This window comes from Vibrio sp. YYF0003 (assembly GCF_036350715.1).
Classification (GTDB): Bacteria; Pseudomonadota; Gammaproteobacteria; order Enterobacterales; family Vibrionaceae; genus Vibrio; species Vibrio natriegens.
Window position 1 is genome coordinate 1 of record NZ_JAZDWA010000013.1, and the last position, 50,579, is coordinate 50,579.

51 protein-coding genes and 1 riboswitch are annotated in these 50,579 nt (G+C 45.8%); of the genes, 17 read left to right on the forward strand and 34 right to left on the reverse strand.

The window, feature by feature from the left end; genetic code table 11:
* The first annotated feature begins 521 nt into the window (after positions 1–521).
* The gene (locus V1U08_RS21780) at positions 522–977 is read left to right on the forward strand and encodes an RNA recognition motif domain-containing protein (RefSeq protein ID WP_024372606.1); all 456 of its coding nucleotides are present in this window, start codon (positions 522–524) and stop codon (positions 975–977) included.
* Here V1U08_RS21780 and murI read toward each other — a convergent pair.
* From murI to btuB, 3 genes are all read right to left on the reverse strand, one after another.
* Positions 931–1,746, reverse strand: a complete 816-nt coding sequence (gene murI, locus V1U08_RS21785) for a glutamate racemase (RefSeq protein ID WP_014233294.1) — start codon at positions 1,744–1,746, stop codon at positions 931–933. The genes V1U08_RS21780 and murI overlap by 47 nt on opposite strands.
* A gap of 40 nt (positions 1,747–1,786) precedes the next feature.
* A complete protein-coding gene (locus V1U08_RS21790) occupies positions 1,787–2,470 on the reverse strand; it encodes an ATPase (RefSeq protein WP_330471406.1) in 684 nt (227 codons plus the stop codon).
* A 65-nt stretch (positions 2,471–2,535) separates the two neighbouring features.
* Entirely contained in the window at positions 2,536–4,371 is a 1,836-nt protein-coding gene (btuB, locus tag V1U08_RS21795) for a TonB-dependent vitamin B12 receptor (protein ID WP_330471407.1), read from the reverse strand.
* Between the two features lie 58 nt (positions 4,372–4,429).
* A riboswitch (cobalamin riboswitch) is annotated at positions 4,430–4,631 on the reverse strand.
* 186 nt (positions 4,632–4,817) lie between these two features.
* On the opposite strand from btuB, the gene trmA reads away from it, so the two are divergent.
* A complete protein-coding gene (gene trmA, locus V1U08_RS21800; protein WP_020334032.1) occupies positions 4,818–5,924 on the forward strand; it encodes a tRNA (uridine(54)-C5)-methyltransferase TrmA in 1,107 nt (368 codons plus the stop codon).
* 62 nt (positions 5,925–5,986) lie between these two features.
* Here the strand turns inward: trmA and V1U08_RS21805 are convergent, their stop codons facing one another.
* Both V1U08_RS21805 and fabR read right to left on the reverse strand, forming a co-directional pair.
* The gene (locus V1U08_RS21805; protein WP_014233298.1) at positions 5,987–6,358 is read right to left on the reverse strand and encodes a YijD family membrane protein; all 372 of its coding nucleotides are present in this window, start codon (positions 6,356–6,358) and stop codon (positions 5,987–5,989) included.
* Positions 6,358–6,999 carry an HTH-type transcriptional repressor FabR gene (gene fabR / locus V1U08_RS21810; RefSeq protein WP_014233299.1) on the reverse strand — a complete coding sequence of 214 codons (642 nt, stop codon included), beginning with the start codon at positions 6,997–6,999 and terminating at the stop codon, positions 6,358–6,360. Before fabR ends, V1U08_RS21805 begins: the two co-directional genes overlap by 1 nt.
* A gap of 294 nt (positions 7,000–7,293) precedes the next feature.
* On the opposite strand from fabR, the gene sthA reads away from it, so the two are divergent.
* Positions 7,294–8,694, forward strand: coding sequence for a Si-specific NAD(P)(+) transhydrogenase (gene sthA / locus V1U08_RS21815; RefSeq protein WP_014233300.1), 1,401 nt, complete (start codon positions 7,294–7,296; stop codon positions 8,692–8,694).
* A gap of 66 nt (positions 8,695–8,760) precedes the next feature.
* Here the strand turns inward: sthA and dinF are convergent, their stop codons facing one another.
* The 3 genes from dinF to lexA form a co-directional block, all read right to left on the reverse strand.
* Complete coding sequence (gene dinF / locus V1U08_RS21820) at positions 8,761–10,104, reverse strand: MATE family efflux transporter DinF (protein ID WP_330471408.1); 1,344 nt, start codon at positions 10,102–10,104, stop codon at positions 8,761–8,763.
* 55 nt (positions 10,105–10,159) lie between these two features.
* Positions 10,160–10,954 carry a class I SAM-dependent methyltransferase gene (locus V1U08_RS21825; protein ID WP_065297518.1) on the reverse strand — a complete coding sequence of 265 codons (795 nt, stop codon included), beginning with the start codon at positions 10,952–10,954 and terminating at the stop codon, positions 10,160–10,162.
* A 178-nt stretch (positions 10,955–11,132) separates the two neighbouring features.
* Positions 11,133–11,753, reverse strand: coding sequence for a transcriptional repressor LexA (gene lexA / locus V1U08_RS21830; RefSeq protein WP_014233303.1), 621 nt, complete (start codon positions 11,751–11,753; stop codon positions 11,133–11,135).
* A gap of 363 nt (positions 11,754–12,116) precedes the next feature.
* Between lexA and plsB the strand changes: the two genes are divergently transcribed.
* On the forward strand, positions 12,117–14,543 hold the full coding sequence (plsB, locus tag V1U08_RS21835) for a glycerol-3-phosphate 1-O-acyltransferase PlsB (protein WP_330471409.1): 2,427 nt from the start codon (positions 12,117–12,119) through the stop codon (positions 14,541–14,543).
* Between the two features lie 56 nt (positions 14,544–14,599).
* Here plsB and ubiA read toward each other — a convergent pair whose 3' ends face one another.
* Together ubiA and V1U08_RS21845 are read right to left on the reverse strand one after the other, a co-directional pair.
* Positions 14,600–15,454 (reverse strand): 4-hydroxybenzoate octaprenyltransferase, encoded by an 855-nt coding sequence (ubiA, locus tag V1U08_RS21840; RefSeq protein ID WP_065300351.1) that lies wholly within the window; start codon positions 15,452–15,454, stop codon positions 14,600–14,602.
* A complete protein-coding gene (locus V1U08_RS21845) occupies positions 15,455–15,994 on the reverse strand; it encodes a chorismate lyase (RefSeq protein ID WP_020334038.1) in 540 nt (179 codons plus the stop codon).
* A 152-nt stretch (positions 15,995–16,146) separates the two neighbouring features.
* Between V1U08_RS21845 and V1U08_RS21850 the strand changes: the two genes are divergently transcribed.
* Positions 16,147–16,557 carry a flagellar basal body-associated protein FliL gene (locus V1U08_RS21850; RefSeq protein ID WP_014233307.1) on the forward strand — a complete coding sequence of 137 codons (411 nt, stop codon included), beginning with the start codon at positions 16,147–16,149 and terminating at the stop codon, positions 16,555–16,557.
* Positions 16,558–16,620: 63 nt separating this feature from the next.
* On the opposite strand, the gene glpG is transcribed toward V1U08_RS21850, so the two are convergent.
* From glpG to ftsY, 6 genes are all read right to left on the reverse strand, one after another.
* Positions 16,621–17,463, reverse strand: a complete 843-nt coding sequence (gene glpG / locus V1U08_RS21855) for a rhomboid family intramembrane serine protease GlpG (RefSeq protein WP_065303000.1) — start codon at positions 17,461–17,463, stop codon at positions 16,621–16,623.
* The gene (gene glpE / locus V1U08_RS21860) at positions 17,463–17,783 is read right to left on the reverse strand and encodes a thiosulfate sulfurtransferase GlpE (protein WP_014233309.1); all 321 of its coding nucleotides are present in this window, start codon (positions 17,781–17,783) and stop codon (positions 17,463–17,465) included. Before glpE ends, glpG begins: the two co-directional genes overlap by 1 nt.
* Positions 17,784–18,274: 491 nt before the next feature.
* Entirely contained in the window at positions 18,275–19,132 is an 858-nt protein-coding gene (gene rpoH, locus V1U08_RS21865) for an RNA polymerase sigma factor RpoH (RefSeq protein WP_014233310.1), read from the reverse strand.
* Between the two features lie 175 nt (positions 19,133–19,307).
* A complete protein-coding gene (gene ftsX / locus V1U08_RS21870) occupies positions 19,308–20,276 on the reverse strand; it encodes a permease-like cell division protein FtsX (protein ID WP_014233311.1) in 969 nt (322 codons plus the stop codon).
* Positions 20,266–20,940, reverse strand: a complete 675-nt coding sequence (ftsE, locus tag V1U08_RS21875) for a cell division ATP-binding protein FtsE (protein ID WP_014233312.1) — start codon at positions 20,938–20,940, stop codon at positions 20,266–20,268. Before ftsE ends, ftsX begins: the two co-directional genes overlap by 11 nt.
* A gap of 22 nt (positions 20,941–20,962) precedes the next feature.
* Positions 20,963–22,192: a signal recognition particle-docking protein FtsY gene (gene ftsY / locus V1U08_RS21880; RefSeq protein ID WP_330471410.1), complete on the reverse strand. Its 1,230-nt coding sequence runs from the start codon at positions 22,190–22,192 to the stop codon at positions 20,963–20,965.
* Between the two features lie 223 nt (positions 22,193–22,415).
* Here ftsY and rsmD point away from each other — a divergent pair, with 223 nt between their 5' ends.
* Complete coding sequence (gene rsmD / locus V1U08_RS21885) at positions 22,416–23,015, forward strand: 16S rRNA (guanine(966)-N(2))-methyltransferase RsmD (RefSeq protein WP_020334044.1); 600 nt, start codon at positions 22,416–22,418, stop codon at positions 23,013–23,015.
* Positions 23,016–23,040: 25 nt separating this feature from the next.
* Positions 23,041–23,307 (forward strand): DUF1145 domain-containing protein, encoded by a 267-nt coding sequence (locus V1U08_RS21890; RefSeq protein ID WP_020334045.1) that lies wholly within the window; start codon positions 23,041–23,043, stop codon positions 23,305–23,307.
* An 81-nt stretch (positions 23,308–23,388) separates the two neighbouring features.
* Here the strand turns inward: V1U08_RS21890 and V1U08_RS21895 are convergent, their stop codons facing one another.
* The 3 genes from V1U08_RS21895 to V1U08_RS21905 form a co-directional block, all read right to left on the reverse strand.
* On the reverse strand, positions 23,389–23,610 hold the full coding sequence (locus V1U08_RS21895) for a YecH family metal-binding protein (protein ID WP_330471411.1): 222 nt from the start codon (positions 23,608–23,610) through the stop codon (positions 23,389–23,391).
* 82 nt (positions 23,611–23,692) lie between these two features.
* A complete protein-coding gene (locus V1U08_RS21900; RefSeq protein WP_014233317.1) occupies positions 23,693–24,313 on the reverse strand; it encodes a lysoplasmalogenase in 621 nt (206 codons plus the stop codon).
* A 961-nt stretch (positions 24,314–25,274) separates the two neighbouring features.
* Positions 25,275–25,643, reverse strand: coding sequence for a hypothetical protein (locus tag V1U08_RS21905; RefSeq protein WP_020334046.1), 369 nt, complete (start codon positions 25,641–25,643; stop codon positions 25,275–25,277).
* 241 nt (positions 25,644–25,884) lie between these two features.
* On the opposite strand from V1U08_RS21905, the gene V1U08_RS21910 reads away from it, so the two are divergent.
* Positions 25,885–26,214, forward strand: a complete 330-nt coding sequence (locus tag V1U08_RS21910; protein ID WP_014233319.1) for a DUF2500 domain-containing protein — start codon at positions 25,885–25,887, stop codon at positions 26,212–26,214.
* Positions 26,215–26,232: 18 nt separating this feature from the next.
* On the opposite strand, the gene V1U08_RS21915 is transcribed toward V1U08_RS21910, so the two are convergent.
* From V1U08_RS21915 to rhtB, 7 genes are all read right to left on the reverse strand, one after another.
* The gene (locus V1U08_RS21915) at positions 26,233–27,246 is read right to left on the reverse strand and encodes an acyltransferase (RefSeq protein WP_330471412.1); all 1,014 of its coding nucleotides are present in this window, start codon (positions 27,244–27,246) and stop codon (positions 26,233–26,235) included.
* Positions 27,247–27,479: 233 nt separating this feature from the next.
* Entirely contained in the window at positions 27,480–28,697 is a 1,218-nt protein-coding gene (gene arsJ / locus V1U08_RS21920) for an organoarsenical effux MFS transporter ArsJ (RefSeq protein ID WP_020334049.1), read from the reverse strand.
* Positions 28,698–28,952: 255 nt separating this feature from the next.
* Positions 28,953–29,447, reverse strand: a complete 495-nt coding sequence (locus tag V1U08_RS21925; RefSeq protein WP_065300357.1) for a cyclin-dependent kinase inhibitor 3 family protein — start codon at positions 29,445–29,447, stop codon at positions 28,953–28,955.
* Between the two features lie 12 nt (positions 29,448–29,459).
* Positions 29,460–30,461, reverse strand: a complete 1,002-nt coding sequence (locus tag V1U08_RS21930; RefSeq protein WP_065300358.1) for an ArsJ-associated glyceraldehyde-3-phosphate dehydrogenase — start codon at positions 30,459–30,461, stop codon at positions 29,460–29,462.
* 50 nt (positions 30,462–30,511) lie between these two features.
* The gene (locus V1U08_RS21935) at positions 30,512–30,847 is read right to left on the reverse strand and encodes a metalloregulator ArsR/SmtB family transcription factor (protein WP_014233324.1); all 336 of its coding nucleotides are present in this window, start codon (positions 30,845–30,847) and stop codon (positions 30,512–30,514) included.
* Between the two features lie 102 nt (positions 30,848–30,949).
* The gene (locus tag V1U08_RS21940; protein WP_330471413.1) at positions 30,950–32,173 is read right to left on the reverse strand and encodes an EAL and HDOD domain-containing protein; all 1,224 of its coding nucleotides are present in this window, start codon (positions 32,171–32,173) and stop codon (positions 30,950–30,952) included.
* Between the two features lie 27 nt (positions 32,174–32,200).
* The gene (gene rhtB, locus V1U08_RS21945; protein WP_014233326.1) at positions 32,201–32,818 is read right to left on the reverse strand and encodes a homoserine/homoserine lactone efflux protein; all 618 of its coding nucleotides are present in this window, start codon (positions 32,816–32,818) and stop codon (positions 32,201–32,203) included.
* Between the two features lie 65 nt (positions 32,819–32,883).
* On the opposite strand from rhtB, the gene V1U08_RS21950 reads away from it, so the two are divergent.
* The gene (locus tag V1U08_RS21950) at positions 32,884–33,885 is read left to right on the forward strand and encodes an alpha/beta fold hydrolase (protein WP_330471414.1); all 1,002 of its coding nucleotides are present in this window, start codon (positions 32,884–32,886) and stop codon (positions 33,883–33,885) included.
* 280 nt (positions 33,886–34,165) lie between these two features.
* The gene (locus V1U08_RS21955) at positions 34,166–35,002 is read left to right on the forward strand and encodes a Cof-type HAD-IIB family hydrolase (protein ID WP_330471415.1); all 837 of its coding nucleotides are present in this window, start codon (positions 34,166–34,168) and stop codon (positions 35,000–35,002) included.
* Positions 35,003–35,050: 48 nt separating this feature from the next.
* On the opposite strand, the gene V1U08_RS21960 is transcribed toward V1U08_RS21955, so the two are convergent.
* Entirely contained in the window at positions 35,051–35,521 is a 471-nt protein-coding gene (locus V1U08_RS21960; protein ID WP_330471416.1) for an EVE domain-containing protein, read from the reverse strand.
* A gap of 47 nt (positions 35,522–35,568) precedes the next feature.
* Here V1U08_RS21960 and V1U08_RS21965 point away from each other — a divergent pair, with 47 nt between their 5' ends.
* Positions 35,569–37,119 carry a COG3650 family protein gene (locus V1U08_RS21965; RefSeq protein ID WP_330471417.1) on the forward strand — a complete coding sequence of 517 codons (1,551 nt, stop codon included), beginning with the start codon at positions 35,569–35,571 and terminating at the stop codon, positions 37,117–37,119.
* Positions 37,119–37,715: a tRNA-uridine aminocarboxypropyltransferase gene (locus V1U08_RS21970; protein ID WP_330471418.1), complete on the forward strand. Its 597-nt coding sequence runs from the start codon at positions 37,119–37,121 to the stop codon at positions 37,713–37,715. The genes V1U08_RS21965 and V1U08_RS21970 overlap by 1 nt, the downstream gene beginning before the upstream one ends.
* Positions 37,716–37,807: 92 nt before the next feature.
* Here the strand turns inward: V1U08_RS21970 and yigB are convergent, their stop codons facing one another.
* From yigB to lptM, 6 genes are all read right to left on the reverse strand, one after another.
* The gene (gene yigB, locus V1U08_RS21975) at positions 37,808–38,524 is read right to left on the reverse strand and encodes a 5-amino-6-(5-phospho-D-ribitylamino)uracil phosphatase YigB (protein ID WP_330471419.1); all 717 of its coding nucleotides are present in this window, start codon (positions 38,522–38,524) and stop codon (positions 37,808–37,810) included.
* Positions 38,525–38,532: 8 nt separating this feature from the next.
* Complete coding sequence (gene xerC, locus V1U08_RS21980; RefSeq protein WP_330471420.1) at positions 38,533–39,465, reverse strand: tyrosine recombinase XerC; 933 nt, start codon at positions 39,463–39,465, stop codon at positions 38,533–38,535.
* Complete coding sequence (locus V1U08_RS21985; RefSeq protein ID WP_330471421.1) at positions 39,431–40,162, reverse strand: DUF484 family protein; 732 nt, start codon at positions 40,160–40,162, stop codon at positions 39,431–39,433. The genes xerC and V1U08_RS21985 overlap by 35 nt, the downstream gene beginning before the upstream one ends.
* Entirely contained in the window at positions 40,156–40,986 is an 831-nt protein-coding gene (gene dapF / locus V1U08_RS21990) for a diaminopimelate epimerase (RefSeq protein ID WP_020334060.1), read from the reverse strand. The genes V1U08_RS21985 and dapF overlap by 7 nt, the downstream gene beginning before the upstream one ends.
* 10 nt (positions 40,987–40,996) lie before the next feature.
* A complete protein-coding gene (gene lysA / locus V1U08_RS21995) occupies positions 40,997–42,250 on the reverse strand; it encodes a diaminopimelate decarboxylase (protein WP_014233336.1) in 1,254 nt (417 codons plus the stop codon).
* 61 nt (positions 42,251–42,311) lie between these two features.
* Positions 42,312–42,428 carry an LPS translocon maturation chaperone LptM gene (gene lptM / locus V1U08_RS22920; protein WP_014233337.1) on the reverse strand — a complete coding sequence of 39 codons (117 nt, stop codon included), beginning with the start codon at positions 42,426–42,428 and terminating at the stop codon, positions 42,312–42,314.
* 74 nt (positions 42,429–42,502) lie between these two features.
* On the opposite strand from lptM, the gene cyaY reads away from it, so the two are divergent.
* Positions 42,503–42,817: an iron donor protein CyaY gene (gene cyaY, locus V1U08_RS22005; protein WP_014233338.1), complete on the forward strand. Its 315-nt coding sequence runs from the start codon at positions 42,503–42,505 to the stop codon at positions 42,815–42,817.
* A 70-nt stretch (positions 42,818–42,887) separates the two neighbouring features.
* Here the strand turns inward: cyaY and V1U08_RS22010 are convergent, their stop codons facing one another.
* Positions 42,888–45,413, reverse strand: coding sequence for a class I adenylate cyclase (locus V1U08_RS22010; protein ID WP_330471422.1), 2,526 nt, complete (start codon positions 45,411–45,413; stop codon positions 42,888–42,890).
* Positions 45,414–45,760: 347 nt separating this feature from the next.
* Here V1U08_RS22010 and hemC point away from each other — a divergent pair, with 347 nt between their 5' ends.
* Genes hemC through V1U08_RS22030 form a run of 4 tightly spaced genes read left to right on the forward strand, consistent with a single transcriptional unit; the run spans position 45,761 to position 49,840 of the window.
* Positions 45,761–46,699: a hydroxymethylbilane synthase gene (gene hemC, locus V1U08_RS22015; protein ID WP_020334065.1), complete on the forward strand. Its 939-nt coding sequence runs from the start codon at positions 45,761–45,763 to the stop codon at positions 46,697–46,699.
* A gap of 2 nt (positions 46,700–46,701) precedes the next feature.
* Complete coding sequence (locus V1U08_RS22020; RefSeq protein ID WP_014233341.1) at positions 46,702–47,430, forward strand: uroporphyrinogen-III synthase; 729 nt, start codon at positions 46,702–46,704, stop codon at positions 47,428–47,430.
* Between the two features lie 17 nt (positions 47,431–47,447).
* Entirely contained in the window at positions 47,448–48,659 is a 1,212-nt protein-coding gene (locus V1U08_RS22025) for a uroporphyrinogen-III C-methyltransferase (RefSeq protein ID WP_014233342.1), read from the forward strand.
* Positions 48,659–49,840: a heme biosynthesis protein HemY gene (locus tag V1U08_RS22030; RefSeq protein WP_065300370.1), complete on the forward strand. Its 1,182-nt coding sequence runs from the start codon at positions 48,659–48,661 to the stop codon at positions 49,838–49,840. The genes V1U08_RS22025 and V1U08_RS22030 overlap by 1 nt, the downstream gene beginning before the upstream one ends.
* Positions 49,841–50,579 lie beyond the last annotated feature (739 nt).

Consider the following 50,579-nt stretch of genomic DNA (forward strand, 5'->3'; position numbering starts at 1 on the left):
CATAAAGTAATGTTTGAATTGACTGTGCTGAATCCGAAGATTCAATGGTCACTTCGTATCATTGAAACCTAATTTGATACCGAGGTATCTAATTGGATTATCATCAACGAGTGCCCACACAGATTGATAGGTCTATATTGTTAAAGAGCTTTTCTGACTTAACTTGCCGCTTTCGCGTCTCGTTGTCAGGGGTGCTTATCTTACGCTGCCCGGTTTGAGAGTCAAGAAATTTTTCAAATTTCTTTTTCTTCTCTTTCCAACTCGCTGTGTGACTCTCGTCTCACTCCGTGTCGGTGAGGCGGCATTATAGGGAGATGTTTGAAGAGCGCAACTCTTTTTTTAAAAAAAAGATTTAAGCGGTCAGTTATTAATCAAAATGGCGAAATTCGCATATTTCTTCGTCACATTTGAGACATATCACAGCAATTGGTTGGAAAAACACCAACCATATACGTAAGATTCATGTGTCTATTATGTTAATAGGCAAACAATCTCTTTATCACCTATGTGTAGTAATCAAAATGACGTCTAAAAAAAATCTGATTTTATGTGCCGGGTTGGCCGTCATTGGGGGAGTCATCTTCTCTCAATTCGCCGTTTCACCCGTACTGAGCTTTCTTATCGGTGTTGTCGCTACTGCTTTTCTGTTTTCATTTTCTAGCCAGACACCAATTGATCAATCAACCGACTCTGACCCATCAACCAAAACCTTGTATGTCGGAAATCTGCCTTATAAGGCAAATGAAAGTCATGTTCGCGATTTATTTGCGGAATATGGACAAGTCTATGCCGTGCGATTAATGAAAGATAAACGTACTGGTAAAAGAAGAGGATTTGGATTTGTTGTGATGGCCGCTGCAGATGCTGAACCAGCCATCGCCAAGTTAAATGAAAAGCTATATATGGATCGTACACTTAAAGTGCGTATCGCTAACGATCCGAAACACCCGGAAGGCGATAAATTTGAACAGGAGTAAAACCTAGCTTCGCCAGACACACATTCAGTGCATCTTCTTGCCAAGGAGGTGCACTGGCAAAAATTCGTTTAGTCCCCTCTTCTGTGGTTTCCTTACACTGCTCACTATCTAATAACGTCTTTACTCGACGTGCTATCGCTTTTCCTGAGTCAACTAATGTGACCTCACCATCCAGTGCCTGGTGAATTTCTTCTTTAAGAAGTGGAAAGTGAGTGCAACCTAATACAGCGACATCCACTTTATTGCGGATAGGTTCCAAGATGTCTTTTAGTTCTTCAATGCAAGCCTCTTTCCCTCGCAGCTTTTCTTCCGCTATATCGACCAGGCGGGTAGAGCCCAATAACTCTACTGGTTTTCCCTGAGCATAATCACGAATCAATTTGTGGGTATATTGTCGAGTAACTGTGGCTGGCGTCGCGATCAATCCCACGCCTTTAGAAGCAAGTAATGACGCCGGCTTAATAGCAGGGACAACTCCAACAACAGGAATCGCTAGCTTTGCACGTAGTGACGGGAGCACTATCGTACTTGCGGTGTTACACGCGATGACAACAATATCGACCTGATACTCTTCCACTAGCGCGGATACCAGTTGGTTCACACGAGAAATGAGAACGCTTTGTTCAAGCTCTCCGTATGGGTATGCCTGATTGTCGAATAGATATAGGTAGTCCATTTGCGGCAATAGACGATGGATTTCTTTAAATACAGAAAGCCCTCCGACACCGGAGTCAAACACCAGAACCTTTTTCTTATTCGCTACTCGCACGAGTCTTACCTAAGCAATATAAACGCTGCGATCATACTGGCTAGATTTGTTTTGGCAATGCTTTGGCACTGTATCTTTGATGACTAAACCTCTCCTCAGTCTCGACCTCTCGCTTAACCAGTTCTATATAGCCTTGAAATGAAGGGGCAGATGTAACCAAGGTATGAAACTCGCCATTTTCTCCACAAGGGTCAATATGACTTGGTAGCGAATCAACCAGCGGTTTGTCATACCAACGCCCGCACCAATCTGATGACAAGACTTCTCCATCAGTGGTGATAAGCATCGTTTGAATACCGCGATCAATGATTTCCATCGCCAGCGCTTTGCTGCTCTCCCCTAATAGAGGGAATACACATTCCCAGCCAGCAGGTTCTATATAGCTACGTCGATAATCAGCGATACCATTGCAGAACATGTCACCAAAAGCGACAGCTTGTATATTTAACTCACTCTCAGCCAATGCTGTGACAATCGTAGATTGGTAGATGTCATTACTTGGGAAGACGGCAGGCAACTCAATGGTGATCAATGGAAGGCCAAGTAAGTCAGCCTGCATCTGCACAACTTCAAGAGGTGTCGCCTGAAAGGGAACTTCGTCGTCAACATAAGTTGTGTAGAGTCCAACCACTTCGTAATTTGGGTCTTCTTGCAATCTTTCTAACGTCAAAGTGGAATCTTTACCACTCGACCAACTGATCACAACTCGTTTCGGCTTGCTCATGATGCCTCCATACGATTCTTGAAAAGAAAAAACCGCCCGAAGGCGGCTTTCATTCATAACTAAGGTTAGAATTGGTAACCGATGTTTACGTAGTAAGCACGCTCTGCCGCAGGATAACCCAACGCCATTTCATACTCTTCATCAAACAAGTTATCGATACGAGCACTAACCGTGGTTGACTCATTAGGGTAGTAAGTAACTGCTGTATCTACCAGTGAGTAAGAAGGCATGTATACGTCTTGAGATGGCCAAGTGCTGTAATCAACATCTGGGCGCTTACCTACGTATAGATAGCTAATTGACCAATCAACCTTGTCAAAGTTTACAATCGCGTCCCACTTGTACATTTCTTTGGCACGGCGTTGCAGCTGATCGCCATTGTCATCTTCGGCATCTTTGTAATCAGCGCTCACTTGATGCTGTACAATACCAGTTTCAAACTCGGCAACTAATTCAACACCTTGAATGTGTGTTTCACCGTCAACATTCAGGTACTTGTATGTCGTCGGATGGTAGTCGATAAGATTGGTGATCTTGTAGTCGTAACCTGTCAGTGACCAGAAAACGCCCTGAATATCACCACTAAAGCTGATTTCCCATGCATCCGACTCTTCTGGCTTAAGATCTTTTTCACCGTAAGTTGGGTCGTATTGCTGATAAAGGTTCGGAGCTTTAAATGCAGTACCAAAAGAGGCTTTAGCGCCAAACTCTGGGACGAACTGGTAACCCGCAGCCAGACTGTAAGTAAACTCACTGCCGTACTCTTCGTTATCATCGATACGGGCACTGCCTTCGAGCATAGCGTTATCAATCGTTGCGGTCGCGATACCAAATAACGCGCCATTGGTGCGATCGAACGTTTTGTTTGCGTTCTTATCAACGTAAGACTCGTCACGCCAATCAATACCACCAGCAAACGTTGTATTGTTGTTTAGAAGGTAGCTGTTGGTCCACTGCACATTTTGCTGTTCTAGCTCGTCTTCTGTACCTGAGTGCTTACCTGCCGACTGTTGGTAATTCCATGACTTTTGCTTCTGTGCCGTCACTTGTAACTCAGACATCAGATTGTCAGATTGGTATTTGCCGCCAATCGTTGCCGAGAAATCATCTTTCTCTGCTTCGTAGTAGGCGCGACTGCCATAGCTGCTGTCGTACTGGTAAACGTTCTCGTATGCACGGAAGTTACCAAATGCTGACCACTGCTTATCAAAATTATGCACGTAGCCAATCAGACCATTCTTGGTTTCAAAGCCATGACGGTCACCATCGTTGATGCCTGTAACCGGGCGAACGTTGTAGCCGTCATCACTTTCAGTTCCCAGTGCAAGATTCAACTGACCATTGTCACCGACTTTGATACCCGATGCGATACTCAGCTCCTGATAATCAAGGCTACCCAGACCTGCGCTCAACTTGGTGCTTTCATCTTCCGCGCGAGCCACGGTAATGATATTGATAACACCACCAATCGCTTCAGAACCGTACAGAGACGCACGAGCGCCGCGAACATACTCAATGCGCTGAACATAAGTCAGTGGGATCTGGTTGAAATCAACCGCACCTTTTGCTGCACGAGCAAAACGTACACCATCGACCAGCACCAAAACTTGGTCTGAACTTGTGCCACGCACAAATAGCGAAGCTAACTGACCACGGCCACCATTTTGCGTAACCTGAATACCAGTAAGTCGACGCAATACATCCGGTAGAGTCTTAGCTTGAATACGGTCGATATCTTCTCGAGTCACAACTTCCACATCAGCAAGCGTATTGCTTTCAGCTTGTTCAAATCGGTTAGCGGTAACAACGAGCGTTTCGTCAGCGGAGGTTTCTTGGGCCTGTAGATAAGAGACAGGTGAAAGCAGCGATGCCAGAGTGATCGCCAATGCGGATTTTTTCATTATATTGTCCTAAATCGCGTAATTCCTTCCGAGCCCTGCCATTTAATGGCAGACCAGTGCTGTGGCTCAGTTGCTGGCAGGTATTCGGACTTAAGAGCCTGGCTTTTACCCCACCTACTCGCTCGACTTCCCACATCAACCAATGCAGTGTCTTAATAAGCTTTCGTTCTCTTTTACCGCTGCGCGTCAGTTCTGGAGTTCCACCAGATTCCCATTTCAGCCATCTAGATTGCTAGATAGCACCAGCTTGAGGCTGATATTATTCAGCTATGGATTATTTGTCCAGCCAATATTACCCCTATAAATTGTAACGTTTTGATTAATTGCGCTTTCTACTTAACCTGTACACACTATCTTTAGATCAATTCAAGTACAAAACTGGACATACTGTTGAGATTGAATAAAATCTGCGCTCTTAAATTGAATGCACCATAAAAGGTAAGATCATGGCTACTCTTGATGTAAACCCACAACACTACCAAGAACAACTGGCGGAAAAAGTTGAACGTCTCACTGATATGTTCTCGCCATACAACGTGCCAGAGCTGGAAGTGTTTGAATCACCAGAGCAGCACTACCGTATGCGTGCTGAGTTCCGTGTTTGGCATGAAGGTGAAGACCTTTACTACATCATGTTCAATCAGGAAACTCGTGAGAAATACCGCGTTGACCAGTTCCCTGCAGCAAGCCGTCTTATCAATGATTTGATGCCGCTACTGATTGAAGCGATGAAAGACAACGACTCTCTGCGTCGTAAATTATTCCAAGTGGACTTTCTGTCTACACTGAGCGGTGAGATTCTGGTTTCTCTGCTTTACCATCGCCAGTTGGATGATGAGTGGATTGAAAACGCGAAAGCAATGAAGCAGCGTCTGAATGATGAAGGTTTCAACCTCAACATCATCGGCCGCGCACGCAAGATGAAAATCGTCCTCGACCAAGATTATGTCATCGAGAAACTAGATGTGAATGGTCAGTCGTACATTTACCAACAAGTAGAAAACAGCTTTACACAACCAAACGGTAAAGTAGCAGAGAAGATGCTGGAATGGGCAGTAGACTGTACTCAAGACAGCACTGGTGACCTGTTAGAGCTTTACTGTGGTAACGGTAATTTCTCGCTGGCATTGGCACAAAACTTTGACCGCGTTTTGGCAACCGAACTGGCGAAGCCTTCTGTGGTATCTGCTCAATACAATATCGCAGCGAATGAGATTGATAACGTACAAATCCTGCGTCTTTCAGCAGAAGAGTTTACTCAGGCGATCGAAGGTAAACGTGAGTTCCGCCGCTTGCAAGATGCTGGCGTGGATTTGAAGAGCTACAACTGCAACACAATTTTTGTGGATCCACCACGTTCAGGTATGGATGTGGACACCTGTAAGATGGTGCAAGGTTACGAGCGTATCATGTACATCTCTTGTAATCCTGACACCCTGAAAGAGAACTTGGACATTTTGAGCGAAACACACAAAGTCACACGTTTTGCTCTGTTCGATCAGTTCCCATACACCCACCACATGGAAGCGGGTGTATTCCTGGAACGCAAGTAAGCGTAAAGCAGGTATAAAAAAAGCGAGCTCAATAGCTCGCTTTTTTATTTAACCTTGCGGCGTTATTCCGCTGAAGTTTTGCTTTTGCTTTCCATAAAGCCAAGCTTCTTACCGATCCACACTAGAAGGATCATAGAAACCATAATAGCGAAGAAGTTTGAACCTGCTTCTGGGTATTGCGCTTTGATAAACGCAGAGTGACCAAACGCCCCGACGAAGAAACATGCCAGACCAACCAATGGGATATCTTCCGATACCGGGTTGCTCAAGTATTCTTGGTACAGCGCCTGTACTGCTAGTACAAGAGCGATCAACGGGAAAATTGAGAAAGAGACTTCGCTCATCGTCAACCATGACAACAAAGCATCACCACACACACCTGCAACCAACGCTAAAATCAGCGTTTTCTTTTCAGATTTATTTCCATTCGACATTATTCTATCCTGCCTTTTAATCGGTTACGTTCACGTTCTTTGCGATACCAATAAGCCCCTTTGGCTATCATTCGCAATTGCATAATCAATCGTTCCGCGAGTTCATCGCGCTCACGGCGATCTAAATCTAAAGCTTCAGCACCCGAGCTGAAGACCAAAGTAACCGACGCCTCTGCTTGAGTATACGCCTCTTCTCTGGTCACGCCGGTGCTCATCAAGTACTCGGTTAATTCTGCCGCAAAATGCTGAATTTCTCGAGCAACAGCGGTACGGAATTCAGAAGAAGTTCCTGAACGTTCACGCAGTAACAAACGAAATACGTTAGGGCTACTTTCAATGAATTCCATAAATGTTTCAACCGAAGTTCGAATCACACTTCCTTCTTTTACGATACGTTGACGCGCCTGACGCATCAACTGACGTAACAGTAACCCCCCTTCATCGACCATGGTTAAGCCTAGTTCATCCATGTCTTTAAAGTGGCGATAGAAAGAAGTAGGTGCAATTCCTGCCTCTCGGGCAACTTCTCGCAAGCTGAGACTGGAAAAGCTGCGATCCGCACTTAATTGACTAAATGCCGCGTCGATCAATGATCGACGTGTCTTCTCTTTTTGTTGCGCGCGGATGCCCATCGATTTCATTCTTAACTTGCTCTTTTTATGTAGGGTACAAGAGCTTCAATATAACGCAATTACCCCCTACGGAGAAAGATATGTTGCCTTTGCCAGCGTTAACCGCGCAAACGTTACTATTGGCAACCGTCTGAATGCAATATTCTCAATGCAATTTATAGACATCCAACATACCAATTCGTGCTTTTGGTCGTTTCTGCGTGATCACTTCCACTCTCTCGCAGCCATTACGTGTACGTATAGAGCAAATGAGTTAAAATTGCGCTAAGGCAATGTTAAGCAAATATAACAAGGAAATACATCATGGCGCATGTAAATCACTTTGACGTGATCGTAATTGGTAGTGGCCCTGGCGGAGAAGGGGCTGCAATGGGATTAACCAAAGCGGGACTGAATGTAGCCATCATTGAGAAAGAGAGCAGCGTTGGTGGCGGCTGTACGCACTGGGGAACCATACCATCAAAAGCACTGCGTCATGCGGTTAGCCGAATCATCGAATTTAATAGCAACCCGCTATTCTGCCGCAATAGCACCAGTTTACATGCAACATTTTCTGACATTTTAGGCCATGCGAAGTCGGTCATCGACAAACAAACGCGCCTGCGTCAGGGGTTCTACGACCGTAACCAATGTACCCTGCTCTTCGGAACCGCACGTTTCATCGATGATTACTCTGTCGCGGTTATGCAAAGTGATGGCACTGAAGAAGTCTACTCAGCAGATAAATTTGTCATTGCGACAGGCTCTCGCCCATACCAGCCAGATGATGTCGACTTCCTACACGAACGCATTTACGACAGTGACTCCATCCTAAGCCTGAAGCATGACCCTCGTCATATCATTATCTATGGTGCAGGTGTCATTGGCTGTGAGTATGCGTCTATCTTTCGCGGGCTTGGGGTGAAAACTGACTTGATTAACACCCGTGACCGTTTGTTATCTTTCTTGGACAACGAAGTCTCTGATGCGCTGTCATACCACTTCTGGAACAGTGGTGTGGTGATTCGTAATGATGAAACTTACGAAAAAATTGAAGGTACAGAAGACGGTGTGATTATCCATTTAGAGTCCGGCAAAAAGATGTTTGCGGATTGCCTGCTGTACGCCAACGGCCGAACAGGTAACACGGATAAACTCAACCTTGGTGCGGTTGGTCTGGAAGCGGACTCGCGCGGACAATTGAAAGTGAATCGTAACTATCAAACCGTAGTGGAGCACATTTACGCAGTCGGTGATGTGATTGGTTACCCTAGCCTGGCAAGTGCCGCCTACGATCAAGGGCGCTTTGTGGCGCAAGCCATCACCAAAGGACAAGCGGATAACTATCTGATTGAAGATATCCCAACCGGCATCTACACCATTCCGGAAATCAGTTCTGTTGGTAGAACAGAGCAAGAACTGACGGCAGCGAAAGTGCCTTATGAGGTGGGTCGATCTTCCTTCAAACATCTGGCGCGCGCACAGATCGCAGGAAAAGACATTGGCAGTTTGAAGATTTTGTTCCACCGCGAAACCAAAGAGATTCTGGGCATCCACTGTTTTGGTCAACGTGCTGCGGAAATCATCCACATCGGACAAGCCATCATGGAACAAAAAGGGGAAGCGAATACCATCGAGTACTTCGTTAACACAACGTTCAACTACCCAACCATGGCCGAAGCGTACCGCGTGGCAGCATTGAATGGTTTGAACCGACTGTTCTAATGAGGGCAGCCCCCTAAAACGTAAAACAGCAGGCACTCCGCCTGCTGTTTTTGTTTGTGGTAGCCGTCAAGCGAGAAAGGTTCCCTTGCGCCATTGATAAAGTAAAATCACGCCAAGCCCGATGCCGCGCATCAGCATAAAACTGGTCATCGCCAGCCAAAGCGCGTGATTTTCCCATCCCGAAAATAAGTAAAAGACAACAAAGAAGCTGCTGGTCGCAACAAACATACTGTTACGCATGTCTTTACCTTTAGTAGCTCCGACAAAAATTCCATCCAAGAGAAAGCACCACATCGAAGCCAGTGGCATCACCACCAGCCATGGCAGATAAGTCGCCGCCTGCTGCTGTACCTCTTCTATTGAGGTGATCATGGCGATCAGGGTCGATCCTGCTAAAGAGAAGACTGCCGTTAAGCCCAAACAGATAACCAGGCTCCAAAAGAATGTCCCAATAAGCGATACGCTCAGTTGCTGCCTGTCTTTCGCCCCAATGGCTTTACCCACCATGGCTTCCATGGCATAAGCAAAACCGTCCATGCCGTAAGAAATGATCATCAAAAAACTCATCAGCACAGCATTCGCAGCCACCACATCATCACCAAAGCTCGCCCCCTGAAAGGTCATAAAGCTAAATGCCGCCTGTAAACACAAAGAGCGTAAAAAGATATCTCGATTAAGTTTTATAAACCGACCTATCCCATTCTGCGTGTCCGCAAGGAGGCGCTTAGGTGAAGGTAACTGTCGCTCTTGCCATGTTTTCCAAACACAAACTAAGCCAAATGCCATGCCTGAGTAGTCTGCGATCACTGAGGCTAAAGCCGCCCCTTCGACTTTCCAGCCTAACCCAATCACAAACAAGACATCCAATGCGATATTAGTAAGGTTAGTAATGATCACCATCCACATCGGTGCCTTGGAATTTTGTGTGCCAAGTAACCAAGCCAACAACACGAAATTCATTAACGCCGCAGGCGCACTCCAGACACGGACAGAGAAATACTGCATACCATAGTGTTTCACTTCCTCACTGGCATCACTCCAGCTAAAGATAAGGTCAGCAATAGAACTGTGTGCAACTAAAAACAGCACTGCGAACAGCAACGCCATCAAAGCGCCTTGCAGGAAAACTAAAGCAAGTTGTTTGTGATCATCACTTCCGTAAGATTGCGCGGCTAACCCTGTTGTCGACATACGCAAAAAACCGATCAGCCAAAAAGTCACACTGATCATCGTGCTGCCTAAGGCGACACCGCCCAGATACCAAGCATGTTCAAGATGGCCAATCACCGCGGCATCAACCAGACCAAGCAAAGGAACGGTAATGTTCGACAGCACCATTGGAATCGCAAGTGCCAAGACCTGACGGTGCACCTGAGGATTAGATAAAGGAGAGAAAATAGAGTTTGTCACAAGCACCTCTTTAACTGGATTAACGAGTGTACCTGAGCAATGTGAAGCTAGCCAATCACCACTTAATATGAACGAGGACAGGTGTCAGACGGTATTTAAGTACAGGGATCTTATTGAGCCAGCGTTGCCAAGCCTTCCAGCGAGAGCAAAAACGATCAAATGGTGAAAAGACTTTGACCCATTCAGCCCAAGGCAGCCATTGCAGAAATTGTTCTGATGGTGCTTCAAAGCCATGCGCATAACAATCAGAGCCCAGCTTCTGTCCCCATTTACTTTCAGTGAGATCCCCAGCCAGAACCATACACACTTCAGCAGACACAAAGTGTCGCCCCAACGTTTGAATAAAACCGGCAACCTGTGATTCTGAGCAATCCAAAAGTGCCATTTCACAAACAACCAGAACTGGTGATTTGTCTGGAATATTCAGAGAGTCCAGCCATGACATTTCTTCTACGCTGCCGATATGATTTTTATAACGTTCGTTTTTATGGAAAAGTCGCTGTCGCCAAACCAGATTCTCCGTAACATCCAGCTCGACCCAATGACAACGTCCGTTATCCAGACGGTAAAAACGCGTATCGAGACCTGCGCCGACATTAATCACCCACGCATCAGGATATTGCTGCAGGAATTGATTGACCTGTTGGTCACACAGTTGAGTTAATGTTACATGCAATAACTGCTTTTGCGCCACATCTCCGCCAAGACAATCAGGCGCCATTTGGCAGTTTAAACAGGCTTTGGCTGCAATAGGGTCATACACTAAGCCATTGTCGACCATACTTTCACGACTGCGTAACAACAAAGGTTTTAATAAATGGTTAGGAACTTGATGTTTAGACTGAGACATGGCATTTCCTGCGCCAATGAAAGTAATGGATACAGAAATAAATGATAATGAATATCAATTACATTATCAAGCATGGATGCATATCAAAAGATAGGAAGTGTGAAATGAGGGTGGGGAAATTAAAAAGCGTAATAAACAACAGCCCAGTAAAGCTGGACTGTTGTTTCAAAGCTTGAGCTTACATCCAGTCAGTATTGCGAATAATACCGACGGCTAGACCTTCAATCGTCAGGTGCTGAGAAGTCAGATCCACCTGGATAGGTGCAAACTCTTCATTCTCTGCATGCAGCAATACGGTAGAACCTTTACGCTCCAGACGCTTCACTGTCACATCGTCGTCCACACGAGCAACGACAACTTGACCGTCACGTACGTCTTGCGTTTTATGCACAGCAAGTAAGTCACCATCCATAATACCGATGTCTTTCATACTTTCGCCGTTTACGCGAAGTAAGAAATCCGCTTGCGGTTTAAACATCGCAGGATCAACTTGGTAGTGGGCTTCCACATGCTCTTGAGCCAGAATCGGCTCACCCGCTGCCACCTGACCAATCAGAGGCAAGCCCTGATCATCATTTGCAGCATCTTCAAGCAGGATACGAATCCCTCGAGATGCACCCGGAATAATTTCAATCGCTTGCTTACGAGCAAGTGCTTTTAGGTGTTCCTCTGCAGCATTTGCAGAGCGGAAGCCAAGCTCACGCGCAATCTCTGCACGGGTTGGTGGCATTCCGGTGTCATCGATTTTACTTTTAATCAAATCGAAGACTTGTTGTTGGCGTGGCGTTAACGGCTTCATGTCTCACCTGTCTTTTTATACAGTTAACTGTGAGTATATCCAGTAAATGGTTAAATGGAAACCCAATTGGTTGTTTTTTAATTTATTTGCTTGGCTTACTTAAGTTGCGCAGCATCCTTTTCGTCATAAACGTTTAAAACAGCTCGCTTAAAGTGAATCAAGTGGAAGAAACAGCTCGGGTGTTTGACTAATTCATGCTCAATAAAATTAAAAGGTTCGACCAGTTTCTGTTATCCTTGCTGCGCTTAAATTTTATCGCCTAGGCTTATTTCTATTGCCGTACTCATTTTCTCTCAAGATGGGCCATGCGGACACAGAAATAAGCTAGGGCCTGTTTGAATACCTATCGAGGCTGTGAACTTTATGTCTTCTGGACAATCATTTTCACGTTCAATACTAAAACTACCTTTATCGGTACTGGTAAAGGGCACCACAATCCCATCGAACCCTATTGACGATCTTGATATCGATCTGGCTAAACCGATTGTGTATGCCTTACCGTTCCGTTCGAACGTGGATTTGCTGACACTGCAAAAACAAGCCATGAGCCTTGGTCTGCCAGACCCGCTCAGTCCATTGGAAATTAATGGCAAAACTCTCAACCGTTACGTATTTATTGCTGCTCGTCCAACCGTGATGGGAAATGACAATGACGTACCAACAGAATCTGACTCTCTCTTTCGTGAGTTATTAGAGCTACACAAACTGGACAGCGAACTAGATGTACAAATGATCCCAGCGACCGTGCTGTGGGGACGCAAACCAGGTAAAGAAGAGAATAGTAAACCGTACCTTCAGCCAATGAATGGTCCACAAAAAGCCAAAGCGGTGATGGCATCTGGCCGTGACTGTTTAGTGCGTTTTAGCCCAGTGGTATCGCTGCGCTACATGGCAGATTCTCATGGCACTGACAGTGCGATTGCTCACAAGCTCGCGCGAGTGGCTCGTATCCACTTCTCTCGCCAAAAGCTGGCAGCATCGGGTCCTAACCTACCCCAACGTCAGGTATTGTTTGCGCGTTTAATGAAATCACCTGCGATTGAGCAAGCCATCGCTGATGAAGCTAAGAGCAAAAATATCTCGATTGAAAAAGCGCGCAAAGAAGCCCACGACATCATGGATGAAATTGCCGCGAACTTTTCTTATGGCTTGGTGAAAAGAGGTGACCGCATTCTCGGCTGGCTTTGGAATAAGCTGTATCAGGGTCTGCATATCAATAATGCCTCTACAGTACGCCGTTTAGCACAAGATGGTCACGAGATCGTATACGTTCCATGTCACCGTAGCCACATGGACTACCTACTGCTTTCGTACGTGCTGTACAACGAAGGCATGGTTCCACCACATATTGCTGCCGGTATTAACCTGAATTTCTTTCCGGCTGGTCCTATTTTCCGCCGTGGTGGTGCATTCTTTATCCGCCGCAGCTTTAAAGGCAATAAACTGTACTCGACGATTTTCCGCGAGTATCTGGCCGAGCTTTTCGCGAAAGGCTACTCAGTTGAATACTTTAGCGAAGGCGGTCGCTCGCGTACTGGGCGATTACTGCAAGCCAAAACAGGTATGCTGGCGATGACGATTCAGGCCATGCTACGTGGTCTAAACCGTCCAGTTACTTTGGTGCCGGTTTACATTGGCTACGAGCATGTAATGGAAGTAAGTACTTACGCCAAAGAACTTCGCGGTAAGCGTAAAGAGAAAGAAAATGCCGGTTTGGTACTGCGCACTCTGCGTAAGCTGCGCAACTTTGGTTTGGGCTACGTCAACTTTGGTGAGCCAATTCAGCTTAACCAATACCTTAACGAGCATGCTCCGGAGTGGACTAAAGATATAGACCCGATGGGTAGCAGCAAACCACAATGGATGAATCCGGTGGTGAACGGGCTGGCCAACAAGATGATGACGCACATTAACGATGCAGCTGCGGCTAATGCACTGACACTCTGCGCGACTGCCTTGCTTGCTTCTCGTCAGCGCGCGTTATCTCGTGACTCTCTAATCAGTCAGATTGAATGTTACCTGAAGCTACTCAAGAACAACCCGTACTCAAGCACCTCTACCATTCCAAGCGAAAGCGCAGAAGAGTTGGTTGATCACGCAATCTCACTTGATAAGTTTGTGATTGAAACAGACAGCATGGGCGATATCATTTCACTGGATCGCAACCAGTCGATTCTGATGACTTACTACCGCAATAACATCATTCACTTGTTTGCGCTTCCGTCACTTATCGCTCAGATGATTATTCGTCAGCGCAACGTCACGGTGGAAAGCGTTCAGCAGAACGTTGCGCTAATCTACCCATTCCTGAAAAAAGAGCTGTTCTTAAGCTATCAAGAAGAGGATTTGAATGATCTGGTCGAGAAAATTCTTAACGAATTTGTCGAGCAAAAGATGATCTGTCTTGATGGCAATAAGCTGGAAATCAATCAGTCCAACAACCAGTCACTGGTTCTACTGGGTCGCACAATTACTGAGACATTGCAGCGCTACTCCATCGCAACGAACTTGTTGGTGGCGTACCCAGAGTTAGGGAAATCAGACTTAGAGCAGAAAAGTCAGGACATCGCTCAGCGTCTGGGTCGACTGCATGGCATTAACGCGCCGGAGTTCTTTGATAAAGGTGTATTTAGCGCGATGTTCAATACCCTGAAGCAACAAGCGTACCTAGACAATGATGGCAACTGCGATACAGAAAATACGCAGCAATTTGCCAAACTGTTATTTACTCTGCTTTATCCAGAAGTGAAGCTAACGATAGAAGAAAGTATTCACCAGCTTCAGTCATAACAAAAAGCACAAACAAAAAAGGCATCCAATCGGATGCCTTTTCAATTTTCGAATTATTACCAAAACGCCACTAATAAACCGACGGCGATAACCATACCGACATAGTTATTGTTGAGAAATGCTCTAAAGCATAGATCGCGTTCTCGGTGGCGAATCAAATGCTGCTGATAAACAAACAGTGAAGCGGCAATCAGAATCGTCCAGTAGTAGCTCTGCCCTAACTGGTAATACTGCCCTAGTCCAACCAGCATCGCTAAGGTAATGAGCTGTAAAATACCAATAATTAACTTGTCATGGCGACCAAACAGAATCGCGGTCGATTTGATACCAATTTTCAAATCATCATCACGGTCAACCATGGCATATTGGGTGTCGTAAGCAATGGTCCACAGCGCATTAATCACAAAGATAAACCATACGATCAAAGGCAGTTCACCCGTTTGTGCTGCCCACGCCATCGGGATTGCCCAACTAAACGCCAGCCCCAAAAACAATTGTGGAAGATGGGTGTAGCGCTTCATAAATGGGTAGATGAAAGCCAACACAACACCTGCAAACGACAGTTGAATCGTCAGTGGGTTCATGGTCAAAACCAATAAGAATGAGCTCACGGCTAACACCAGAAACAGGCCTATTGCTTCTTTCGCCGTGACTTTGCCCGACGGTAACGGGCGTTGTTTGGTGCGCTTAACGTGACCATCGACTTTACGATCAGCGAAGTCGTTAATCACACAACCTGCACTTCGCATTAGAAACACGCCTAGTACAAACACAAGCAATACATCCCAATTAGGCATACCCTGAGCGGCGATGACAAGTGCCCAAACAGTAGGCCACAACAGTAGCAAGGACCCTATTGGTCGATCCATTCGCGTCAGTTGCCAATATGCTTTGGCTTTTTCTGCGGACATTTACACCCTCTCCTTAGCGTAAATAGGTGAAAGAGATAAGAATAACTCGGCGACTAACATTGGTTTGTGATTCATCCACAACCTTGAACGTCGCGCTAAAAATCGTCCTTGAGGCAGGTTGGCCCACCCCATTTGCAGTGAGTCTCGCTCTACGTTATCCGCACTAAAAACGGTCAGACCTAAAGGGATATCCCCTTGTTCAGCCAAATCGTATTGCTGGTCCACCAGTGTCGTGCATGGAATGAGCGTACGTCCTATAACCCAAGGACTGTCATCACCACACAAAACGACCTCTCGTAACAGGCAATCTTGCTCAGACAATAACTGACTTTCATCCTGTTTCAGTGTCTTGGCAGTGACAATTTGATTCTGTAGCAATTCCACTGTCAAAGCCTGACAGTGCTGCTTTAAACGACGTGACAAAGACCCTTGTTCTTCAAGCCAATGCTTGGACAATTCATTTGGAAATTCAAATTCTTCGGGCTTTTGCCACTCTACTTCCAATAAAGAAGCAAGATAGAGTGATGTTGGCTGATTCATACTAGTATTCAATTAGAGGCTTTATGCGTAGAATAAAGCAACAACTTACCGTCTTACTGAAACCGTAAGTTCATTATTTGTTATAGACGGTCTATTGTACCAAGACTGAAGCGATTCGAATATCGCGATCCAGAGAAAGAAAAGTTAGAAATATGTACAAACGTTATATAGCCCAAACTATTTTTGCGTTAACCATGCTTATCTCCACACCAACCTGGGCTGAAACGGAACAAGCTGGACCTCAGTTGGCGTACTTCACTTTGGAACCAGACTTAACCACCAACTTTTACACTAAAGGAAAAAAGTTAGGTTACGTTCAGGTGCGTATCGATATCATGGTCATGAGCCAGCAAGACCTGACCATCATTGAACATCACCAACCACTGATTCGCGATGCCATCATCGAGTTACTCGGTAAGCAGACAGAAGATACCATCAAGTCTCTTTCTGGTCGGGAAGATTTGCGTAAGACCTTGGTAACAAGGTTAAACGAAACACTCCTGCCGGAAACTGGGAAAACCGTTATTGCGGATTTGCTGTTTACCAAATATCTCTATCAGTAAACGCGACTTGCACTGATACGAAAAGACCGCTATTGGCGGTCTTTTTTATCTCTTATTTATGCCTTAAGCTTTCTGCTGGTACTTCATTTTCCCGGAGTCAAACAGCGCAATCGCCATTCCCGAAATCAGTCCCACCAAGTGCGCGGTATTGGCAATCGCCATAAACGGCTGAACGAAACCTAGCACTAACCACACCAACATAAACACGATGATCGGTTTTGGTAGCGTCAATCCTAGGTGAGGCCGACGATAACCTAAGATCCACAGATAACCGAGCAGCGCGTATACAACACCAGACAACCCACCAAAATTCGCACCTTCAACATAAAATTGCCCCGCGCCCGACAAGGCTGCAGAAACAACAAAAATTTGCAGTAGTTTTCCGGAACTCAGGCGACGTTCAATATCGCCACCCAGTTGCCACCACCACAGCAAGTTAAAGATGATATGGGTTGCAGAGAAGTGCAGCAGAGCATGACTCAACCAACGCCACAATTGCCATTGTTGACCTTCAAACGCCGGGAAATGCAGCAATGCAAACACGCCCCGACCAAAGCCGATCATCTGTAAACCGTAGATAATGACACACACTGTCATTATCAAAAGTGTCACAGGTCCAGCTTTCGCTTTGACCATGCTCATGATACTTGGGCTTGAATAATGAAATTGACTCTTGCGAGTCTCGGCAACGTTCCACGAAGCTGCGCTGTATTTGGAATCGGAAGGATTGGCTAAGAAATGTTTCAGCTCTGCCTCTGCTTCGATTTCATGCTGGCTATCCGTCAGCCATAGCGCAAACTGCCCCTGGCCCTCGGGCATCATCTGAATTTCAATATGACGAGACGCCATATAATCGATGAAAGCCTGTGCCATGCGTGGATTATTTAACGTTACCAATCTCTTCATTAACTTCTCACTATCGGTAGCTCGGCTCGTTGCCAGGCTTCAAAACCACCATCGACGCTGTACACTTGCTCAAAGCCTTGGTTGACCAGGTATTGCGCGGCACCCTGACTACTAATGCCGTGGTAGCACATTACAAGTACCGGCTGCTCGAATTCCACATCGTCCATGAAAGAGACGATCGAGTCGTTGGTTAAATGAAAGGCTGACTCTGCATGCGCTACGGCAAACGATTGAGGGTCACGGATATCTACAAGTTTTGCTTCGCCCTGCTCGAGCAGTGCTTGTGCACCTTGCACATCGATATGCTGAAACTGATCCATTTACTTTCTCATTGTCTTATTAATATACCCAAATAACCTAGTGACGTGCGATTGAGCCATTATCACAAGGTAGCCGAGGTTCTGCGTCATAAAGTCACTTGGGTATATGCTGCCATTGTAACCTATCCAACGCTAAATTTAGACACAAGAATTATCCGGGAATTTAAAAGTGTACACATTACAACCACATGTGGATAAAGCTGTGGATTGCGTTGATAAAGTATATTTTGATCTTTTGATCCACAATATGTAGTGATGATCTTGATCTAGCTGTGTGTATATTACTAACTATCCCCAGCCGGAAAAACGCCTGAACGCCTTATTTTTCCCCGCTTTCGAACAGTTGATAAATAATTACTTCACAGAGTTATGCACAGGTAGCACATAAAATTTAGATCGCAAACGTTATCGACTTTCGATCCAAAATAAAAAAGCCGAGATCACATGATCTCGGCTTTCTATGAAAATTTGCTTTTGTTTAGAAGCTAGCGTTAGAACTCACCAACGGCCAGTTTGAGCTTTTTCATTGCATTCTTTTCTAGCTGACGAATACGCTCGGCAGATACACCAAACTCATCAGCCAAATCCTGCAGTGTCGCTTTCTCGTCATCTAACCAACGAGAACGCACAATACGCTGACTACGCTCATCTAAACTTGCCAATGCATGTCCAAGACGATTGTTGGTATGCATTTCCCAGTTTGCTGCTTCAACGTTATCAGCAACATCTGACGATTTATCTTCTAGATAAAGCATCGGTGCTGTGTAGTTGTTTGAGCTGTCGTCTTCGTCGGTTGGCATATCGAACGTAGAGTCGACGGCCGCCAGACGGGATTCCATCTCACGAACTTCTGAAGGCTCAACACCTAATTCACGAGCAACGGTTTCTACTTCGCCGTTATTGAACCAACCCAGACGCTTTTTCGACTTGCGTAGGTTAAAGAACAATTTACGTTGTGCTTTAGTTGTTGCGATCTTAACAATACGCCAGTTACGTAGCACGTATTCATGGATCTCAGCTTTAATCCAGTGGACCGCAAAAGACACCAAACGCACACCCACTTCTGGGTTAAAACGCTTAACCGCTTTCATTAGGCCGATATTGCCCTCTTGCACTAAGTCTGCCATTGGCAAACCGTAGCCTGAGTAACCTCGAGCAACGTGAACAACGAATCTCAGGTGCGACAGGATCAGCCCTTTCGCTGCTTCAATCTCACCTTTGTAGTGTAATCGTTCTGCCAGCTCACGCTCTTCATCTACCGTCAGCATTGGGTAGCTGTTAACGGAGCGAATATAGCTATCAAGGCTATCTTGCGTGACTAGAGCCATCGGATACGCTTCTTTTGTCATTCAATTCCTCATCAATCTCTGATCTGGAGCATTACATTGCAATTTAGCTTCGATATCTTGAACTCAAAATGAACAAGTTTCAAGAAGGGCGAGCAATTATCCATAAACAAGTGTTCTATACAAGAGGTACAAATTAGCTTGTGCTAATAAATTCCAAGTATAAGACCGTCATCACTTAAACTGGTTCAATTTCTTTTAGGTGACGCTGTGCAGAAATACGCGCAGCGATACAACCTATCAAGCTACCCGTGATGATAAGCAGCAGAGATTCATCCCAGTTTAGACCATTCAAACGGAACTGACTGTCATACAATGCCGCTAAATCTTCCACCGCACTATTCATGACAAAGGTCATCACCGTCGTCGCTAACCAAGCGATGATTGCCCCCAATACACCAAACCACATGCCAGTGTATAAATAAGGGCGAAGAATAAAGCTGTCAGTTGCACCAATCAGCTTCATGGTCTGAATTTCTTCTTTATTCGCCAACACATTGAATCGTAATGTATTGCCGACAATTAAAAACACCGCGCCTAACATCAGTACTGTCAGTGTGATAACGATAATACTGGCGAGTGTTTTAATGGCATCAAGACGAGCCAGCCAATCTTCATCGAGGCGAACATCGGTAACATCTTGCTGCTTACGAACGTCCTGAGCTATCGACTGAATATCACTTTTCAGTTCAGAGTCCGGTGTAATCACCAGTACGCCTGGCAGTGCATAGCCACTTAACAAACTCAGCGCCTGATCGAAGCCCGCATATTGGCTTAGATCAGCCAACCCTTGCTGCGGAGAAATATATTCCACAGTTTTCACTAATGGCCAGGTTTCGATTTCGTCCTTAAGCACCATCACGCGTGCATCAGGCATACCTTCTACTAAATACGCACTCACTTGTGATGGTGAGGCGACATCTTCTGCTGCACCCGCGACATTCTTACCTAATAAGTACAGACAGGCTGGCATCGCCAACGCAATGGAGACCACCGCCAGCGTTAATATGTTGCCTAAAGGCCGTTGCCACAAGGCAGAAAAAGACGCTTTTGCCTGTTTAATATGAACAGAGAAAAACCCATCGGTATTGGCTCGCTTAGCACTGCTGCCTTTACCTTTCTTTTGCGAGAGTTTTTTACCTGCCATAGTCTTCTACCTCGCTTAGGAAACCTTGATTCAATTCAAAATGACGATATTGTGGGCGAGTGTTCACTAACCCGATATCGTGCGTTGCGAGTAGGATGGTGACGCCTGCACGATTAAATTCTTCAAACAGTCGCAGGACTCGGTTAGACAGCTCAGGGTCAAGGTTACCCGTAGGCTCATCCGCCACCAGCAAGGTTGGACGATTCACAACTGCACGGGCAATCCCAACACGTTGTTGCTCACCGCCCGAAAGCTGACTTGGCAAACAACGCGCTTTATCGAGCAGACCGGTTTTATCCAACGACGCAGAAACGCGACGTTTAATTTCATTTTCAGAAATCGATTCAATGCGCATCGGCAGTGCGACATTGTCGTACACACTGCGATCCATCAACAAACGGTGATCCTGAAATACGATGCCGATATTACGGCGTAGAAACGGGATATCTCGGTTCGAAATACGAGTGATGTCATGATCATTAAAATGAATGGTGCCATCAGTCGGGCGTTCAATCGCACAGATCAATTTCAGCAAGGTACTTTTACCAGCGCCAGAATGCCCGCCTAAAAACGCCATCTCTCCACGCCTCAGGTGAAAGTCGACTTTTTGCAGTGCTTGTCGACCACCACGGTAAGCTTTACTCACTTGCTGAAATTTGATCACCCTTGATTCCCTCTCACTTAATTTACTCTTCGCGGCTGAACAGTGCGTCAATGAACTCTTGAGTTTCAAAAGGACGCAAATCTTCGATGCCTTCGCCTACACCTATGTAACGAATTGGAATACCAAACTGATCAGCAATAGCGAAAATTACGCCGCCTTTCGCTGTACCATCAAGCTTAGTTAATGTAATCCCAGTGATAGGTGAAACGTCACTGAAAAGCTTCGCCTGGCTGATCGCATTTTGACCAGTTCCGGCATCGAGTGTCAGCATGATTTCGTGAGGTGCAGAGTCATCAATCTTCTTCATTACACGAATGATCTTGCGCAACTCTTCCATCAGGTTCGCTTTGTTTTGCAGACGACCTGCCGTATCAGCGATCACTACATCCACACCACGCGCTTTTGCCGCTTCAATCGCATCATAGATAACTGAAGCACTGTCAGCACCAGTATGTTGAGCAATCACAGGAACGTTGTTGCGCTCACCCCATACTTGAAGCTGCTCTACCGCTGCCGCACGGAAAGTATCACCAGCAGCCAACATCACTTTCTTACCCTGATTCTGGAACTGCTTCGCCAGCTTACCGATCGTCGTGGTTTTACCTACACCATTTACGCCAACCATTAAGATAACGTAAGGCGTTTTACTGGTATCGATTTCTAGCGGCTGTTCTACTTTAGACAGAATCTCTGCCATTTCTTCTTTCAACAAGCCGTAAAGGGCTTCGCCATCTTTAAGATCACCGCGAGAGGCTTTATCTGTCAGGTTGTTGATGATTTTTGTTGTGGTATTCATACCCACATCAGCGATAAGCAGTTGCTCTTCCAGCTCCTCAAACAGGTCGTCATCGATTTTTTTACCGCTGAACAAACCAAAGAAGCCAGCACCGATGTTTGCCTTGGTGCGGCTTAAACTGCGTTTAAGGCGCGCGAAGAAACTCTCAGTCGGCTTTTCCTGCTCCTGAACGCGAGGTGCCACTGGCACTTCAGGCTCTTCTGCTTCTGCTTCTGCTTCTGCTTCTGCTTCTGCTTCTGCTTCTGCTTCTGCTGGGACAGCCTCAGCCTTTTCAGGCTCGTCTTCAACTCTATTTTTTTCTTCTGCTTGCAGAGCACCCTCTTCGGAAGGTTGCTCTTCAGAAGCCGCTTCCACTGCTTCTTCTTTTACTGTTTCTTCAGTTTTTGGTTGTTGGCTTTGTTCTTCATCACCAAAACCTAGCCACGAAAGTAATCCGCGCTTCTTTTTTTCCGTCATCTGGGGCTATCCTAGATTATCTTTTTATCTATTAATGACTCTTTTTTGACAAGATTATTATCCGTCTAAAAAAGGCGAATGACAAAGCTGTGAAAACTTTTCAACTAGGTGAATCTAATCTTATTAGTGTTACACTCTGTCATCTTGAATATTCTGGGCTGTATCCAAGCTCAATGCTTGGGCGATTGGGTATAGTATCACTTTATTAGCGGTCAAAAAATCTATGGTAAGACGTCGCCAGCAAAACTCATCACAAAAAAAGCCAACAACGGGCTTCGTTCGTATTATTAGTGGCTTATGGAGAGGCCGAAAACTCCCAGTTCATGACGCTGAGGGCTTACGTCCAACCACCGATCGCGTAAAAGAAACGCTATTTAACTGGCTAGCACAAGATGTGCCGCAGGCAAAGTGTCTCGACTTGTTTGCTGGTTCTGGCGGCTTGGGTTTTGAATCCGCCTCGCGTCAGGCAGAGCAAGTAACGATGGTTGAACTGAACCCGCAAGCGTTTCAGCAACTGAAGAAAAACGTCGCTTCTTTAAATGCAACCAACATTGAAGTGGTGAACACCGATGCTCTGAGCTTCCTAAAGCAACCTGGGACGCCTCATCATGTGGTTTTTATTGACCCACCATTTCGTAAAGGTTTATTAGATGAAACCGTGACCTTGCTAGAGCAAAACGGCTGGCTTGCTGAGGATGCGATGATTTATATTGAAACCGAGAAAGAACTGAATATTATCGACCTACCGGAAAGCTGGCATCTGCATAGAGAAAAAACCGCTGGCCAGGTCAGTTACCGCCTGTACGAACGCACGTCCGTGTAGTGCCATAATTCAAAAGGATACCAAAATGAAAGCACTAATCATCTTAGCCAAAGCGGCCATCGCCTTTGTTTGGTTGGTATTGATCATTAACATTGTTGCGCCGTTTCCAGGTAATGCAGCCATCGCGCTCTATATTATGACTGCGTTCCTGTTCATTATGCATGGCCTGCAAATGGCGATTTTCATCGGCGCATTTGGCGATAAGATAAAAATGAGCAGCTGGGAGAAATACTCCATCCTAATATTTGGCATCTTTGCTCTGCTCGACATTCGTCGTAAGCACATGATGTAAACACCAGATAATAAAACAGCCGCTCTCATGAGCGGCTGTTTCGCATTGGTCATCAGAGGCTATCTGAGAGCGTGTTGCCGTTTAGTGATTGCAAATACGCACCATATTAACCACATACTTCCCTTCTAACTCTTGGATTTTTTCGCGTTGCTGCAAAAACGCAAGCAGTGCGTCTAAATCTAGATCATTCAGTTTGCACGTGTGGAAGCGAACTTCTAAGCCGAAATGCGCGGCAAGCTCTTCACGATTCATCGGGATTTCACGAAGCAGGTTCAACAGCTCGTGAGCGTGAATATCACTCATCATCAACTCCAGTTATCAAATTGGATACGACCAGTTTACCCACATCCTCCAGCTCTGCTTTGATTTAGGTTAGTAAACGAGATTAGTAGACGATAGAAGCCACAATAAGTGCATGCGCCAAGAAATAGCTTCCACTAACCCACACATAAGCGCGTTTCATAGGCTTACGGTAACCATGTATTGCATAGGCTAGTGCAGAGTAGGTCATGACCAAGGTTCCACTGAATCCTATCGCATTCGCGTAAGTAGGCGACTGTAACCAAACCTCGCCTGCAGCCCACGCCATCTGCACCAGCATCATTCCCATAATCACCACAGGGAAAACCAACGAGTCGAGTTGTGGTAACAACAAAAAGAACGCCACGATACTAGCCGCCAGCAATAACGCCAATAGCCACCAAATAATGTCTCCGTTCAACTGCATCCAGAACGACTTGCTGTAGCAAATCTGCGCAACTAAATAACCGCAGAAATAAATCAGTTTACGCGAACGGAACGAGTGTAACGTGTCGGCAATGATTGATACGCCCAAACCACCAGCAATCCAATAGGTATAAGTGGCTGGAGTACCTTGGGTTAATACCAGAACAAGAAGGAGTACCAGAGTAAAGATTTTAAATACGAGAGATTGCGTCGGATTGGCTTGTTTTGCCCCCAACACGGAATACACACCTGATAGCCCTATAGCCAGCCAACTCCACATGCTGTACATACCTTTTACTTAAACTCGCCGCTAGTCTAGGTAGACCGATGTTGATGTAAAGGCACAATCTACGAAAGTTGGATCTCGCTAGCGATTCGGGACATTTGACCTTCTATTTAGAGCAACTAAATACGACATCAACTCACTCAATACTTAAATAGAAAAGTTGCTAACTATTCAGTCAAGATGCCTACTCGTCAGTCAATACGTACAAAGAACAAACATAAAAAACAAAAGTCCCATTGTACGCCATAGAATGCACCATTAACCCCTACAGGGCCAACATAAGAGCCTAATATCAGGCATACATACAGATAATAAAGTCGACAAAACCAACATTAACCTAATGATATTTAAGAATATTAATAAAGTTAGACTCACAAACTATAGGTTCGCATTAACGTTGCGTGCTAAACCCTTTTGGCACTTAGATTATCTCACCAGTTGAGAAATATACCTTCGAGATAGCAGCTCCTCGCCTCACACCTGCATAGAATTAACTGGGTTTTCTCAGATTTTGAGAAACACAGGCAACATTAAGCACCAACCCAACCCCTGAGACAAAAAACAATATTTAAACAATATGTAAGACCTTTCTTACAATTTAAAATCATACACTTACACCAAAAACGAACAACAAAAACACAAACCGAACACTTTAAACACAACGTAAAAAACACAGTTCAATTAGTCAAAACAAGGTAAAAACAGGTCAGTTAACTGTAAGTTTTAAAAACTTTTCATTAGATACGTTGATCAAACCTAAAAAATGGTGCTATATTAAATGCATAGAGTTCATCAAGATTAAGGGGTAGTGTTATGATTTCATCTTCTCAAAAACAAGGGCTGGTAATGATTGCAGTGGTTGTGGGTTTAATGACACTGCCAATGATGTACTAAGTTACTGATTAAAAATAAAAAAGGACGCTAACGCGTCCTTTTTTATTTTCTCAATATGACCCTACTGTATGTGCTCAGACAGTACGTCCCAATGCATGTAGTAAAAACCAAGAGCTGCAAGCGTAATCAGCGCCATCAACAAAATTGCCGCTCTCCAGATAAAGCGCGAGCTTCTTGGTGTGAGTTCTTTTTCACAATCATCACACACTGCCATAAAATTCTTTCGATTCTCTAACTGAAAATCTTCTTCGTGAACAATCTTATTACGCACCGTGGCGATATAACGTAGCTTGGCAATCACATCATGCGGTAACCGCTCTTCACAGCTATTGATGAGCTGATGTAACCCTTTTCCTTCTGCATGATATTGAGTACGCAAAAGTTTTTCGATCGTTCGGGTACGCATGACTACTTTTTCAATATCTGACATCGTAACCCTCCTCACATGACGCTTTCTTTATTACTCATTTTATTCTTCTATAAATTTAGAGCTTTTTCGAGCTGTTAAGTACTACTTTCCATTCAAACTGTGTCCTTGTGCGCATATAAAATGTGAAGTGCGCCGAATAAAATCTCACCGCATTTTGATGGATCACGAATCCTGTATCTCAACGCATCGTTTAAACGGGGAGTTCTGTAAAATAAGCGCTATCGAAACACTGGAGATCATCATGCCAATTCCACTTATTTTGGCTCTTTTTGCTCTGATAGCGCTAGGAGCCTGGGTTTTCTTTCGCTTTTACAGCAAACACTATGTTGGTGAAGATGCCCCTGAGCAATGCGTCCAAGTGACCATTTTAGATAAACAGGCCATCGATATTCCGGATGCAGAGCCGGGAGAAGATGATCAAGAGTATTGGATTTACGTACAGAGAGGCCCTATCGGCCCTAAACGCGAGTTCCAGATTGGTGTCCACTATTACCATGCGCTCAATCCGGGCGACAAAGGCAAACTCACTTACCAGGGCGATAAGTTTCTCCATTTCGCCCTGAAGCAGTAATACTACGATTGGTATCAATTAAGGCAGTAGCCAGCGAGTCTTGGCCGAACGAGAGAAGAGATAACTCATCGCCAAGGCTCCAGCGCCGCTTAATATTATCCACATTGGTATGACCCACGCCGGATGCCCTTCATACCAGCCAAACTCCTTCATCGGCCACAAAAAGATAGGATGCAGTAAATAGATACCTAAACTGTGCTGGCTGATAAAGCTCACCACTTTTTGTACCTTAGGCGATAGTCCTTCGCCAAAATAGCGTGCCAACATAAAAATCATCGACGCGGCCAGAATCACATTCAGCGTTTTGTATGACAACCAGCGTCCTACGGTGTATTTCTCCGCTTCCAGACTGTTGGTTACAACCATCGCAAAGGTAACCGCCAATGCGACTAGTCCCAAGCCAGTAAAAAGAGTGACGTTCGAGCGGTTCAAAGGCAGCTTTTGGTACAACACGTAGCCCAGAGGTAAATAGCCCATATAGAGCCATAACTGATTACTCCAAGGGCCGTCTACCTTAAACAGGAATAAGGTACTGGTGAACAACCAGAATGCCAGGTAAGTATATAAAACGTTGTCGTCGACATTGCGTACCATCCACTGAAACAGAGGAATCACGAAATAGAGCGGAATAAAGTAATAGAAAAAACCTAAGTGGTAATAGGTTTCATGGTGGACACTGTTACTTAATACCTCTTTAACCGTTTCAAAGTTAAACCCCTCAGCCGTCCATCCGGACAAGTAAGCATAGAAAACCGACCATAAAAGAAAAGGCACCAACACCTTACCCAAGCGCCTTCTCAAATAATATTTTCCATCAAAAGGTCGAGTGTCTGTGAGCATTAATGCGCCTGTGATCAGGATGAAAACTGGCACCGCCCAACGGGTTACACTATTGACTCCCACAGCCGTAAGCCACTGATCGAAAGGAATGACCCCTAATTCATTTCGATATGGCGCTAAGACGTGAATAGCGATCACAGCTACTGCCGCCACACAGCGCAATAGATCAAAAAACAGAACCCTTTCTCTCATACTTCTTCCTAAACTGAGTCGCTTATCGTTTGTTTATAGCATAGGGTAATTTCCAGTCAGGGGAATGCTTAACAAACTGTTTTTGCTTATTTTTAACTCAGTGCGACAAAACAGCCTATTTTTGCCCGCAGAGAGCCAGAACCAAGGCGAAAACCAGAACACAAGGAAAGAACGAACCATATCGATACAAAAAGGGCTCCATAGAGGAGCCCGATAAATGTAAATGCGTACGCTTAAGCCGTCACTGTCTTGGCTTTGGGCAACTTGATTGAAATCAGAGTGGTCAAAGCAAGGAAAGCAAACGAGACCCACAGACAAGCGGCTAATCCCGCTTCCTGATAAATCCAGCCCGACAGAACGGTCCCTATCAAACGGCCCATCGCATTGGCCATGTAGTAAAAACCAACATCCAGCGACACGCCATCGCCTTTGGCATAGCTGACAATCAAATATGAATGAAGCGAAGAGTTAATCGCGAATACCGCGCCAAAAATCATTAGCCCAGCCACAATCACAATTTCTGGTTGCCAACCGACTTGTACTCCGTAGGCAATTCCTCCTGTAATCAGAGCTAATATGCCCGCCCATACAAGTGCGGCACTGCCATCAGGTACGCGACCTTGCGCTTTACCGGTAATACGTGGTGCAAAGCCTTGAACAAAGCCATACGCAATCACCCAGGCCGCTAAGAAGCCACCGACCCACAAGTGATCCCAGCCAAAAACGCTGCCGAGGTAGACTGGCAGAGCAACCACAAACCAAACATCACGGGCTCCGAACAGGAACATACGCGCTGCAGACAAAATATTCACTGATTCTGATTTAGAGAAAATATGGCGAAACTTGGGTTTGCTTTTCGCTTTGCCCATATCGGCTTCCAGCCAGATCATGCTACAAACAAACACCACTGCCAGAACTGCAGCCATAATGAACATGGAATGTTGGAAACCCACCCAAGACAGCAATAAGCCACCAATAAAGAATCCCGCACCTTTGAGCGCATTCTTCGAGCCAGTCAAAATAGCCACCCATTTGTACAACGCACCTTGTTGTTCATCGGGGACTAAGGTTTTAATGGCACTCTTCGCACTCATTTTGTTGAGGTCTTTAGCAATACCTGACAGTGCCTGTGCCGCCATCACCCAAGGGATAGTCAGCCAAGCATTTGGCACAGCAAGCATCAATAACGCAAAAACTTGCATTGCTAAGCCAATATTCATGGTTTTGTTCAGGCCAAGTCTCGCACCTAACCAACCACCAATCAGGTTGGTGACCACGCCAAAAAATTCATAGAAAAGGAACAGTGACGCAATCGCCAGGGTTGAGTAACCCAAGTCATGAAAGTAAAGCACCACCAGCATGCGTAACGCACCATCGGTAACCGTAAAGTTCCAATAATTGAACGTCACTAACATGTACTGACGAATGCTTTTGCTTAGTTGTGAAATCATTTTGACCTCAGATGTACAGCAATAAAAGCATTTGGATCATGATGTGCCAAATACTGTAAAACCTGAACACCAATAAGTTTCTATCGGCATTGGTACAAAAGTGCAAGCTCAATAATCTTTCAGAGAAAAACATAAAGATTATTTAAATCAGCCACATAGTGGTAATTTGAATTTGATTAATGTATTCAAAATAGACGCTAAGCTGACTGAACTAGAGCTTTTGGATCATGATGTTCCAAAAGCTCTATAAGCTGATCAAGCACTCTGTGCTACGCGCTCGATGTACTCAATCTGCACAGGTTTAGTGAACGCACCAGGACGCAAAGCCTGTACTTCACGCACAATATCGTCGAGCGCCCACTCTTTCTCAAGCAGTAAGTGCGCAGCCAAAAGACCAGTCCGGCCGGAGCCGCCCATACAGTGCATAGCAACTTTACCGCCCTCGGCAAGAATGGCGTGTAGCTCAGGGCTCGCGTGCTGCCATTTCGTCGCAAACGCATCATCTGGTGCACAATCGTCTTCTATCTCGACCTGGAACCATTTCATACCCAGTTGTTGAGTGATTTCACCCAACTCAGAGACATTTTTAGCTGCCAGTTCAGTGTTATCTAATGCGGTAACGACGGCTTGAACGCCCTGCTCTTTCAACTGCTCAAGTGATGCTTGTAGCGCAACATCTTTGGTACCCGGACACGGTGTTAATACCAATGCGCCCGACTCTAACGCTAATTGCCATGTAGGATGAGACATAGTTAAACCTCTTTAAGCCAGACCAACGTTACGTACCAGCTCTGCTGTACGTGTTGCGTAACCCATTTCATTGTCATACCACGCGTAAATCTTCACCATGCGTGAGCCCACGACCATGGTTGATTGTGCGTCGACGATGGTAGAGCGCTGGTCGCCTTTGTAATCAATCGATACCAATGGACGCTCTTCAAAACCAAGAATGCCTTTCAGTTCACCTTCAGACGCTTCTTTCAGTAATGCATTCACTTCTTCTGCTGTGGTATCACGCTTAACATCAAAGATGATGTCAGTCAGAGATGCATTGGCTAAAGGAACACGTACGGCATGGCCGTTAATTTTGCCTTTCAGGTCAGGGAAAATTTCCACAATCGCCGTCGCACTGCCTGTCGTGGTTGGGATAAGACTCATGCCACAAGCACGAGCACGACGAAGGTCTTTGTGTGGCGCATCCAGAATAGTCTGTGTGTTGGTCAAATCGTGAATGGTTGTAAAGGAAGATTGCTCGATACCAAGTTTCTCATGAATCACTTTCACCACTGGCGCAATACAGTTGGTAGTACAAGATGCCGCAGTCACAATACGGTGTTTTTCAGGGTCAAAGATATGGTCGTTCACACCCACAACGATGTTGGCAATACCTTCTTCTTTCACTGGCGCACTAACGACAACTCGCTTAACACCTTGGTCAAGATACTGATCTAAGTACGATGTTTTGCGATGCACGCCAGTGGCTTCAATCACAACATCACAGCCTGACCAATTAACGGCATCTATGTCTCGCTGCTGGGTAGTGACGATACGCTTACCATCAATGATCAGTTCGTTGCCTTCGACCTGAACTTCATGGTGCCAACGCCCCTGAACCGAATCGAACTCCAGCAAATGCCCTAGCGTTGCCGCATCACCAGCGACATCATTAATCTGAACAAATTCCAATTCAGGCCAGTCAAACGCCGCACGCAATGCCAAACGGCCAATTCGGCCAAAACCGTTAATTCCTACTTTAATCGTCATAATTTTCCCTTCAAATCTTCTGCGTTGAAATATTTATCCGTTGTGTGCTGTTAGCAGCAGGCCTCACGATTTTTATCGTGCAGGCGCGAAATATCTTGCTGGTACTCTTGCTTCAAACAGTTCGATGCCACTAAATCGTTAATCACTTTTCTCATCCAACCTGGCAACTCTTGTGACAACTGGTAAAACACCCATTGTCCCTGACGCTTATCAACTAAGATGCCATTGGAACGTAACTGGGCAAGATGACGAGAAACTTTCGGTTGGCTCTCTTGAAGTGCAAACGCTAAATCGCCCACACAAACTTCTCCTTCACGAGCCACCAGCATTAAACAACGCACGCGAGTCTCGTCAGATAAAAGTTTGAAAAACTGATGTGGAAGCATAGTAAACATACCTATATATGGATATGCGTATATGTTTATTTAAAACCACGACAGCGTCAAGCACTCAGCACTTAACGTCACAAAAGTTTAATAATGGAAAAGCTAGGCGTTAGCGACGCTTTGGCTCCAACGAACCGCTTCACCCAAAGAAGCCTGTACTTGCTCGAAACAAAGGCCCAGCTGATTAGAAAATTTTTCCACTCCAAGCCAGTCAGCGCGTTCGTAGCATTCTTCCAGAGAAATAAGCGCTCCATATTCCCCTTTTCGATGCAGCAACGCTTGTTGAACAGACTCACTGAGCGGTAATTGCTTGATTAAGGATTCAGTAGACAGATCGAGTATGGCATCTAGAATCGACAACAAGCCGACCATAAAACCTTGCTCGTTCAAATGAGAGAATGGCTGGTGACGAGACATCAACTGACAAAATTGAGCTCGTTGAAGTGAGAGGTTAAACAGTTCACGTGGTTTGTTAGTCGAAATATAAGACGCCACGACAAGTGAGACGAACTGCTTTAGATTATCCTGCCCAAGGTAAATCAGAGCCTGACGAAACGAACGGATTTCCACTTCCAGCTTGGTCGCCTGCATGTTCACAAAGCGCAGTAATTTGTACGACAGCGCCACATCTTGCGTTATCAGGTCTTCAATACGCTGAAAATTTGGTTCGGGCACACACACTTCACGAAATAACTGCAGTGCCACAACCTGCTCTGGGCTGACATAATGGGTTTGAGACACCAGAGGCTTACTGAAAAAGTAACCCTGGAAGAATTTGAAACCGGCTGCTTTTGCCTGATTAAACTCTTCCTCTGTCTCTACCCGCTCAGCAAGAAAATGGTATTTAACTCGTTGCGCTAGCTGCGTTTTGACCAATTCACACGCGGCCTCTAACCCCATTGCCATAATGTCCAGCTTTACAATGTGTGCGTAAGGCAAGAAACGTTTCCATTCTGGAGTAAGGGTGAAGTCATCCAATGCGATCAGGTAGCCCTCTCGATAAAGCTCTCTGATCGCCTCAAATAGCTCATCGGTAGGCTGACAAGTTTCTAGTACTTCGACAACGATTTTATTTTTCGGCAAGCTGTGCGGTAAACGGCGCAGTAAACTCTGATGAGGGAAGTTGATGAAACATCGTGATGATGTAATCACCGGATTTAAGCCAACAGATAGGAAGTTTTCGACAACCAATCGGTATGTCGCCCGGTCTGCATCAATATGAGAAGGGAAAACATTGCGCTCCCCATCCCGAAACAGCAGTTCGTAGCCAAGCGTTTGTCTTTTACGATTAAAGATAGGCTGGCGAGCGACATACGTGGTATTCATACTAAAAACAACCTAATAATTAGCGAGTTATGATTTTGCAGCTGCTAATAGTGCACCACATCCCATAAACATGGAACCAAAGACTTTATTTATGTTCGCCATAATTTTATCTGAGCGAATAAAACGGCCCATCTTTGATGCCAGCGACGTGTAACCAAGCATCACAAATGAATCCACCGCAACTGTTGTTACCCCGAGTACCAATAACTGAGTTAGCTGGTCTCTTGCCGGATCAATAAACTGCGGGAACAAAGCCACGAGAAAAACAATCGATTTTGGATTGGTTAAATTAATGAGGATCGCTTTATACATCAGCGCTGTTGCTGACATCTCTTTTTGACTCTCTGCCGCCACCAAACCAGACGTATCGCGCCACTTCTGAAAACCAAGCCAGACAAGATAAGCCGCACCTACCCATTTGATAACCGCAAACGCCGTGGCCGATTGCGCCACCAGCGCACCAATACCAGCACCCACCATAGCAATATGAATCGCTAAACCAATTTGCAAACCCATAATCGCGCCAAGTGACTTACGTGTACCGTAGCTCAGACCATTACTGATCGAGTTTACGGTACCTGATCCCGGAGCAAGGCTAAAAACAATTGCTGTGACCAAATAGGCAAACCAAACATGGGTATCCATTGCATTTCCTCACTAATTCTTCGATGATACATCGCGTCTACAATGTATTTTCAGGTAATCGACTAATGGCTACTCACCATTCCCCTACGACTTATACTCAAGAGAACTTATTTGAGCAAGCGATAGGTGGTCCGATCGCTGAACTCTGGCAAAGTCGCCAAGAAGGCTTTGTGAAAGGGACAGAAAAAAAGAAGATCTACTGGTGCAAACTCACCCACCCTGAACACAAAAAAGCGGTGCTGGTTGTTAATGGACGAATCGAGTCTTCCTGGAAATACCAAGAACTGTTTTATGATTTCTACCGCCAAGGTTACGACGTTTACTCATTTGACCACCGTGGGCAAGGATTATCCGACCGGCTACTAGAAGACTCGGACATGGGTCACGTCTACGACTTTGCAGACTATGTTGAAGATATGGACATAGTGATAAAAAAGCACGATCTCGGCCACTACGAGCAATGTTTTATCGTCGCGCACTCCATGGGCGGTGCCATCGCCACTCGTTATCTTCAAACTCACCCGAAGCATTATTTTACTGGGTTGATTTTAAGTGCTCCGATGTTCGGAATTAACCTGCCGTGGTACTTATCTCCGATCGCCCTGCCGGTGACACAAATTCTTTCGGCAGTATCAACGCTGCCACGTTATGCGCCTGGTCATCAGCCTTACTTCCCCAAACCGTTTGAGAATAATCTCCTCAGCCAGAGCCATGATCGCTATCGTTGGTTTCGTGGACTTTATTCAGACATGCCGGAGCTACAAGTTGGTGGACCAAGTACCCGCTGGGTATGGCAAGGACTGATGGCAGCCAAACAGTGCTTTTTATTAACACGTCAGGTAAAAATACCCGTGCTGCTTATTCAAGCCGGAGAAGATCGTATTGTCAGTAATCTGGCCCAGAAACGTTTTATTGATAAGTTGAGTAAAACCAACCCGAATGCCGAGCTGGTATCCGTAGAAGGTGCTCATCATGAAATTTTGTTCGAAGCCGATAAATACCGTAATCAGGCTCTGGATGCGATTTTCCGTTTTATGAAACAGCCTAAGCCTTCTTCCGTTTCATAAAAAACAGTCCGCCGCCAGATACGCGAAGTGGACTTTATACGTCCCTATTCTCTGAGCAATTTAAAGAGGAAATGTATGCAACGCGATTTACCCTCTTTTTCATCCCTATTTTAACGTACACTGATCAGGCTTGTTCAGCTTTCAACCGAGATGTAACCCCGAAAGGTGAATAGCACCTTAAGTTCCCCCTAGCATTCGGAGCCGCATGATCTAGTCAGTCTGCAGGGCTCCGTCTGCACTCTACTTAATCGACACTATCCAAACCGTTTACGAGGACTTCATGAGCACATCGCTACCTTGCAAAGAGATCACTAAAATCGTTGCCTCAGATCTGGATGGCACTTTACTTGCGCCCAATCATCAACTCAGCGCTTACTCAAAAATGACGCTGCGAACGCTACATGAAATGGGCTACACCTTTGTCTTTGCTACAGGTCGTCACCACGTAGACGTCGCTGGTATTCGCTCTCAGGTTGGAATTCCGGCTTACATGATCACCTCAAACGGTGCGCGCGTGCATGATCAAAACGATAAGCTGATGTATAGCGAAAACGTCCCACAGGAGCTCGTTCAAGGCGTGATCGACACGATCAAGCACGATCATGAAATACTTATCCACATGTATCAGAATGACGACTGGTTACTAAACAAAGACGATGAAACGCTGCGTGAATTCCATGAAGAGTTTACCTACAAGCTGTTCGATGAAAATCAGGCACCAACTGACGGCATCGCGAAAATCTTCTTTACCCATGCAGACAAAGATCATGAACGTCTGGTCTCGTTCGAAACTCAGTTACGTGACAAGTTTGGAGACAAGCTAAATATCGCCTTCTCAACGCCTTGGTGTCTGGAAGTCATGAACGGAGAAGTCTCTAAAGGTCATGCTCTGCAAGCCATCGCGGAATCACTCGATCTAGAACTGAAAAACTGCCTTGCATTTGGTGACGGCATGAATGACGTAGAAATGCTGTCAATGGCAGGTAAAGGGCTGATTATGGGGACTGCGCACGAAAAAGTAATGAAAGCGCTACCAAACAACGAAGTGATTGGCAGTAACGCCGATGATGCGGTTGCACGCTATCTGCAAAAGCATTTGCTGCAAGACGAGCAATAAGAAAATCTTCACAAGGGCTGTATAAATCAGCCCTTGTTTTTATCTAGTCTAACGCTGGCTGGGCAGCTTCTCCCGGCCAAGAATCGCTTCCCACTCTTCCTCTGCCACTGGCATGATCGATAAACGATTTCCGCGTTTGACCAAAGGCATGTTCTCCAGCTCAGGCATCGCTTTCATCACTGACAACGGAATCACGCGATCCGTTTTACGCACAAACTCTACATCAACCATTATCCAGCGCGGATTGTCCGGATCCGATTTCGGGTCGTAATAATCGCTTTCTGGATCGAACTGAAAATGGTCTGGATACGCCTCGCGTACGACTTTGGCAATTCCTGCGACACCAACGTTTTTACACGAAGAGTGATAAATCAGAACCAAATCGCCCAATTTCACCTGATCACGCATCATGTTACGCGCCTGATAATTACGAACGCCTTCCCAACATGAAACCTTTTGGGTTCGAAGCGTGTCAATAGAAAAGGTATCTGGTTCAGTTTTAAATAACCAATATGCCATAATGCCATCCGATGCTGATTGAGTAACAATAATGAGGAAGATATAACATGAAGGCTTTGAAAAACCCAGTGGCCCTGGCCACTCTGCTGGTTCTGCAAGCATGTAGCTCGCAACTGCCAGAAAATGGTAACGAGGAAATAACCACCCCACCAGCATCACTAGATAAGCCTGAAACCATTCAACCTCAAACATTTATGCTGCGTGGTGAAGTGGTCATTGGCCACGAAAGTCAGTACATCATGCCTTGTGGCAGTGACAAACAATACTGGCTGCAACTGTCACCACAACAAGCTCAACGCGCCATGTCGTTGAGTAACGAGCCTTATCAACCCATGTATGGGGAAATGATTGGCCACCTGAATCCTCCAGGCAATGAAGGCTTCTCTGCCGATTTCGACGCCAACTTTGTCGTTGAACAGGTTAACCTCCTCACCAGTGAAAACCCGCAGCGCTGCAGTCAGCCAAGTAAACCCACTCGCGTATTTGGTAATGAGCCATTCTGGTCAGCAAGTTTTGAGTCGGACGCACTGCAATTTCAGCAACCGGGTAAGCCGGCACAATCTATAACCATTGAATCCAGACAGCTACAAGCACGTCAACGCACTTATCAACTTGCGGATGGCGAACTGCGCATGACGGAAAACCTTTGTTCTGACACCATGAGTGATTCCATCTATGGCTGGACAGCGACGCTTAAACACGATGGTACAACGTATCAGGGTTGTGGCATGGCATCGAATGTCGACTCGACACTCGAATGGGCAAACACTTACGTCGCAACGTCAACGCAATCACAAGGGTTTGAAGTACAGATGACCTTAAAGCCAGATCACAGTGCGACAACCCAATACAGTTACTCTGACGGTCAGGCGCCACTGGTTGAACGTGGTTACTGGCAGCAGTTAAGTCCGTCACAGATTCAGGTCGTAATGACCCACCACCAGCAACAGCGTTTACAGTCAGAGCGACTTTTCATCCGCGAAGGAAACCAGCTTAAAGCCACGCAAGAAAAAGTTGGCACTATGGTTTACCCAATTGCTGATGGCGGCTTGGTGTTGTATCCGGCAACAGTACGTCAATCAGGAACGAAGACCTCCTCCCAAGAGCGATCTAACAGTCCTATCAGCAGTGCAGATATTCCCTCTAGTGCCGACTTCAACTCCAAAGTCGATGCAGCAGTGCGCAATTACTTTTTTATCAATCAAACCAATCCTAGCAATAACCAATACCGCTGGCTGACTTACGATCTGAATGGTGATGGAAACGAAGAACTGTTCGTTCAGCTAGATTGGTGTGGTTCAGGCGGCTGTACCTTACTAGTGTTTGAAAATCATCAAAGTGAGTGGCGTTTTAACAGCCGTATCACTCTAGTACATAGCCCGATAATGCTGGGCCAGCAAACCTCACACGGCTGGCGAGACCTGGTTTTTAATGTCAGTGGAGGTGGTGCAACACCGGCTCAACACGTTATGCAATACACTGGCGTCAGCTACCCAATCAATCCGAGCATGGCACCAAAGGCAACGTCAACACAAGTCAGTGGTGTCCGCCTGTTCTCGGATGGTATTAGCCCAGTCCGCGAAGGAGTTCGCTTGTAATGGCACTACCATGCCCTGCCTGTGGTTTTCAGTTTAACTGCATTTGCTCACTGCTGCCTAATCTCAGCAGCGAGCACAGCATCATGCTATTGATGCACCCCAATGAACTGGCGCGAGATACCAACACAGGTAAACTGCTGCAGCATTGCAAACTGAATGTGAAGCAAGCCATTTGGGATCGCAAGCAACCACCTGGTGAGTTAATCGCTCACCTAGAAGATTCAAGCCTGTACCCAGTGCTACTGTTTCCCAGCGAGGAAAGCCTGACTCTCGAACAAGTGGTAGATCAGAGTCAGCAACAAAGCCGAAAGCCTTTGTTTATTATTTTGGATGCGACCTGGCAAGAAGCGCGCAAAATGATCAATAAAAGTCGATGGCTGGAGAACGTGCCATTGATGGGGCTTGTAACCCAGGACGATTCGCATTATCAGCTGCGTCGCAACCAGCAACAAGGCAACCTGTGTACGTTTGAAATTGCGGCGCAATTGTTAGGGCAATTAGGGGAAGAAGATAACCAGCAGCAGATGCAACGCTTCTTTACGCACTACCTTGCCGCCTTTCAAGCAGAAAAAAGCGGACATACGCTTAAGCACTAGCGCAGAAAGTAACAACAAAAAAGCGCAGCCTTGGCTGCGCTTTATTAGACGTGTTTCACGTGAAACAATTTAAACTCTGAGTCTCTACCACATCAAATCAGTGAGAGTAACGGCGGTAAGCTATGAATTTCCATATCCGGCAACGTTCTGGCTCTAGGTAATTGCGCGATATTCTTGTTTACGTCGTTAAACCAACAAGCCGCAAAACCAGCCAGTTTAGCTCCGTGAACATCCGTTACGATATGATCGCCGACGTGCAAAATATTTTCTGCTGGCAGATCTAAAATCTGTTGCGCTTTAGTAAACATGTCACCAGCTGGTTTGGCTAATCCATCCGGTCCCGCTTTCAGCACACTTTTAAAATAGGGGGTCAGGCCGACTTTATCTAAGTCAACATTACCATTAGTGATCGCAACTAAGGGAATTTGCTTACCAAGCTGCGCGAGTACGTTAAGGCTGAGTTGCGGAACCTCGAAACGATTACGCCAGTCAAGGGCAACTTGCACGCCTTTTTCCGCTGCAGTTTGCGCTTGCTCTTCATGATAACCAGCATCGAGAAAGCCCTGCTTCAGCTGCACCAAGCGCCAAAGCGTCACGTCACTTTTTAACTCTGGATCCTGCTGCAAAACCTGCTTTTTCACTTTGACCCAGTCCGGTTTTTCCATGTGGGCGACCGCAGGATGTGCTTGTTGGAGCCACGTCAAAAGCTCACGCTCCATGCGTACTATGACCGGATAGTTGTCATAGAGAGTGTCATCAAGGTCAAACGTCATCGCCTTAATTGGCGCAATACGGCGGTAAAATTTCATGCTCTGGTTCAGTCCCCGCTCTTTTTACGTGCTCGTGGGTGTGCTTGATCGTAGGCTTGCGCCAAATGTTGGAAATCCAAGTGGGTGTAGATCTGCGTGGTCGAAATATTTTCGTGACCTAACAGCTCTTGGACCGCACGTAAGTTGTTGCTTGATTCCAGCATATGGGTCGCAAATGAGTGACGCAATTTGTGTGGGCTGATGTGGCTCGCTACCGACTGTTTTTGTCCCCACTCTGCCATACGCTTTTGCACACTACGATGCGAAATACGCGTACCGAGCTTGGATACAAATAATGCTGGCTCTCCGGGATCTGCGAGGTTACCTCGCACTTTAAGCCACTTGCCTACCCACTCGGTCGCCATACCTGAGAACGGAACTTTACGCTCTTTATCACCTTTACCAATGACACGAAGTTCGCCACTGCGTAAATGCACGTCACGCACATCGACACTAACCAACTCAGCCAATCGTAAACCCGCACCGTACATCAGCTCCATCATGGCGCGATCGCGAACCGCTAGCGGGTCGTCTTCGTTCACTTCCAATAACTGGTTAACTTCATCGACATCGAGGTTTTTTGGCAGCGGACGCTGCTTACGCGGTGCGGAAACACCTTTGGCCGGGTTTGCCGACATTTCGCCGCGTAGGATAAGGAAATCGAAGAAACTGCGCAGTGAAGATAAACGAGTAGCCAGACTGCTGGCTTTCATTCCTTCACGCATGCCTTTACCTGCCAGTTGTCGAACCCAGCCCGCGTCAACCTGAGACCAGTCTTTCAACCCCATTTCGGCTAAGTGGTGCGCCATGGTTTCCAGCTGCTGTTTGTAATTACGCTGGGTATGCAAACTTAGCCCCTTTTCACTTCGCAGAAATTCGTAGAAGCGTTCAAGAGGCTTTTGCAGACTATTTGGCAGAGGAGTGTTTGGAGTTGTCGTCATCGTAACGTTGCCATACCAATGTTTGAGCAAGATGTGCCACTACTAAGGATAGATGACGCAAGAACAAGGTATCCATATCTGGTTGGAAATGTCCGCCGTCCTGGCTCGAAAATGCAAGAACACCCAGTGTCTGTTTCTTGATTAACGGCAATACCACATAAGACCCCATTTCTGGCATTTCCAAACTGCCAAACAAGGCTTCACGATCGACTTTGCGTAAGCGACCTAAGTAGGCATCTTTGCCATTGAGGTGCGTCGTAGCAAAACGCTGGTAGCTTTCCTTACCCAGTTGAACAGATGCATCACATCGACTAAACAGACGAACGTAAGCACGTAAGCCGAGATCATGTGCTTTCTGCTCAATGGCATGAATCACCTGCTTGAAATCACCACACTTGAGAATCTGTCCCTGCAAATCCATGAACTCGTAAAAAGTTCGGTCATTATTGGCAGCCAGAGACATCAGTGTCGTAATCTCTTCTTCGAGTTCTTCGATGCGCTGACGCTGACGGTTCATCTGAATATGAACCAGTGAAACCGCCCCCAAATCCACATGTGGAAATGACAAACGGTCTACCAGTTCTGGACGCTGAACAAAAAAGTCCGGGTGATCTTTGAGGTACTCAGCGACCACTTCGGCCGTCAACGTATCGGCTTCCACTTCAGACAAAACGTTTCCTTTCTCTTCCACTAGCACGACAGTTGCCCGTCAAAGACATGAGTAGCAGGGCCAGTCATAAACAGCGGTTTACCCGGACCTTGCCAAGAAATATTCAGTTCACCACCAGGTAGCGACACTTTGACATTTTCATCGAGCAAGCCTTGTAGAATACCAACTGCAACCGCACCACAGGCGCCACTGCCGCATGCCTGAGTTTCGCCCGCACCGCGCTCATAAACACGCAGACGAATATGGCTGCGATCGACAACCTGCATAAAACCAGCGTTCACTCGCTCAGGGAAACGCTCATGAGACTCTAGCAGCGGACCTAATGTATCGACATCAGCAGTATCGACATCATCCACGACCGTCACAACATGAGGGTTGCCCATACTAACAGCACCACAAAACAGGGTGTTGTCACCAGCGCGCATAATGTAGGTTTTCTCTTTTTGCTTCGCTTTGAAAGGGATCTTGTTCGGCTCAAACTCTGGCACGCCCATATTGACCGTTACTTCGCCATCGTCTTCGACGTTAAGGATCATTTTCCCTTTCTTGGTACTCACGCTAATGCTGTATTTGTTGGTCAAACCTTTAAGGCGAACAAAGCGCGCAAAACAACGTGCACCGTTTCCGCACTGCTCAACTTCGCTGCCATCGGCATTAAATATGCGATAGTGGAAGTCGGTCTCTGGGTCATATGGCGCTTCTACCACGAGCAATTGGTCAAAACCAACACCAGTGTGTCGATCCGCCAGACGGCGGATCAAATCTTGCGAGAAAAACACGTTCTGGGTAATGCAGTCGACGACCATGAAGTCGTTACCCAAACCGTGCATTTTGGAAAAGTGGAAATGCATTTGCTTTGTGTTACTCCGGTAGAATCTGTTCCAGCTGCCACAAACTTGTCAGCTCCTCACGCTGACGAACAAGATGGCTTTGCTTACCGTCCACCATCACTTCCGCCGCTCGGGTACGAGTATTGTAATTCGAAGACATAACAAAACCATAGGCGCCAGCAGAACGAACCGCGAGTAGATCACCTTCTTGTAAAACCAACGCACGATCTTTACCCAGGAAATCACCAGTTTCACAAATTGGTCCAACCAAGTCGTAAGTTTGTGCTTCACCATCGCGTGGCGAAACTGGCACGATATCTTGCCATGCCTGGTAAAGAGCAGGACGCATCAGGTCGTTCATTGCTGCATCAATAATGGCAAAGTTTTTATGCTCAGTGTGCTTTAAGAACTCAACGCGAGTCAGCAAGATGCCAGCATTCGCTGCAATCGCACGACCAGGTTCAAAAATCAGTTCCAGATCTTGGTGATTAGTCAGACGTCCCAACAGCGCTTTCGCGTAATCTGATGGCTGTGGAGGAAGCTCATCACGGTAAACCACACCAAGACCACCACCAACATCCAAGTGACGAATGTTGATGCCTTGCGCTTTCAGATCATCAATCAGAGCAAGCAAGCGATCAGTCGCATCGATAAAAGGTTCAATATCAGTCAACTGAGAACCAATATGACAGTCGATACCCTGTACGTTTAGGTTCGGCAAGCTTTGGGCGAATTTGTACACCTCTGGTGCACGATCAAACGCAATACCAAATTTGTTGTCGCGAAGACCAGTCGAAATATAAGGGTGAGTTTTTGCGTCTACATCTGGGTTGATGCGCAGTGAAATAGGAGCAACCACACCAAGATCGCCTGCCACTTTATTCAGGCGCTCAAGTTCAGGCTCAGATTCAACGTTGAAGCACTTGATACCAAGTTCCAGTGCGCGTTTCATTTCTGCTGGGGTTTTACCTACGCCAGAAAATACCACTTTCTTCGCGTCACCACCGGCAGCAATAACACGTTCTAGTTCACCACCAGATACGATATCAAAGCCTGAGCCCAAACGAGCCAGTGTATTCAGTACGCCTAAGTTTGAGTTTGCTTTTACGGCATAACAAACCAGATGAGGATGTTGACCCACTGCACTATCAAACGCCTTCCAGTGGCGCTCTAGCGTGGCTCGAGAGTATACATAAAGAGGAGTGCCATATTGCTCGGCCAGAGCTTGAAGTGAGACGTCTTCGGCCCAAAGCTGGCCATCATCCTGATAGTTGAAGTAATCCAAAATTCGCTTCCCTTATTTTATTCGACTGCAGAACCCTAATTTCACCCAAAGGTGCGGATATTTATTGTGATTGCTCGTTTTGTTGTGTGTCATCTGGAATGTAGAGTGAACCTGACTGTCCACACCCTGCCAGCGTAGCGGCAGCCATCACAAACAACACAGTAACTAATTTTTTCATTTGGCATATCGTGATTATTGAATCAATGCCCCCTATAATCGCACCACACTCAGGAAAAGCAATAGGACAGACGGATGAACGATACTGAATTTCATCAACTGGTGGATGTACAGATGCAAATCATTGAAGAATCCATCGATGATTCAGGTGCAGACATTGATTACGAAGTGTCTGGTAACGTAATGACATTAGAATTTGAAGACCGCAGCCAGATCATCATCAACCGCCAGGAACCGATGCATGAAATTTGGCTGGCATCAAAATCAGGTGGCTTCCACTTCAAGCTTATCGAAGATAAATGGACCTGCTCGAAGACTGGCATGGAACTGTTTGAAATGGTCAAGCAAGAGTGTGAAAAGCACGCTGGTGAAGAAATAGACTGGGCATAAGTTCATTTTGTCCTGACCAATACAGAAAAAGAGCACCGCGGTGCTCTTTTTTATTTTGTTCGATTTGCTGTTATGCATTCACCGCTTTGTTGGGACGATGAGGAGGACAATCATTACGGTAAGGTATGATGTAAGCGTTACCTTCTTCGGGATGAATGATCTGATAGTACTGCGGCAAGTTAAAGTTAATGAACTTCGAAGCCACACGAGTATCGTCTTTCACCGAGGTATAGAAACTGTTAACCGAAGCAATCATCTCATCTTTAGAGCCACTGAACTGGTGATACACTTCCACCTGATTCGACTCATCAAGTACGTAGATGTTAAACCCCTTCTCGCTGTCTTCGAAGAAGAACTGCACTAACCCTTCACTAGCAAAGCCATCCACCGCATCCGGCATTTGATATTCTTGCTCGCGATCGAGCATTAGTAGCGGAGAACCTTTCAGCTTATTAGTTGAGATACTGCGATAGAAGTCGACGGAGTTTTCTAGCTTCTGTACCGATACGCCGCGGCGCTCGAAGAATAAACCATAGGTTTTCTCGCCAAGACGCATCGCTTTAAAGCGGCGACGTTTTTCTTGTTCGACAGGCTTCAAACGTAAGTCGATACACTCTGCCAGCAACTGATACACTTTATTACGCATCACACCGCGCATGTTTTTCGCGTAACAGAACACATCCACCGACTCTGGCGGAAGCGCATCCTGGTGCATTTTGCCCAAAATGGTTTTTAGTGCATCAAGCATCGCCGTCTCGCCTTTAAAATGCAGCGTACGAACTTCATGCCAGGAATTGCGGTAAACCAAATCAACACTGCCGACTAAGTTTTTATGCTCAGGACCAAAACTGAAAATATCAGTATTCTTCACATCTACTTTGAGCGAACGACCGGATAACTCTTCAGTAGGGTCACTTTCAAAGTTGATGAACATCGTCAACTGACTGATTTCACATGGACTCGCCAGAGCTTGCATAGTCGGACGGCGTTTACGCAATGCAAAGGTGTTACGTAAATCGCTCACCATTTGGTAGAACTTATCAATATCTAACTGCGCTTCACGTACGACAGCGTGCAAACGAGTCGATTCCGTGATCAGGCCATTGAAGAATGCCCACGAAACCAGTTTGCTCAGATATTCATGGTGTTCAAGGTATGGCTGACCCAGAATACGGTGTGCAACCAGCGGCTGTTTGTACAGATACCAACCGGACTTATTCACACCACCATTCTTCACTTCGATAAAGCTCAAATCCGGCTCATGTAAATCTGGTGAGATTTGAGGATTTAACAGCGTCACTTTACCCGGAAGCACCTCAAAAGCCGCATAAAGCTTACGAGCCAGAATACTGATGTCTTGTGGGCTGATCGCCGACGTGATGTCGTTACGACGCGCAAACTGGATAAGGTTACGATAACTCTGCATCAACGCATCCAACAGCGCATGATGCACCACTTTCACCTGTTCGACCTTCCAGTTACGGCGGTCGTCAAGTTCTGCCACCACGCTTTCATCCCAGTCCCAGCGGGTAATCATGTCGCTCAAGGCTTCACGACGCCAAGCAACAGAGCCAACACCCGGCTGACGAGAGAGTTTTTCATGGGTTTTAAGGTAAAAACAGCGGCGAACTAAGTCTAAACGCGTGTAGTCTTGAATACGTTCAAGGTAGCGAGTGACTTTTTCCAGCATCAAATAATACGCGTCCATACCGTAGAGATCAGGCTCATGGGCAAAGAAACGACGCTTAGTATCGATACTTAACAGTTGAGTGTGAGGGTATTCCCACGAGTAAGCTTCAAGCAAAATGGCTTTTAATACCGACTTGTAAGGAGAATCGATACTTTTGTACAACTGCCACAAATTCGAGCCAAAGTACTCTTCTGCTGGAATTCGGTTCAATTTGCCAAAGTCGATCCACTCTTTACAATCGATGTAACCATCGCGACAAAGTTGAGAAACGTACTCGTCGTAAGACTCTTCCATCTCTGGTGGCACAATTTGCCACAACAATCGCTGACCAGCGATACGCACGGCGCTGCGATAGAATTCATCAAGTAACAATAAGTGCTGTGATGAACCACAGTTATCACCAGTCATCTCTTCAGAATGGTTACTTCTGAAACGCTCTTCATCCATCAGGAAGAAGTTCGCCTCGACACCTTTCGTCTGCGCCCAATCAGTAATCAATAGACACTTGTTGGTGAGTAATTCACGCTCATCGCAGTCCATCTCAGGAGAAACACATACCCAAATGTCTAAGTCACTCGAGGTACTTTGACCAATCGATGAGGTACTGCCCATGGTGTACAGGCCAAGGATCGCTGGTTGCGCTGCATCCTCTAGCTTATCGCTAATGGTAAGTTGTGTATCGTCGATGAATTGCTGTTGAACGTCATTAGGCTCCAGACCATAGACACCAACTGGGACGTCAGCATCGTAGTAGCCCGGAATGACAGGGTGGTTGTAATTCAATAAGACAGGAATCAAGTGAAAAACTTGCTGGCTTTGCGAATCCATAAGCGCCAGCGCACGTTCAACACGTTGCTGATTCAATTTATCTAATCGCTGAATTATTTTTTGGGTGTAAGCCTGCAAGGGTAATTCCTTGGTTGAACAATCAAAGATACCTGATGATATTTTAAGCCCAAAAAGCCTAAAAACGTGATCAATTTAACACTTTTATTGTGTATGGTAAAGTTTCTGCTCTCTAATTCATTGCAGAGAAAAAACTATACCCCAGTCACAAAATTAACAGCGAGCTAGTGTCGCTTGTAAACGCCTCAAACTAATAATAGTCCTTAGTCTAATTGAGAATCTAGTCACACTATTTTCATAACATCATGTAATTCCATTCATAGCACCGCCAGATATCCAACTAACAGTAAGAATTTCTTGATGAGGATGGTAGGATAAAGCCAAATCCAAACAGCTTTGAGAAGATCATGACACAATCCACACCAATTCGCATTGCAACTCGAAAAAGCCCACTTGCTTTATGGCAAGCTCACTTTGTTAAAGATGCCCTTCAAGCCGCTCACCCGGGTTTAGAAGTCGAGTTAGTAACTATGGTGACCAAAGGTGACGTGATCCTAGATACACCGTTGGCTAAAGTAGGCGGTAAAGGTTTATTCGTTAAAGAGCTGGAAGTCGCTATGCTGGAAGGCCGTGCGGATCTGGCGGTACATTCAATGAAAGACGTACCTGTCGACTTTCCTGAAGGATTAGGCCTTGTCACCATCTGCGAACGAGAAGACCCTCGTGATGCTTTTGTTTCTAATACCTATAGCAGCGTTGATGAATTACCTCAAGGCGCGATTGTCGGCACATGCAGTTTACGCCGTCAGTGCCAGCTCAAGGAATATCGACCAGATCTCATCATCAAAGAGCTGCGTGGCAACGTAGGCACACGCCTTGGTAAATTAGATGCTGGCGAATACGACGCTATCATTCTGGCAGCCGCAGGCCTGAAACGATTAAAGCTTGAAGAACGTATCAGAAGTTTTATTGAACCTGAACAATCACTTCCAGCTGTAGGTCAAGGTGCAGTGGGTATTGAATGCCGCTTAGACGACGACCGCTTACTCAAACTGCTTGAGCCACTTAACCACAAAGATACTGAAGATCGAGTGCTGTGTGAGCGTGCAATGAACCTAACGCTGGAAGGTGGCTGTCAGGTTCCTATCGGTAGCTACGCTCTGCTTGATGGCGACAACGTTTGGTTACGCGCACTAGTCGGAGAACCAGACGGCAGCGAAATTGTCCGTGGCGAAATTCGTGGCCACCGTAAAGATGGCGAAGCACTCGGTATCCAATTAGCAAATGAACTGCTGGATAATGGTGCTCGCGACATTCTCACAAAGCTGTACGCAGATCACGACTAATCATGGCAGTGTTGGTCACTCGGCCGGGAGAGCAAGGCATTGAGCTTTGCTCTCTGCTCGAAAGGCACGGCATTCCCGCATACCACCATCCATTGATCGACATTGTTGCCGATCTTTCGGATACACAGCTCTCCGATCATCTCAATCACGCACACTTCATTATTGCTGTCAGCAGACATGCGGTGCAGTGCGCACAGCAAATATTATCAAACAACGGTATATCATGGCCTAAACACGCCATTTACCTTGCCGTTGGTCAAAAAACAGCACACTATTTAAGCAAATGCACGCAACAAAAAGTACACTATCCTCAAGTCAGTGATAGTGAACACTTATTGCAACTTCCAGCGTTAAACAATGTAGAAAAACAGAACGTTGTTATTCTGCGTGGAAACGGTGGAAGAGAGCTTATTAAAGATGCATTGGTGAGACGTGGAGCAAAAGTTCACTATAGTGAGACTTACAAGAGAGAATTCATCCCATTCGATCCAGTAAGCTGTGTCTCACTATGGAAAGCCCAACAAATCAATCAGATCATCGTCACTAGTGGTGAACAACTTGATTATTTGTGCAGCCAATTAACGTCAGATCAATTGGCTTGGCTTAATCAACGAGAGTTGTATATACCCAGTCAGCGTATCGCCGACATCGCAATTCAAAAGGGGTTCACTCAGGTGAGGTGCACAGGAAGCGCATCCAACCAAGAATTACTGGCTGCTCTCCAGCCCTAGCTACACAGGATAAAGGCATGACAAGTAAAAATAACGACCAAAAAAATAACGATAAAAACCTTGCTGAAGAAACCTCTTCGGCACCGCTAGCTGAAAAAGATACCCCGAAACAGGATGCTGAGCCTACCAAGGAATCATCACAACCTGCTGATACAGAAAAGCCAGCAGAACAAAAGAAAGTTGAGTTTGAAGAGAAACAAGGCAAGCGAGGCGTCAAACTGGGCACAGTCGCTATCATCTTGTCGATCATCTTTGGTGGAGGCTTAGCGTATAAGCTTCACGAACAACAGACTGACTACCAAGCAAAAATAGCTCAGCTTCAAAGCCAACTCGAACAAGCTCAAGCTTCTATGAAGCAGGAACTGACTCAGGTTAAAGAAGAAACTATTGAGAAGGCGACTACGGTAACGCATAAAGCTGAAGTGGTTCTTGGTCAGCAACAAAAAAGTATCGAAAGCCTTCAATTGGCTGTGGCTGACGTGAAAGGCCGCCGTCCAAACGACTGGTTACTGGCCGAAGCCGACTACTTAGTTAAACTGGCTGGTCGCAAGCTGTTCCTAGAGCACGACGTTGAAAGCGCAACTCAATTGATGGAAAGCGCAGACCAACGTATTGCTGCACTCAATGATCCGAGTTTAGTTAACCTTCGTAAAGCGATGGCGAATGACATCACTAAATTACGTACCGTGCCATTAATCGACCGTGACGGCTTAGTGCTACGTCTGACAGCCTTGCAACAACAAGTCGACAAAATGCCACTGGCGAATGCCCTACTTCCTGAAGCTGCGGCTGTGACTGAGCAAGAAGTGTCTGAAGACATTGCCAACTGGCAAGATAACCTGATGACGTCTCTGAAGGACTTCTCAGAAAACTTCATTACTTTCCGTACTCGCGATGGCAATGTCATCCCACTGCTTTCTCCTCAGCAGCATTTCTACCTTAAAGAGAACATCAAAGCTAAGCTAGAAACGGCTATTAAAGCGGTTTATCAAGAGCAAGGCGAAGTATACTCGACCTCGCTAAAAACAGCCGATAAATGGGCGTTAGCGTTCTTTAATCAGGACGATAACTCAGTAAAAGAGTTCAACAAAACGATCGGCCAGCTTAGCCAGCAAAACATCCAGGTTGAATACCCGGCTAAACTGGAAACTCAGTCTCAGCTATCTGATGTTATTCGTGAACGCCTACGTCGTGAAGTAACCACTATGACAGGCACGGAGGATAAGTAATGTTTCGTCTTATTTTCCTATTTGCCATTCTAGGAGCCGGCCTATTTGTGGGTACACAATACTCAGGCCAACAGGGTTACGTTCTGATCTCGATCGCCGAGAAAACCATTGAGATGAGTGTTACGACACTGGTCATTTTTGTTATCGCGGCGCTTGCTGGTCTGTTCATTTTAGAATACCTAATTAAGAAACTGGTCTACGCAAGTTCAAGCACCTGGAACTACTTCAGTGTACGAAAAATGCGTCGCTCTCGTCGCTACACCAATGAAGGCATCATCAAATTGCTAGAAGGTGACTGGAAAGGTGCAGAGAAGAAAGTCACTCGCTGGGCAAATCACCACGACATGCCACTTCTGTGCTACCTAGTCGCCTCAGAAGCTGCACAAGGCCAAGGTGATAAAGAGAAGCGTGACAAATATTTAGAGCTAGCGAGTCAGCAAGAAAACGCGCATCTAGCCGTTGAGCTGACCCGTGCCAAACAGTTTATTCGCGACAATGAGTTTGAAGCGGCATTCGACACGCTATCTTCACTAAAAAATCAGCACGCAAACAACCCGATTGTATTAAACCTGCTGAAAACTACCTACATGCAGTTGAAGCTATGGCAACCATTAATTGACTTGATGCCTCAGCTAAACAAAGCAAAACAGGTGACTGAAGACGAAGAAATTGAGCTGATTAAAACAGCACAATGCGGATTGCTACACGATGTTGCTCAACAACAAGGTAGTGAAGGATTGATTTCTCACTGGAACAGTTTGGCTCGCAAAGTAAAACAAGACCCTCATTTGATCGCATGTTTTGCTCGCGAGTTGATTGCCCGTAAAGCAGATAACGAAGCATTTACTGTATTAAAAGAAGCGTTAAATAAAACACCAGCACCGGAGTTATACGAGCTTCTTCCTGAGTTAAATGTACCAGACATCCATCCTATCGTTGTCTTCCTTGAAGGCGTAGTGAAGAAAGAGACAGATAATGCAGCAGCACACAGTGCGCTGGCTCACTTCTACTTCCGCCAAGAGAAATGGCATGAGTCTCAGGAGCAATTCGAAGCAGCTTTAAAACTACGCTCAGACGTCTCTGATTACGCTTTTCTAGCCGACACACTAGAGAAGCAGAATCTAACTAAAGCGGCACACGAAGTTTCTCGTAAAGCGCTGACACTCGTTCAAAACGATTAAGCAGACGGTACAAACCCATAGCTAAAAGCCGACATGTAAGTGTCGGCTTTTTTATCACCTTTCAATTATCCCCTCATTCCTCCCAGTAACCTCAATCCACAAACAAACCCACTATCTTAGTTCATTGCAATACCCAATGATTATTTCAAGCAACAAACTGGAGATATAGAAACGGAATTGCTGGAACTTCTCAATAGCACTGAAACGGGCATTCTCAGTTCAATCTAGACTTTTCCTTGTCGTCATCTTTATTCCAAGTAAAGAAAAGGATAGCTGCGTTCAGGCGACGTAAGCGGACAGGGCTTTACTAAAAGAATTGGATTATCAGGCGGGATCTATTGTTGAAACTAACCAGCAAATAGACTCTATTATGCATCTCCTCTTTCACTCATTAATGCTGCCGAATACACCTTATTACTCTCTGTAGACTGCGTTGTAGATAGGTTCTGACTTTTAGAAACGTGAATAGGAAAAACTGATAAGACCTTCTTGATTACATTCGATAGAAGAAGGACTTGGTAGAGTCGAAGATAATTGTGGTGACTACAGAGCGCCTTAAGTAGGAGCGCTCTAGATAGTAAAGTCAAAAGTATCAAAGCGATAAAACCGAGCACTCAGAATAGGCTTTGTAATATGTGGCGGAGTGGCTGGGGTCGCAGACGACGGGCAAACCTTTTGCGGGACTCATTGGTCGAAGACCAACTTAACTCAGCACAAACTAAAAGACCCCAGCATTTCT

What these genes read in the sequence shown, in the direction of transcription:
- V1U08_RS21845 (WP_020334038.1), bottom strand. Translation starts at nt 15,994, where the DNA reads ATGAATCAGCCAACATCACTCTATCTTGCTTCTTTATTGGAAGTAGAG.
- ubiA (WP_065300351.1), bottom strand. Translation starts at nt 15,454, where the DNA reads ATGTCCGCAGAAAAAGCCAAAGCATATTGGCAACTGACGCGAATGGAT.
- dapF (WP_020334060.1), bottom strand. Translation starts at nt 40,986, where the DNA reads ATGCATTTCCACTTTTCCAAAATGCACGGTTTGGGTAACGACTTCATG.
- trmA (WP_020334032.1), top strand. Translation starts at nt 4,818, where the DNA reads ATGGCTACTCTTGATGTAAACCCACAACACTACCAAGAACAACTGGCG.
- btuB (WP_330471407.1), bottom strand. Translation starts at nt 4,371, where the DNA reads ATGAAAAAATCCGCATTGGCGATCACTCTGGCATCGCTGCTTTCACCT.
- rsmD (WP_020334044.1), top strand. Translation starts at nt 22,416, where the DNA reads ATGGTAAGACGTCGCCAGCAAAACTCATCACAAAAAAAGCCAACAACG.
- V1U08_RS21895 (WP_330471411.1), bottom strand. Translation starts at nt 23,610, where the DNA reads ATGAGTGATATTCACGCTCACGAGCTGTTGAACCTGCTTCGTGAAATC.
- sthA (WP_014233300.1), top strand. Translation starts at nt 7,294, where the DNA reads ATGGCGCATGTAAATCACTTTGACGTGATCGTAATTGGTAGTGGCCCT.
- cyaY (WP_014233338.1), top strand. Translation starts at nt 42,503, where the DNA reads ATGAACGATACTGAATTTCATCAACTGGTGGATGTACAGATGCAAATC.
- rhtB (WP_014233326.1), bottom strand. Translation starts at nt 32,818, where the DNA reads ATGGATACCCATGTTTGGTTTGCCTATTTGGTCACAGCAATTGTTTTT.
- V1U08_RS21955 (WP_330471415.1), top strand. Translation starts at nt 34,166, where the DNA reads ATGAGCACATCGCTACCTTGCAAAGAGATCACTAAAATCGTTGCCTCA.
- lptM (WP_014233337.1), bottom strand. Translation starts at nt 42,428, where the DNA reads ATGAAAAAATTAGTTACTGTGTTGTTTGTGATGGCTGCCGCTACGCTG.
- V1U08_RS21825 (WP_065297518.1), bottom strand. Translation starts at nt 10,954, where the DNA reads ATGTCTCAGTCTAAACATCAAGTTCCTAACCATTTATTAAAACCTTTG.
- glpE (WP_014233309.1), bottom strand. Translation starts at nt 17,783, where the DNA reads ATGGATCAGTTTCAGCATATCGATGTGCAAGGTGCACAAGCACTGCTC.
- fabR (WP_014233299.1), bottom strand. Translation starts at nt 6,999, where the DNA reads ATGAAATCGATGGGCATCCGCGCGCAACAAAAAGAGAAGACACGTCGA.
- glpG (WP_065303000.1), bottom strand. Translation starts at nt 17,463, where the DNA reads ATGAAGAGATTGGTAACGTTAAATAATCCACGCATGGCACAGGCTTTC.
- V1U08_RS21905 (WP_020334046.1), bottom strand. Translation starts at nt 25,643, where the DNA reads ATGTCAGATATTGAAAAAGTAGTCATGCGTACCCGAACGATCGAAAAA.
- V1U08_RS21930 (WP_065300358.1), bottom strand. Translation starts at nt 30,461, where the DNA reads ATGACGATTAAAGTAGGAATTAACGGTTTTGGCCGAATTGGCCGTTTG.
- rpoH (WP_014233310.1), bottom strand. Translation starts at nt 19,132, where the DNA reads ATGACAAAAGAAGCGTATCCGATGGCTCTAGTCACGCAAGATAGCCTT.
- yigB (WP_330471419.1), bottom strand. Translation starts at nt 38,524, where the DNA reads ATGAAATTTTACCGCCGTATTGCGCCAATTAAGGCGATGACGTTTGAC.
- V1U08_RS21910 (WP_014233319.1), top strand. Translation starts at nt 25,885, where the DNA reads ATGCCAATTCCACTTATTTTGGCTCTTTTTGCTCTGATAGCGCTAGGA.
- V1U08_RS21890 (WP_020334045.1), top strand. Translation starts at nt 23,041, where the DNA reads ATGAAAGCACTAATCATCTTAGCCAAAGCGGCCATCGCCTTTGTTTGG.
- V1U08_RS21970 (WP_330471418.1), top strand. Translation starts at nt 37,119, where the DNA reads ATGGCACTACCATGCCCTGCCTGTGGTTTTCAGTTTAACTGCATTTGC.
- V1U08_RS21850 (WP_014233307.1), top strand. Translation starts at nt 16,147, where the DNA reads ATGTACAAACGTTATATAGCCCAAACTATTTTTGCGTTAACCATGCTT.
- V1U08_RS22025 (WP_014233342.1), top strand. Translation starts at nt 47,448, where the DNA reads ATGACAAGTAAAAATAACGACCAAAAAAATAACGATAAAAACCTTGCT.
- arsJ (WP_020334049.1), bottom strand. Translation starts at nt 28,697, where the DNA reads ATGATTTCACAACTAAGCAAAAGCATTCGTCAGTACATGTTAGTGACG.
- V1U08_RS21925 (WP_065300357.1), bottom strand. Translation starts at nt 29,447, where the DNA reads ATGTCTCATCCTACATGGCAATTAGCGTTAGAGTCGGGCGCATTGGTA.
- plsB (WP_330471409.1), top strand. Translation starts at nt 12,117, where the DNA reads ATGTCTTCTGGACAATCATTTTCACGTTCAATACTAAAACTACCTTTA.
- V1U08_RS21780 (WP_024372606.1), top strand. Translation starts at nt 522, where the DNA reads ATGACGTCTAAAAAAAATCTGATTTTATGTGCCGGGTTGGCCGTCATT.
- V1U08_RS22020 (WP_014233341.1), top strand. Translation starts at nt 46,702, where the DNA reads ATGGCAGTGTTGGTCACTCGGCCGGGAGAGCAAGGCATTGAGCTTTGC.
- V1U08_RS21950 (WP_330471414.1), top strand. Translation starts at nt 32,884, where the DNA reads ATGGCTACTCACCATTCCCCTACGACTTATACTCAAGAGAACTTATTT.
- ftsY (WP_330471410.1), bottom strand. Translation starts at nt 22,192, where the DNA reads ATGACGGAAAAAAAGAAGCGCGGATTACTTTCGTGGCTAGGTTTTGGT.
- V1U08_RS22030 (WP_065300370.1), top strand. Translation starts at nt 48,659, where the DNA reads ATGTTTCGTCTTATTTTCCTATTTGCCATTCTAGGAGCCGGCCTATTT.
- V1U08_RS21900 (WP_014233317.1), bottom strand. Translation starts at nt 24,313, where the DNA reads ATGTGGAGTTGGCTGGCTATAGGGCTATCAGGTGTGTATTCCGTGTTG.
- ftsX (WP_014233311.1), bottom strand. Translation starts at nt 20,276, where the DNA reads ATGGCAGGTAAAAAACTCTCGCAAAAGAAAGGTAAAGGCAGCAGTGCT.
- V1U08_RS21935 (WP_014233324.1), bottom strand. Translation starts at nt 30,847, where the DNA reads ATGCTTCCACATCAGTTTTTCAAACTTTTATCTGACGAGACTCGCGTG.
- xerC (WP_330471420.1), bottom strand. Translation starts at nt 39,465, where the DNA reads ATGACGACAACTCCAAACACTCCTCTGCCAAATAGTCTGCAAAAGCCT.
- V1U08_RS21805 (WP_014233298.1), bottom strand. Translation starts at nt 6,358, where the DNA reads ATGTCGAATGGAAATAAATCTGAAAAGAAAACGCTGATTTTAGCGTTG.
- lexA (WP_014233303.1), bottom strand. Translation starts at nt 11,753, where the DNA reads ATGAAGCCGTTAACGCCACGCCAACAACAAGTCTTCGATTTGATTAAA.
- V1U08_RS21965 (WP_330471417.1), top strand. Translation starts at nt 35,569, where the DNA reads ATGAAGGCTTTGAAAAACCCAGTGGCCCTGGCCACTCTGCTGGTTCTG.
- V1U08_RS21790 (WP_330471406.1), bottom strand. Translation starts at nt 2,470, where the DNA reads ATGAGCAAGCCGAAACGAGTTGTGATCAGTTGGTCGAGTGGTAAAGAT.
- V1U08_RS21940 (WP_330471413.1), bottom strand. Translation starts at nt 32,173, where the DNA reads ATGAATACCACGTATGTCGCTCGCCAGCCTATCTTTAATCGTAAAAGA.
- V1U08_RS21960 (WP_330471416.1), bottom strand. Translation starts at nt 35,521, where the DNA reads ATGGCATATTGGTTATTTAAAACTGAACCAGATACCTTTTCTATTGAC.
- hemC (WP_020334065.1), top strand. Translation starts at nt 45,761, where the DNA reads ATGACACAATCCACACCAATTCGCATTGCAACTCGAAAAAGCCCACTT.
- V1U08_RS21915 (WP_330471412.1), bottom strand. Translation starts at nt 27,246, where the DNA reads ATGAGAGAAAGGGTTCTGTTTTTTGATCTATTGCGCTGTGTGGCGGCA.